At 68.4% G+C, this 57,251-nt stretch carries 46 protein-coding genes (1 of these 46 running past the window's edge); 32 read left to right on the top strand and 14 right to left on the bottom strand.

All coding sequences use genetic code 11. The features are described from left to right. From lapB to bla, 9 genes are all read left to right on the top strand, one after another. Positions 1-975, top strand: partial view of a lipopolysaccharide assembly protein LapB gene (gene lapB, locus FHW84_RS19635; protein WP_167257679.1) — the 3' portion only. Its footprint begins 198 nt before the window's first position; 975 of the gene's 1,173 nt are visible here — the last part of the coding sequence; its start codon lies beyond the left edge, outside the window; it ends in the stop codon at positions 973-975. Between the two features lie 7 nt (positions 976-982). Continuing rightward, complete coding sequence (locus FHW84_RS19630; RefSeq protein ID WP_343203629.1) at positions 983-2,032, top strand: glycosyltransferase family 4 protein; 1,050 nt, start codon at positions 983-985, stop codon at positions 2,030-2,032. Beyond that, a complete protein-coding gene (locus FHW84_RS19625) occupies positions 2,019-3,914 on the top strand; it encodes a nucleoside-diphosphate sugar epimerase/dehydratase (protein ID WP_167257678.1) in 1,896 nt (631 codons plus the stop codon). Before FHW84_RS19630 ends, FHW84_RS19625 begins: the two co-directional genes overlap by 14 nt. After that, complete coding sequence (gene galU / locus FHW84_RS19620; RefSeq protein ID WP_167257677.1) at positions 3,915-4,790, top strand: UTP--glucose-1-phosphate uridylyltransferase GalU; 876 nt, start codon at positions 3,915-3,917, stop codon at positions 4,788-4,790. 362 nt (positions 4,791-5,152) lie between these two features. After that, a complete protein-coding gene (locus FHW84_RS19615) occupies positions 5,153-11,176 on the top strand; it encodes an MG2 domain-containing protein (protein WP_167257676.1) in 6,024 nt (2,007 codons plus the stop codon). A gap of 120 nt (positions 11,177-11,296) precedes the next feature. Beyond that, the gene (gene pbpC / locus FHW84_RS19610) at positions 11,297-13,705 is read left to right on the top strand and encodes a penicillin-binding protein 1C (protein ID WP_167257675.1); all 2,409 of its coding nucleotides are present in this window, start codon (positions 11,297-11,299) and stop codon (positions 13,703-13,705) included. Between the two features lie 115 nt (positions 13,706-13,820). Continuing rightward, positions 13,821-15,110: an FAD-binding oxidoreductase gene (locus tag FHW84_RS19605; protein WP_167257674.1), complete on the top strand. Its 1,290-nt coding sequence runs from the start codon at positions 13,821-13,823 to the stop codon at positions 15,108-15,110. After that, positions 15,107-15,454: a tRNA-binding protein gene (locus FHW84_RS19600; protein WP_167257673.1), complete on the top strand. Its 348-nt coding sequence runs from the start codon at positions 15,107-15,109 to the stop codon at positions 15,452-15,454. The genes FHW84_RS19605 and FHW84_RS19600 overlap by 4 nt, the downstream gene beginning before the upstream one ends. 81 nt (positions 15,455-15,535) lie before the next feature. Further along, positions 15,536-16,420, top strand: coding sequence for a subclass B3 metallo-beta-lactamase (bla, locus tag FHW84_RS19595; RefSeq protein ID WP_167257672.1), 885 nt, complete (start codon positions 15,536-15,538; stop codon positions 16,418-16,420). 184 nt (positions 16,421-16,604) lie between these two features. Here the strand turns inward: bla and FHW84_RS19590 are convergent, their stop codons facing one another. Further along, the gene (locus FHW84_RS19590; RefSeq protein WP_167257671.1) at positions 16,605-17,540 is read right to left on the bottom strand and encodes an MBL fold metallo-hydrolase; all 936 of its coding nucleotides are present in this window, start codon (positions 17,538-17,540) and stop codon (positions 16,605-16,607) included. 122 nt (positions 17,541-17,662) lie between these two features. Between FHW84_RS19590 and FHW84_RS19585 the strand changes: the two genes are divergently transcribed. Continuing rightward, positions 17,663-18,310 carry a trimeric intracellular cation channel family protein gene (locus tag FHW84_RS19585; protein WP_167257670.1) on the top strand — a complete coding sequence of 216 codons (648 nt, stop codon included), beginning with the start codon at positions 17,663-17,665 and terminating at the stop codon, positions 18,308-18,310. Positions 18,311-18,313: 3 nt separating this feature from the next. Here the strand turns inward: FHW84_RS19585 and FHW84_RS19580 are convergent, their stop codons facing one another. From FHW84_RS19580 to FHW84_RS19560, 5 genes are all read right to left on the bottom strand, one after another. After that, entirely contained in the window at positions 18,314-19,051 is a 738-nt protein-coding gene (locus FHW84_RS19580) for a 2OG-Fe(II) oxygenase (protein WP_167257669.1), read from the bottom strand. After that, on the bottom strand, positions 19,048-19,800 hold the full coding sequence (locus tag FHW84_RS19575; RefSeq protein ID WP_343203628.1) for a methylated-DNA--[protein]-cysteine S-methyltransferase: 753 nt from the start codon (positions 19,798-19,800) through the stop codon (positions 19,048-19,050). Before FHW84_RS19575 ends, FHW84_RS19580 begins: the two co-directional genes overlap by 4 nt. A gap of 288 nt (positions 19,801-20,088) precedes the next feature. Next, positions 20,089-21,294: an acetyl-CoA C-acyltransferase gene (locus FHW84_RS19570; protein WP_167257668.1), complete on the bottom strand. Its 1,206-nt coding sequence runs from the start codon at positions 21,292-21,294 to the stop codon at positions 20,089-20,091. Between the two features lie 146 nt (positions 21,295-21,440). Next, positions 21,441-23,825 (bottom strand): 3-hydroxyacyl-CoA dehydrogenase/enoyl-CoA hydratase family protein, encoded by a 2,385-nt coding sequence (locus tag FHW84_RS19565; protein ID WP_167257667.1) that lies wholly within the window; start codon positions 23,823-23,825, stop codon positions 21,441-21,443. Between the two features lie 74 nt (positions 23,826-23,899). After that, positions 23,900-24,517, bottom strand: coding sequence for a TetR/AcrR family transcriptional regulator (locus FHW84_RS19560; RefSeq protein WP_167257666.1), 618 nt, complete (start codon positions 24,515-24,517; stop codon positions 23,900-23,902). Positions 24,518-24,755: 238 nt separating this feature from the next. Here FHW84_RS19560 and ndk point away from each other — a divergent pair, with 238 nt between their 5' ends. The 8 genes from ndk to moeB all read left to right on the top strand — a co-directional run bounded on the left by ndk (position 24,756) and on the right by moeB (position 33,084). Beyond that, positions 24,756-25,181 (top strand): nucleoside-diphosphate kinase, encoded by a 426-nt coding sequence (ndk, locus tag FHW84_RS19555; RefSeq protein WP_167257665.1) that lies wholly within the window; start codon positions 24,756-24,758, stop codon positions 25,179-25,181. Positions 25,182-25,250: 69 nt separating this feature from the next. After that, complete coding sequence (gene rlmN, locus FHW84_RS19550) at positions 25,251-26,387, top strand: 23S rRNA (adenine(2503)-C(2))-methyltransferase RlmN (protein WP_167257664.1); 1,137 nt, start codon at positions 25,251-25,253, stop codon at positions 26,385-26,387. Further along, entirely contained in the window at positions 26,377-27,156 is a 780-nt protein-coding gene (pilW, locus tag FHW84_RS19545; protein ID WP_167257663.1) for a type IV pilus biogenesis/stability protein PilW, read from the top strand. Before rlmN ends, pilW begins: the two co-directional genes overlap by 11 nt. Positions 27,157-27,161: 5 nt before the next feature. Then, entirely contained in the window at positions 27,162-28,160 is a 999-nt protein-coding gene (locus tag FHW84_RS19540) for a helix-turn-helix domain-containing protein (RefSeq protein ID WP_243868210.1), read from the top strand. A gap of 213 nt (positions 28,161-28,373) precedes the next feature. Next, positions 28,374-29,024, top strand: a complete 651-nt coding sequence (locus tag FHW84_RS19535; RefSeq protein WP_167257661.1) for a tetratricopeptide repeat protein — start codon at positions 28,374-28,376, stop codon at positions 29,022-29,024. An 11-nt stretch (positions 29,025-29,035) separates the two neighbouring features. After that, entirely contained in the window at positions 29,036-30,232 is a 1,197-nt protein-coding gene (bamB, locus tag FHW84_RS19530; protein WP_243868209.1) for an outer membrane protein assembly factor BamB, read from the top strand. Positions 30,233-30,254: 22 nt separating this feature from the next. Next, positions 30,255-31,655 (top strand): ribosome biogenesis GTPase Der, encoded by a 1,401-nt coding sequence (gene der, locus FHW84_RS19525; RefSeq protein ID WP_167257660.1) that lies wholly within the window; start codon positions 30,255-30,257, stop codon positions 31,653-31,655. A 262-nt stretch (positions 31,656-31,917) separates the two neighbouring features. Further along, positions 31,918-33,084 (top strand): molybdopterin-synthase adenylyltransferase MoeB, encoded by a 1,167-nt coding sequence (gene moeB, locus FHW84_RS19520; protein ID WP_167257659.1) that lies wholly within the window; start codon positions 31,918-31,920, stop codon positions 33,082-33,084. 3 nt (positions 33,085-33,087) lie between these two features. On the opposite strand, the gene FHW84_RS19515 is transcribed toward moeB, so the two are convergent. After that, positions 33,088-33,657 (bottom strand): GNAT family protein, encoded by a 570-nt coding sequence (locus FHW84_RS19515; protein ID WP_167257658.1) that lies wholly within the window; start codon positions 33,655-33,657, stop codon positions 33,088-33,090. A 63-nt stretch (positions 33,658-33,720) separates the two neighbouring features. On the opposite strand from FHW84_RS19515, the gene folD reads away from it, so the two are divergent. From folD to FHW84_RS19490, 5 genes are all read left to right on the top strand, one after another. Next, positions 33,721-34,590: a bifunctional methylenetetrahydrofolate dehydrogenase/methenyltetrahydrofolate cyclohydrolase FolD gene (gene folD, locus FHW84_RS19510; protein WP_167257657.1), complete on the top strand. Its 870-nt coding sequence runs from the start codon at positions 33,721-33,723 to the stop codon at positions 34,588-34,590. Between the two features lie 123 nt (positions 34,591-34,713). Beyond that, complete coding sequence (gene guaB / locus FHW84_RS19505) at positions 34,714-36,171, top strand: IMP dehydrogenase (RefSeq protein ID WP_167257656.1); 1,458 nt, start codon at positions 34,714-34,716, stop codon at positions 36,169-36,171. Between the two features lie 144 nt (positions 36,172-36,315). After that, a complete protein-coding gene (gene guaA, locus FHW84_RS19500; RefSeq protein ID WP_167257655.1) occupies positions 36,316-37,896 on the top strand; it encodes a glutamine-hydrolyzing GMP synthase in 1,581 nt (526 codons plus the stop codon). A 275-nt stretch (positions 37,897-38,171) separates the two neighbouring features. Further along, positions 38,172-38,414 (top strand): hypothetical protein, encoded by a 243-nt coding sequence (locus FHW84_RS19495; RefSeq protein WP_167257654.1) that lies wholly within the window; start codon positions 38,172-38,174, stop codon positions 38,412-38,414. A gap of 32 nt (positions 38,415-38,446) precedes the next feature. Then, the gene (locus tag FHW84_RS19490; RefSeq protein ID WP_167257653.1) at positions 38,447-38,971 is read left to right on the top strand and encodes a DNA-binding protein; all 525 of its coding nucleotides are present in this window, start codon (positions 38,447-38,449) and stop codon (positions 38,969-38,971) included. Here the strand turns inward: FHW84_RS19490 and FHW84_RS19485 are convergent. Next, on the bottom strand, positions 38,894-39,646 hold the full coding sequence (locus FHW84_RS19485) for a hypothetical protein (RefSeq protein ID WP_167257652.1): 753 nt from the start codon (positions 39,644-39,646) through the stop codon (positions 38,894-38,896). The genes FHW84_RS19490 and FHW84_RS19485 overlap by 78 nt on opposite strands. A gap of 78 nt (positions 39,647-39,724) precedes the next feature. Between FHW84_RS19485 and tadA the strand changes: the two genes are divergently transcribed. Continuing rightward, positions 39,725-40,216 (top strand): tRNA adenosine(34) deaminase TadA, encoded by a 492-nt coding sequence (gene tadA, locus FHW84_RS19480; RefSeq protein WP_167257651.1) that lies wholly within the window; start codon positions 39,725-39,727, stop codon positions 40,214-40,216. A gap of 105 nt (positions 40,217-40,321) precedes the next feature. Here tadA and FHW84_RS19475 read toward each other — a convergent pair whose 3' ends face one another. From FHW84_RS19475 to FHW84_RS19460, 4 genes are all read right to left on the bottom strand, one after another. Beyond that, complete coding sequence (locus FHW84_RS19475; protein WP_167257650.1) at positions 40,322-41,233, bottom strand: CHAD domain-containing protein; 912 nt, start codon at positions 41,231-41,233, stop codon at positions 40,322-40,324. A gap of 165 nt (positions 41,234-41,398) precedes the next feature. After that, a complete protein-coding gene (locus FHW84_RS19470; RefSeq protein ID WP_167257649.1) occupies positions 41,399-42,241 on the bottom strand; it encodes an NAD-dependent protein deacetylase in 843 nt (280 codons plus the stop codon). Beyond that, positions 42,238-42,954: an HAD family hydrolase gene (locus FHW84_RS19465; RefSeq protein ID WP_167257648.1), complete on the bottom strand. Its 717-nt coding sequence runs from the start codon at positions 42,952-42,954 to the stop codon at positions 42,238-42,240. The genes FHW84_RS19470 and FHW84_RS19465 overlap by 4 nt, the downstream gene beginning before the upstream one ends. 183 nt (positions 42,955-43,137) lie before the next feature. Next, positions 43,138-43,629, bottom strand: coding sequence for a hemerythrin domain-containing protein (locus FHW84_RS19460; protein WP_167257647.1), 492 nt, complete (start codon positions 43,627-43,629; stop codon positions 43,138-43,140). Between the two features lie 313 nt (positions 43,630-43,942). On the opposite strand from FHW84_RS19460, the gene FHW84_RS19455 reads away from it, so the two are divergent. Beyond that, positions 43,943-45,586, top strand: coding sequence for an AarF/UbiB family protein (locus FHW84_RS19455; protein WP_167257646.1), 1,644 nt, complete (start codon positions 43,943-43,945; stop codon positions 45,584-45,586). A 1-nt stretch (position 45,587) separates the two neighbouring features. Here FHW84_RS19455 and FHW84_RS19450 read toward each other — a convergent pair whose 3' ends face one another. Then, entirely contained in the window at positions 45,588-46,097 is a 510-nt protein-coding gene (locus FHW84_RS19450) for a ferritin-like domain-containing protein (RefSeq protein ID WP_167257645.1), read from the bottom strand. A gap of 459 nt (positions 46,098-46,556) precedes the next feature. Between FHW84_RS19450 and FHW84_RS19445 the strand changes: the two genes are divergently transcribed. After that, entirely contained in the window at positions 46,557-47,846 is a 1,290-nt protein-coding gene (locus tag FHW84_RS19445; RefSeq protein WP_343203627.1) for an alpha/beta family hydrolase, read from the top strand. Positions 47,847-47,917: 71 nt separating this feature from the next. On the opposite strand, the gene FHW84_RS19440 is transcribed toward FHW84_RS19445, so the two are convergent. Next, entirely contained in the window at positions 47,918-48,811 is an 894-nt protein-coding gene (locus FHW84_RS19440) for a class I SAM-dependent methyltransferase (RefSeq protein ID WP_167257643.1), read from the bottom strand. 235 nt (positions 48,812-49,046) lie between these two features. Between FHW84_RS19440 and FHW84_RS19435 the strand changes: the two genes are divergently transcribed. From FHW84_RS19435 to FHW84_RS19410, 6 genes are all read left to right on the top strand, one after another. After that, positions 49,047-50,096 carry a glucokinase gene (locus tag FHW84_RS19435; RefSeq protein ID WP_167257642.1) on the top strand — a complete coding sequence of 350 codons (1,050 nt, stop codon included), beginning with the start codon at positions 49,047-49,049 and terminating at the stop codon, positions 50,094-50,096. A gap of 98 nt (positions 50,097-50,194) precedes the next feature. Further along, a complete protein-coding gene (locus FHW84_RS19430) occupies positions 50,195-52,912 on the top strand; it encodes a TonB-dependent receptor (RefSeq protein ID WP_167257641.1) in 2,718 nt (905 codons plus the stop codon). 281 nt (positions 52,913-53,193) lie between these two features. Continuing rightward, a complete protein-coding gene (locus tag FHW84_RS19425) occupies positions 53,194-54,378 on the top strand; it encodes a hypothetical protein (RefSeq protein WP_167257640.1) in 1,185 nt (394 codons plus the stop codon). A gap of 66 nt (positions 54,379-54,444) precedes the next feature. Continuing rightward, entirely contained in the window at positions 54,445-55,275 is an 831-nt protein-coding gene (locus FHW84_RS19420) for a PhzF family phenazine biosynthesis protein (RefSeq protein ID WP_167257639.1), read from the top strand. 132 nt (positions 55,276-55,407) lie between these two features. After that, complete coding sequence (locus tag FHW84_RS19415) at positions 55,408-56,298, top strand: hypothetical protein (RefSeq protein WP_167257638.1); 891 nt, start codon at positions 55,408-55,410, stop codon at positions 56,296-56,298. Further along, positions 56,298-57,116: an alpha/beta fold hydrolase gene (locus FHW84_RS19410; RefSeq protein ID WP_167257637.1), complete on the top strand. Its 819-nt coding sequence runs from the start codon at positions 56,298-56,300 to the stop codon at positions 57,114-57,116. Before FHW84_RS19415 ends, FHW84_RS19410 begins: the two co-directional genes overlap by 1 nt. Positions 57,117-57,251 lie beyond the last annotated feature (135 nt).

Genomic DNA, 57,251 nt, shown 5'->3' with positions numbered 1-57,251 from the left:
AACCGCGACACGGTGGAAACGCATCTCGCCCTGGGCAACCTGTTCCGCCGCCGCGGCGAAGTGGATCGCGCGATCCGCCTGCACCAGCACCTGGTCTCGCGTCCGGGCCTGTCCGATGCGATGAAGACTGTCGCGCTGCTGGAACTGGGCGAGGACTACATGCGCGCCGGCCTGCTCGACCGCGCCGAAACGCTGTTCTCCGACCTGGTGGCGATGGATGCGCACGCGCCGTCCGCGCTGCGCCACCTCATCGCGATCTACCAGCACGAGCGCGACTGGCACAAGGCGATCGAACACGCGCGCCGCCTCGAAGCCATGACCGGCGAAGACGAGGCCGGCATGATCGCGCAGTTCTATTGCGAGCTGGCCGAGCAGGCCCGCCAGCACGGCGCGCGCCAGGACGCCCGCGAGTACCTGCGCCAGGCCTTCGCCTGCCAGCACGACAGCGTGCGCGCCTTCATGCTCACCGGCCGCCTGCATGCGGAAGAGGGCGAGCACGGCAAGGCCATCGAGGCCTACGAGGCGGCGGTGGAAGCGGATATCGCCTTCGTGCCGGAAATCCTGCCGCCGCTGCTCAACAGCTACGCGCGCTCGCAGCAGATGGAACGCGCCGAGCGTTTCCTGCGCGACATCCTGGAGCGCTACCACGGCATCTCGCCGGTGCTCGCGCTCACCCGCCTGTACCAGCAGCGCGACGGCGAGCGCACGGCGATCGACTTCCTCACCTCGCAGCTGCGCCAGCGCCCTTCGGTGCGCGGCCTGATGGCGCTGATCGACGCCACCATGGACAAGGTCGAAGGCGAGGCGCGCGAGAACTTCCTGATCCTGCGCGACCTCACCAAGAAGCTGCTGGAAGGCCAGGCCATGTACCGCTGCAGCCGCTGCGGCTTCGGCGCCAAGGCCCACCACTGGCAATGCCCCAGCTGCAAGAGCTGGAGCACGATCCGGCCGATCCACGGCGTCGCCAACGAGTGAGGCCGCGATGATGACGCCCCTCGTGCTGGCCTCAGGAATGGTGCTGGCCTCGCTCATCCTTGCCTTGCTGATCGTGCTCGCCGCGATCGCCTATGCGCGCTGGCGCGGCATGCTCGACCACCCCGGCCAGCGCCGCTCGCACTCCATTCCCACCCCGCGCGGCGGCGGCATCGGCATGGTCGCCGCCGTGCTGGCGACCTCGCCGTGGGCGCTGCTGCTGTTCGCGCCGGCGTGGCCGTGGCAGGTGGCGCTGGCCTTTGCGCTGGGCACCGTGCTGGTGGCCGCGATCGGCTGGTGGGACGACCATCATTCGCTGCCCGTGCTGCCGCGCCTGGGCGTGCAGCTGGGCGCCAGCCTGCTGTTCGGCGGCGCGCTGATCGCGGGGGCGCCGGCCCTGGGCGAGGTGTCCTGGCTGTGGCTGCCGCTGCTGGTGCTGGGCGGGGCCTGGAGCATCAACCTGCACAACTTCATGGACGGCATCGACGGCATCCTGGCCCAGCAATGCCTGTTCGTGGCGGTGGGACTGGCCCTGCTGGCCGGCGGGGCGGGGCAGCCGGCCCTGGCCGTGTCCGCCGCCTGCCTGGCCGCCGCCGCGCTGGGCTTCTGGTGCTACAACCGGCCGCGGGCGGCCATCTTCATGGGCGACGTGGGCAGCGGCACCCTGGGTTTCCTGCTGTTTGCCTTCACCGCGCTGCTATGGCGGGTAGACCATGCTCTGGTCTGGCCGGCCGTGATCCTGAGTTCATCCTTCGTAACGGACGCCAGCCTTACCCTGCTGAACCGTTTCCTGAAGGGACGGCGCTGGTACGCCCCGCATCGCGAGCACCTGTATCAATGGCTGGTTCGCAGCGGCTTTTCGCACGCCAGGGGGGATGCCTGTTATCTGGCCTGGAACGTACTGGTGGCGGCGCCGCTGGCGTGGCTGTCATGCTGCTGTCCGGGATGGGGATGGACCATAGGCGTCGTCACCTATTTGATCGCGGGCGCAGCTTGGGTGCTCGCCAAGCGCTACTGTCTGTGGCGTATCCAGCACAAGGCTAGTCATGTCGCTACGTAAATTCATCGCTGTCATCCATCCGCGTGCGGCCGTCGTGCTGCACGACCTGCTGATGGCGGCGCTGGCCTGGTGGATCGCCAAGTCGCTGCGCTACGCCCTGGTGGGCGGCGTGTCGGTGCACTTCCACCTGCTGGAATTCCCGCTGGTGCTGGCGGTGCAGGGCCTGGTACTGAACTGGACCGGCCTGTACCGCGGCCTGTGGCGCTTCGCCAGCCTGCCGGACCTGTGGAACATCCTGCGCGCCACGGTCATCGGCTCGCTCGCCATCGGCCTGATCCTGTTTCTCTACAACCGCCTGGAAGACGTGCCGCGTTCGGTGCTGCTGGTCTATCCGGTGGTGCTGTCCATGCTGCTCGGCGGGCCGCGCCTGGCCTACCGCTTCTGGAAGGACAGCCGCATCGACATGTTCCAGTCGCAGCCGGTGCAGCGCGTGCTGATCGTCGGCGCCGACCGCGCCGGCGAGGCGCTGGCGCGCGACCTGCACCGCGACAGCCGCTACGCCGTGGTCGGCTTCGTCGACGACCACGACAGCCTGCGCGGCGCCAGCATCAACGGCCGCCCGGTGCTGGGCCGGGTGGAGCTGCTGCCGGAGCTGGCGCGCGAAGTGGCCGCGCAGATGCTGCTGATCGCCATGCCCGGTGCCTCCACCGAGGAAATGCGCCGCGTGGTCGAGCTGTGCGACCAGACCGGCCTGCCGTACCGCACCGTGCCCAAGCTCGAGGACGTGGTCGCCGGCCGCGCCCAGTTCAACGAGATCAAGGAAGTCGCCATCGAGGACCTGCTCGGCCGCGACGCGGTGGAGCTGGACTGGACGGCCATCCGCGAAACCCTCACCGGCAAGCGCGTGCTGGTCACCGGCGGCGGCGGCTCGATCGGTTCGGAACTGTGCCGGCAGGTGGCGCGCCTGGGCGCGCAGTCGCTGTGCGTGGTGGACAACGGCGAGTTCAACCTCTACCAGATCGCGCAGGAACTGCGCCAGGAATTCCCCGAGCTGCTGTTCGATCCGATCCTGGCCGATTGCGGCGACCCCGCCGCCATGACGCGCCTGTTCGTCGAATACAAGCCGCAGGTGGTGTTCCACGCCGCCGCCTACAAGCACGTGCCGCTGCTGCAGGGCCAGTTGCGCTCGGCCTTCCGCAACAACGTGCTGGCCTCGCGCAACATGGCCGACCTGGCCGACCGCCACCACGTCGAATGCTTCGTGCTGATCTCCACCGACAAGGCGGTCAACCCCACCAGCGTGATGGGCGCCTGCAAGCGCATCGCCGAGATCTGGTGCCAGAACCTCGATGCCCGCTCCACCACGCGCTACATCACCGTGCGCTTCGGCAACGTGCTCGATTCGGCCGGCTCGGTGGTGCCGCTGTTCCGCAAGCAGATCCGCGCGGGCGGCCCGGTCACCATCACGCACCCGGAGATCTCGCGCTATTTCATGACCATCCCGGAGGCCTGCCAGCTGATCCTGCAGGCGGCCAGCCTGGGCAAGGGCGGCGAGATCTTCGCGCTGGACATGGGCGAGCCGGTGAAGATCCGCGACCTCGCCGAGCAGATGATCCGCCTGGCCGGCAAGAAGCCGGGCACCGAGATTCCCATCGTGTTCACCGGTTTGCGCTCCGGCGAGAAGCTGTTCGAGGAACTGTTCCATCCGCTGGAAAACTACACGGCGACCGCGCACGCCAAGATCTTCCTGGCGCAGTACCGCCAGGTCAGCTGGGACCTGCTGCAGGCCCAGCTGGTGAAGGCGTCCGAAGCCACGGTCGCCTACGATGAGGAAACCCTCAGGCGCTGCGTGTCCAGCCTGCTGCCCTCGTTCCGCTGGAGCGATGTGGCGCAGCCGGACAATGTGGTGTCGATCCGTCGCAACGAATCAGGAGAGAAGTGAGTGAGCAAGCCTTTGCGCAAGGTGGTGTTTCCCGTGGCGGGCCTGGGCACGCGTTTCCTGCCGGCCACCAAGGTGGTCGCCAAGGAAATGCTGCCGGTGCTGGACAGGCCGCTGATCCAGTACGCGGTGGATGAAGCCGTCGATGCCGGCGCCGACACCCTGGTGTTCGTCACCAACCGCTACAAGCACGCCATCGCCGACTACTTCGACAAGGCCTACGAGCTGGAAGCGAAGCTGCAGGAAAAGGGCAAGGACGAACTGCTGGCCCTGGTGCAGGGCACCCTGCCGCGCAACGTGCGCGCCATCTTCGTCACCCAGCCCGAGGCGCTGGGCCTGGGCCACGCCGTGCTGTGCGCCAAGCCCGTGGTCGGCGACGAGCCGTTCGGCGTGATCCTCCCGGACGACCTGATCTGGAACAAGGGCAAGGGCGCGCTGGGCCAGATGGCCGAGCTGGCGCAGAGCCAGGGCGCCGGCGGCGTGATCGCGGTGGAGGAAGTGCCGCAGAACGACACCGACAAGTACGGCATCGTCGACGCCACCCCGATCGATCCGCGCAGCGCGCAGATCCGCCACATGGTGGAAAAGCCCAAGCCGTCCGAGGCGCCGTCCAACCTCGCCGTGGTCGGCCGCTACGTGCTGCCGGGCCGCATCTTCGAGCTGCTGGAAAAGACCACGCCGGGCGCCGGCGGCGAGATCCAGCTGACCGACGCGATCGACGCCCTGCTCAAGGAACAGGGCAAGGTGCTGGCCTATCGCTTCGAAGGCACCCGCTTCGACTGCGGCAACAAGGCCGGCCTGGTGCGCGCGACCATGCACATGGCGCTGCAGGATCCGAAGCTGGCGCCGGTGGTGCGCGAGCTGCTCGCCGGCCTCTGACGCTTTAGCCCCTCTCCCGCCGGGAGAGGGGTTGGGGTGAGGGTGCGGTCGGAGCGCAAGAGTGATGCGCATCGCTTCGGCCGAACCCTCATCCGCCTGCCGGCACCTTCTCCCGATGGGAGAAGGATTCCAGGTCAGGGATTGAGGAAATAGCCGGACACTTGGCCGCCCAAATCCCTCCGCGCCCATGCCACAATCCCATCAGCATTCCGCCAGGAATCGCAGGCAGGATGCGTCAAGGGGAAAGACCTGATCACGACGCTGTTCCACTCGCTGGAGCGGCTTTGTCGCATGCGGGTTCCGGCCCAGGGTCGGCCTAGCGCCGTCTTGCGTCTTCATCGGATGAATTGCCAGGAAGCATTATGGATTTGCTGCGGTTTCTGCTCTCGTTGCCCCTGCGCCTGCTGCGCGGCCTGCTCTATGTGATCGCGCTGCTGCTGCGGCCGCTGATCGGCAACGTGTCCTGGTCCGCGCCGGGCTGGGTGCCCGCCACGGGCGCCTTCGTCAGGCGCAAGCCGCTGCAGTCGGCCGGGCTGCTGGTCGGCGTGGTGGCGCTGGCGGCGGGCGGCTGGTTCGGCTGGGAGTGGTACAAGAACCGCCCCAAGCCGGTCGAACCCACCCGCATCACCTTCGAGGTGAGCAAGCCGGGCATCACCAACTACACCGCGCAGACCATCAGCTACGACCCGCTCACCGTGCGCTTCTCGCGTTCGGCCGCGCCGCTGGAAGGCGTCGGCAAGCCGGTCACCGCCGGCGTGGTGATGGACCCGGTGATGAAGGGGCAATGGACCTGGGAGGACGACCGCACCCTGCGCTTCGCCCCCAGCGAGGACTGGCCGGTCAGCAAGCATTTCGAAGTGCGCTTCGACATCCCCCGGATGTTCGCGCCGCACGTGCTGATGGCCGAGGACCATTTCAGCTTCGACACCGAGCCCTTCGTGGTGAAGTTCGGCCGCGGCGAATTCTTCCAGGACCCGCAGGACGCCACCGCCAAGAAGACCATCCAGCCGGTGAGCTTCAACTATCCGGTGGACACCGCGCAGTTCGAGAAGCGCATCGCGCTCACGCTCAGCCAGAAGGGCAGCGCCGACAGCGATCTCAAGTTCACCGTCGTGTACGACCCCTACAAGCTGCAGGCCTGGATCCATTCCCAGCCGCTGGCCCTGCCGCGCGACGACGGCGCGGTGAAGTATGCGCTCGACAAGGGTGTGCGCAGCCTGCGCGGCGGCGACGCCTACAAGGAAAAACTCGATACCGCGGTGAAGGTGCCGGGCCTGTACAGCCTCACCATCGACGACATCTCGCCCACCCTGGTCGACAACGACAAGTACGAGCCCGAGCAGGTGCTGGTGATGGGCCTCGGCGGCACGGTGCGCGACAGCGAGCTGGCCGGCCTGACCAAGGCCTGGATCCTGCCGAACCGCAATCCGAAGGTGGACCAGTCCGACGACGACTCGCCGTACCCGTGGGACGTTTCCCAGGTCAGCGAAGACCTGCTGCGCAAGTCGCAGCCGCTCAAGCTGGAACTGGTGCCGACCGAGAACGAATACGAAGCCGGCCAGAGCTTCAAGTTCCATGCCGAACCCGGCCAGCGCATCTACGTACGCGTGGAAAAGGGCCTGAAGTCGTTCGGCGGCTACATCCTGGGCCAGCCCAGGGTGCAGGCGCTGACCGTGCCGGACTACCCCAAGCTGCTGCGCTTCATGGCCGACGGCTCGCTGCTGTCGCTCAGCGGCAGCAAGCGCATCTCGGTGGTGTCGCGCAATCTGCCCGGCATGCGGGTGGAAGTGGGCCGCGTGCTGCCGGACCAGCTGCAGCACCTGGTCAGCCTCAACGAAGGCAACTACGCGCATCCGTCGCTCAACTACGCGTTCAGCGAAGACCACATCGTCGACCGCTTCGAGCAGAAGCGCAGCTTCCCCAAGGGCGACCCGGGCAAGGCGCATTACGAGGGCGTGGATCTCGCGCAGTACCTGAAGGACGGCAAGCGCGGCGTGTTCCTGCTGCATCTGTCCGCCTACGACGCGGCCGCCGAGAAGAAGCGCGCCGATGCCGCCAAGGCGGCGGAGCAGGGGCCGGAAGCCGCGCCGCGCACTGCCGCGGATGAAGGCGCCGACGCGGAAGGCGAAGGTGAAGGCGAGGCCGAGGGCGATGCCGCCGAAGCCGACACCAGCACGCCCGACCCGGCCGACACCCGCCTGGTGGTGGTCACCGACCTGGGCATGCTGGTCAAGCGTGCCGTCGACGGCAGCCAGGACGTGTTCGTGCAGTCCATCCACGACGGCCAGCCGGTGGCCGGCGCCACCGTGTCGGTGCTGGCGGTGAACGGGCAGACCCTGTTCAGCGAAAGCACCGGCGCCGACGGCGTGGTGCATTTCCCCACGCTCAAGGGCCTGGAGCGCGAGAAGCGCCCGGTGCTGTACCTGGTGAAGAAGGGCGAGGACCTCTCCTTCCTGCCGATCGGCAGCTACGACCGCCAGCTCGACTATTCGCGCTTCGACATCGGCGGCGAGCGCAACGCCACCAACCAGGGCCAGCTGTCCAGCTACCTGTTCTCCGACCGCGGCATCTACCGCCCGGGCGACACCTTCCATATCGGCCTGATCGTGCGCGCCGCCAGCTGGACGCGCAGCGTGGCCGGCGTGCCGCTGCAGGCGGAGATCGTCGACCCGCGCGGCGTGACCGTGAAGCAGCTGCCGATGAGCATGGACGCCAGCGGCTTCGGCGAACTCTCCTACGCACCGGCGGAAACCGCGCCCACCGGCACCTGGACGGTGAACCTGTACATCGTCAAGGACGGCAAGGCCGGCGCGCAGATCGGCAGCACCACCGTGCAGGTGAAGGAATTCCTGCCCGACCGCATGAAGGTCGAGGCCAGGCTGTCGCAGCAGGTGCCGGAAGGCTGGGTCAAGCCGGACCAGCTCAAGGGCCTGGTCGACGTGCAGAACCTGTTCGGCACGCCGGCGGAAAACCGCCGCGTCGAGGCCTCGCTCACCCTGCGTCCGGCCTGGCCGGCTTTCCGCAGCTGGCAGGACTACCACTTCTACGACGTGCGCCGCGCCAAGGAGGGCTACGAAGAAGCCCTGCAGGACGGCACCACCGACGACAAGGGCCATGCCGAATTCGCGCTGGACCTGAAGAAGTACGCCGACGCCACCTACCAGCTGTACTTCCTGGCCAAGGCCTATGAAGCCGAGGGCGGCCGCAACGTCGCCGCCGCCGCGCAGACCCTGGTCTCCAGCAACGACTGGCTGGTCGGCTACCGCGCCGCGGACAGCCTGGACTACGTCGGCCGCGGCTCGCCGCGCAGCGTGCACCTGGTGGCGATCGACAGCCACGCTAAGGCCACCGAGGTGAAGGACCTGCGCGCCGAGCTGATCGAGCGCCGCTATATCTCGGTGCTGACCAAGCAGGATTCGGGCGTCTACAAGTACCAGTCCAAGCTCAAGGAAATCGCCGTCAGCGAAAAGCCGCTGACCCTGACGGCCGCCGGCATGGACTACGCGCTGCCCACCGACAAGCCGGGCAACTACGCCCTGGTGATCCTGCGCGGCAGCGACCGCGTCGAGGTCAACCGGGTGGACTTCTCGGTGGCCGGCGACGCCAACGTGTCGCGCTCGCTGGACCGCAACGCCGAACTGCAGCTCAGCCTGAGCAAGCCGGACTACGCGCCGGGCGAAGCCGTCGAGATCGCCGTGCGTGCGCCTTACGCGGGCAGCGGCCTGATCACCATCGAGCGCGACAAGGTCTACGCGCACGCGTGGTTCCATGCCGACACCACCAGCTCGGTGCAGCACATCACCGTGCCGGCGGACTTCGAAGGCAACGGCTACATCAACGTGCAGTACATCCGCGATCCGTCCTCGGACGAGATCTTCATGAGTCCGCTGAGCTATGGCGTGGTGCCGTTCTCGGTCAACCTCGATGCGCGCCGCAATGCCATCAAGGTGGACGCGCCCGCGCTGGTGAAGCCGGGCGAGACGGTGACCTTCAAGCTCAGCGCGCCGCAGCCGACCAGGGCGGTGGTGTTCGCGGTGGACGAAGGCATCCTGCAGGTGGCCCGCTACAAGCTGGGCGATCCGCTGAAGTTCTTCTTCCGCAAGCGCATGCTGGAAGTGGGCACCTCGCAGATCCTCGACCTGATCCTGCCGGACTTCGAGAAGCTGATGGCCATGGCCGCCCCCGGCGGCGATGCGGATGCGGCGATCGGCCGCCAGCTGAATCCCTTCAAGCGCAAGCGCGACAAGCCGGTGGCGTTCTGGTCCGGCATCGTCGACGTGGACGGCGAGAAGGAACTGACCTACCAGGTGCCGGACTACTTCAACGGCAAGCTGCGCGTGATGGCGGTCAGCGTGTCGCCGGATCGCGTCGGTACCTTCGAAGGCGCCACCACCGTGCGCGGCGATTTCGTGCTGTCGCCGAACGTGCCCACCACCCTGGCCCCGGGCGACGAGGCCGAAGTGAGCGTGGGCGTGGCCAACAACCTCACGGGTCTGGGCGGCAAGCCGGTGCCGGTGGCGGTGACGCTGAAGACCGGCCCGCAGCTGCAGGTGCTGGGCGAGGCCACGCAATCCTTGAGCCTGGGCGAGATGCGCGAAGGCGTGGCGCTGTTCCGCGTGAAGGCCACCGACAAGCTCGGCTCGGGCAATCTCAGCTTCAGCGCGGGCTATGGCGGCAAGTCGGCCAGGCAGAGCGTGGACCTTTCCGTGCGCCCGGCTTCGGCCTACCGCACCCAGGTCGACGTGGGCCGCGTCGATGCCGGCGCCAAGGCCGACCTGCCGGACCTGCGCAAGCTCTACGACGAATACGCCGCGCGCGATTCCGCCGTCTCGCCGCTGCCGGTGGTGCTGGCGCAGGGCCTCACCAGCTATCTGGTGAACTACCAGAACTACTGCAGCGAGCAGATCATCAGCTCGGCCATGCCGCGCCTGGTGCTGCCGAAGTGGCCGGTGGTGCCGGTGTTCGCGCATGCGCTGCAGCCGGCCTTCGAAGCCAAGAAGCTCAGCAACGAGGAAGCGCTGTCCAACTTCCTCGACGTGCTGCATTCGCGCCAGAACGGGCAGGGCGGCTTCGGCCTGTGGGCGGCCACGCCCGACGCCGAGCCGTTCGTGTCGGCCTATGCGATGAACTTCCTGATCGAAGCGCGCGACCGCGGCGTGAGCGTGCCGGCGGACATGTTCAATGCCGGCAACACCTACCTGCGCCAGCTCGCCGGCGACAACGGCATGGACTCGCTGGACAAGCTGCGCCAGCGCGCCTACGCCGTGTACCTGCTGACCCGCCAGGGCAATGTCACCACCAACGACCTGGCGGCCGTGCAGAAGCGCCTGCAGGATGCGTACCCGGACCAGTGGAAGAACGACCTGGCCGCGGCCTGGCTGGCCGCTTCGTACCAGCTGCTGAAGCAGGACAAGCAGGCCGCGCAGCTGATCGCCGGCCCGCAGAAGCTGCTGGAGCGCAGCGACCGCGACAAGCACTACGTCTACGGCTACTACTACGACGCGCTGATCCGCGATTCCAGCGTGCTCTACGTGCTGGGCAAGCACTTCCCCGAGCGGGCGAAGAACCTGTCGCCGCGCGTGTGGGAGAACATCGGCTACGCGCTGTCGCACCGCTGGTACAACACGCTGTCCTCGTCGATGACCATCCTGGCGCTGGACGCCTACGCCAACGACGCGGCCGCCGACGTGGCCAAGCTCGGCATCGACGAAGTGCACGCCGACGGCAGCGTCAAGGCCATCGCCACCTTGCAGGGCAACCTGGTGCAGGCCGGCAGCTGGAGCGCCGCGGCGGTCCGCCTGCGCTACGTCAACGGCGGCGCGCTGCCGGCCTGGTACGTGGCCAGCCAGGGCGGCTACGACCGCGACGCGCCGGCCAAGGCGGTGAAGGACGGCATCGAGATCATCCGCGAATACACCGACACCAGCGGCAAGGCGCTGAGCGAGGTGAAGGTGGGCGAGGAGATCGACGTGCACGTGAAAATCCGCGCCACCCGCGACGAGGGCGTCTCCAACGTGGCCATCGTCGACCTGCTGCCCGGCGGCTTCGAGCCGGTGATCCAGCCGCCGCCGGAAGTGACCGACCACCAGGAGGACGGCAGCGAGCAGAACGACGCCGGCGGCGACAGCAAGGTCGAGGCCAGCGCCTGGCGCTCGCCGATCGGCCTGTCCAGTTCCACCTGGATGCCGGAATACGCCGACATCCGCGAGGACCGCGTGGTGATCTACGGCACCGCCACCCCGGACGTGCGCCAGTTCGTGTACCGCATCAAGGCCACCAACGCCGGCAAGTTCATCGTGCCGCCGGCGTACGGCGAGTCGATGTACGACCGCACGATCCAGGCGCGCTCGCCGGGTGGTACGACGTTGACGGTGAGCAAGCCGTAAGACCTATCGACCGGCGTAGGTTGGGGTGAGCGCAGCGAACCCCAACGTGGCGGCCACGCGGCCAGTCCCGTTGGGGTTCGCCTCCGGCTCACCCCAACCTACGCCAGCGCTGCTGGAACGATGAAAGCCGTACTCGCCAACTCCGCCGTCAAAGCCCTCACCCGCTGGATCCTCCGCTGGCAGAACTGGCTCGTCGGCGCCGTGCTGATCGCCGCCGTGCTGGCGGGCCTGCGCCTGTGGCCGCACCAGCGCCTGCGCACATGGCTGCCTTCCTCCACCGCCGTCTACGACGCCAAGGGCCGCCTGCTGCGCCTCACCCTGGCCAGCGACGACCGCTACCGCCTGTGGGTGCCGCTGAAGGACATCTCGCCGCAGCTGGTGCAGGGCGTGCTGCTGCACGAGGACCGCTGGTACCGCTGGCATGCCGGCTTCAATCCCTATGGCCTGGCGCGCGGCGCCTGGGTCACCTATGTGCGCCACGGCAATCCGCAGGGCGGCTCCACCGTGACCATGCAGCTGGCGCGCCTGCTGTGGCGGCTCAATACGCGTTCGCCGCTGGGCAAGCTGCGCCAGCTCGGGCGCGCGGTGCAGCTGGAGCTGTTCTATTCGAAGGACGAGATCCTCGAGGCCTATCTCAACTACGCGCCGTACGGGCGCAACGTGGAAGGCGTGGGCGCCGCCAGCCTGGCCTATTTCGACCAGCCGCCCGCCGCGCTGACCTTGCCCGAAGCGCTGACCCTGGCGGTGGTGCCGCAGGATCCGACCCGCCGCCTGCGCGCCGGCGGCGAGGCAGCGGACGCCGCGCCGGACGTGATCAATCGCCACCTCGCCGACTCGCGCAACCGCCTCTACGCGCGCTGGCTGCAGCAGCACCCCGCCGACGCCGCGCTGAAGCCGCTGTTCGCGCTGCCGCTCAACCTGCGTTCGCTGTCGCGCCTGCCGTTCGAGGCGCCGCATGCGGTGGAGCAGCTGCTCAATGCGCGGCGGCTGGAGGCCGGCAGCACCGACAGCCGCGTCGCCTCCACGCTGGACCTGGACCTGCAGCACGACCTGGAGCGCCAGGTCGCGCGCTATATCGAACGCAACCAGTCGCGCGGCGTGCGCAATGCGGCGGCGATCCTGGTCGACACGCGCGACATGGCGATCAAGGCGATGATCGGCTCGGCCGGCTATGGCGACGCCGCCATCCACGGCCAGGTCAACGGCACCCAGGCCAAGCGCTCGCCGGGTTCGACGCTCAAGCCCTTCATCTATGCGCTGGGCTTCGACCAGGGCGTGCTGCATCCGCAGACCGTGCTGCGCGACGTGCCGACCTCTTTCGGCCCGTACACGCCGGAGAATTTCGACGGCCATTTTCTCGGGCCGGTCACCGCGACCGAAGCGCTGGTGCGCAGCCGCAATATCCCCGCGGTGTGGGTGGCCTCGCAGCTGCACGGGCCGAGCTTCTATCAGTTCCTGCGCGAGGCCGGCATCGGCCGCCTGGCCAGCGAGAAGCACTACGGCCTGGCCCTGGTGCTGGGCGGCGGCGAAGTGACCATGCAGGAGCTGGCCGGCCTGTACGCCATGCTGGCCAACCGCGGCGAACTGAAGCCGCTGCGCCTGGTCGCGAACGATCCGCTGCCGAAGCAGGGCACGCGCCTGCTCAGCGAAGAGGCCAGCTTCATGGTGATGGACATGCTGCGGCAGAACCCGCGCCCCGACGAAACCACCGGCGCGCAGCCCTACCGCCTGCCGGTGTACTGGAAGACCGGCACCTCGTGGGGCTTCCGCGACGCCTGGACCGCCGGCAGCTTCGGCCCCTACGTGCTGGTGGTGTGGGTGGGCAATTTCGACGGCAGCAGCAATCCGGCCTTCGTCGGCGTGGAAGCGGCGGCGCCGCTGTTCTTCCAGATCGTCGACGCGCTGCGTGCCGAACAGCCTGGCATGGCCGAGCCGATCCGCCGCATGCCGGCCAATCTCAAGCGCGTGTCGATCTGCCTGGCCAGCGGCGAGCTGCCTAATCAATGGTGCCCGCAGAAGGGCAGCACCTGGTTCATTCCGGGCAAGTCGCCGATCCGGGTCAGCCAGGTGCATCGCCCGGTGGTGATCGACGACGCCACCGGCAAGCCGGCCTGTCCACCTTACGACGGCAAGCGCACCCATCTGGAGGTGTACGAGTTCTGGCCGTCTGAACTGCAGCAGGTGTTTATCCAGGCCGGCATCCCGCGCCGCACGCCGCCGCGCAACGAGGCCTGCGTCAACGGCGGCGAGGCGGTGGGCGAGCCGCCGCGCATCACCTCGCCCCTGCGTGGCAGCATCTACGCGCTGCGGCTGAAGCGCAGCGACGAGGGCCGCATCGCCTTCAGCGCGAACGGTGACGCCGCCACGCGCACGCTGTACTGGTTCGTCAACGACGCCTATGTCGGCAGCAGCGCGCCGGGGCAGCCGCTGTTCTGGCAGCCGCCCGCTGCGGGCAACTACGACATGCGCGTGGTGGACGACCGCGGCATGAGCGATACCCGGCCGCTGGGTGTGAGCCTGGTCGAATAACGGGTACCCAGATGAAGCAGGATCGAACGACCCTGCCAACGGTCACGCCGGAGCCCGCGCGGCGCTGCGCTATGCTGCCAGGCCTGTCCCGCGCAGCCTGCCTCCGAGCGCCACGATGAAGCAGCCACCGGCCCCTTCCTATTACCGCGCCACGGCGAACGCCTACGAGCCGTACGCCGCGCTGCGCGGCCGCGCGGAAGCCAAGGTGGCCATTATCGGCGGCGGCTTCGCCGGCCTGCATACGGCGCTGGCGCTGGCCGAGCGCGGCGTGCGCGACGTGCTGCTGCTGGAGCGCGAGCAGGTCGGCTTCGGCGCCTCCGGCCGCAATGGCGGCTTCGTCTTCGCCGGCTATTCGCTGGGCGAGCAGAGCCTGCTGGACCAGCTCGGCGAGGAGCGCGCACGCGCGCTGTTCGGGCTGACCACCGCGGCGGTGGAACGCATCCGCGCGCAAGTGCTGCGCTATGGCATCGACTGCGGCCTGGTCGACGAAGGCGTGCTGTGGGCGAACTGGTTCCGCGACCCGGCCGTGCTGCGCGCGCGCCAGGCGCTGCTGGAAAAACACTACGGCGTGCAATGGGAATGGGTGCCGCAGCAGGCGCTGCGCGAACGCGTGCATACCGCGCGCTATTTCGACGGGCTGTACGAGCGCAACGCCTTCCATCTGCATCCGCTCAACTTCGCCATCGGCCTGGCCGCGGCCGCCGCGGGGCAGGGCGTGCGCATCCATGAAAACACCGACGCCTGGCAGCTGCGCCGCGACGGCCTGCGCTGGCGCGTGGAAACCGACCAGGGCACGGTGCTGGCCGAGCACGTGGTGCTGGCCTGCGGCGGCTATCTGGCCGGCCTGCAGAGGCGCATCGACCGCGCCATCCTGCCGATCGCCACCTATGTGATGGCCACCGAGCCGCTGAGCGAGCGCCTGCGCGACTGCCTGGACACGCGCGCGGCGATCTACGACACGCGCTTCGCCTTCGACTACTACCGCCCGCTGCCGGACACGCGCCTGCTGTGGGGCGGGCGCATCTCGATCCGCAACCGCTCGCCGCAGGCGGTGCGCCGCCTGCTGATGCGCGACCTGCTGCGCGTGTTCCCGTCGCTGAAGGACGTGCGCGTCGACTTCGCCTGGTCCGGCCTGATGAGCTACGCGCGCCACCAGATGCCGCAGATCGGCGGCGGCGAGGAAGGCCTGTGGTGGGCGCAGGCCTTCGGCGGCCATGGCCTGGCGCCGACCTGCGCGGCGGGCGGGCTGCTGGCCGCGGCCATTGCCGAGCGGGATGGCGGCTGGAAGCAGTTCGCCGATTACGGCCTGGCCAGCGCGCATCGTCCCGCCGGCTATCTGGCGGCACAGGCGAGCTACTGGTGGCACCAGGGCCGCGATTGGTTCAAGACGAGACTGGAAGCATGACGAGCGAACACAGCGCGGAAATCACCTGGGCCGACTTCGAGAAAGTGCTGCTGGTGGCCGGCACGGTCACGCGGGTGGAAGCGTTTCCCGAGGCGCGCAAGCCGGCCTGGAAAGTGTGGGTGGATTTCGGCCCCTACGGCGAGAAGAAGACCAGCGCGCAGATCGCCGCGCTGTACCGCGCGGAAGATCTGGTCGGCCGGCAGGTCGTCGGCGTGATCAATTTTCCGGAGAAGCAGATCGGGCCGTTCCGCTCGCAGTTCCTGCTGACCGGATTTCCCACCGACGAGGGCGTGGTGCTGACGGCGATCGAACGGCCGGTGCCGAACGGTACGCGCCTCGCTTAGACCACGGCTCGCCCGCGGCCGGCCATATCCGCTCCATACAGGGCCGGCATGCTGCGGCACCTCCCACGATCAGGACGAACGATGAACCAGCCGCTCCGCCTTCTTCTCGCCGGCGCCGTCGCGCTGGCCTGCGCCCAGCTCCACGCCAGCGATGCCGACGACCGCGGCTGGACCACGCCGGAAAAGCCGTTCCGCATCTACGGCGATACCTGGTACGTCGGCACGCACGGCCTCAGCGCCATCCTGATCACCTCGCCGCAAGGCCACGTGCTGATCGACGGCACCCTGCCGGAGAACGCCAAGCGGGTGGAGCAGAACATCCGCGCGCTCGGCTTCCGCCTCGGCGACATCAAGGCCATCCTCAACTCGCACGCGCATGCGGACCATGCCGGCGCGATCGCCGCGCTGGCCGCGGCCAGCGGTGCGCAGGTCTACGCCAGCCACTACGGTGCGGAAGAGCTGAAGGCCGGCGGCGACTACGCGGAAGATCCGCAGAACGGCGAGGCGCCGCATTTCCCCAAGGTGGCCAAGGTCAACGAAGTGCCCGACGGCGGCACGGTGAAGGTTGGCGACATCGTGGTGACCGCGCATTACACGCCGGGCCATACACCGGGCGCGACCACGTGGACCTGGCGCTCCTGCGACAAGCAGCGCTGCCTGGACGTGGTCTATGCCGACAGCATCACCGCCTTCACCAACGGCGTGTACCGCTACAGCGATCCGGCGCATCCAGAGCGCGTCACGGGTTTCCGCAAGACCTTCGACATCGTCGGCGCGCTGCCCTGCGACGTGCTGGTCACCACGCATCCGGACATGAGCGATTTCCTCGAACGCGCCGCCGCGCACCGCGCGGGCAAGCAGCCGGACCCGCTGTTCGACCGCAACGCATGCAAGGCGCTGGCGCAGTCGTCGGTGGTGAAGTTCGAGGAGAAGCTGAAGGAAGAGCGGGCTGCCAAGAAGCCCTGAGGGCGCCTACCTCGTCATTCCGGCGCAGGCCGGAATCCAGTAGCGAGGTGCTGCATTCAATGCGTGCAGCTCCAAGATGCAGCTCTTGAATGCCCCCGCGGCAATCGGACGTTACAGTCACTGGATTCCGGCCTGCGCCGGAATGACGAGCTTGGGAGGATGAGGCGCGTGGGGCAGTGATGCATCAACCCCCGCGATCCAGCCACACCTCCAGCCCCTGCGCATTGAGCTCGATATCCATGCCCAGGATCCGCAGCAGCTCGTCGCGCGTTCCCTTCCAGCCATGCGCGGCCAGGCGCCCGGCGTAGAGATCGGTCAGCGCCCACTTCAGCTCCTCGTGGCGCTTGTCCTTCGGCTCGCCGCGCACCGCATGGCCTAGGCTCACCATCGCGTCGATCTGCTGGTGCAGCCCCTTGGCGAGGCGCTCGATATCGCCGACGGGGCCGAAGTGGGTGACGTACATGGCGTCCGGTTTCAGCGCGACCAGGCGATCGATCGACTGGTGCAGCGCATCGGGTTCGAACTGCACCGGCGTGCTGGTGGGGATCGCGTAGGGGCCGCGTTCCGTGTCGAACTCGCGATAGGACAGGCCGAAGGTATCGCCGGTGAAACAGGCGCGGCCCCGCTCGTCGTACACGCACAGATGATGCTTCGCATGGCCGGGCGTATCCAGGCAGCGCAGCGGACGTCCCTGCAGTTCCACCACGTGGCCTTCCGGCGCTTCCACCACGCGTTCGGCGGGAATCGGCCGCAGCCGTCCGTAGGTTTTCTCCATCACCGCTTCGCCGTACACGGCGCTGGCGCCGGCCCACAACTGCGTGGGATCGATCAGGTGCCGCGCACCGCGCGGATGCACCACCGCTTTGGCGTTCGGCAGCCGGGCCATCAGTTCGCCGGCGCCGCCGGCGTGGTCCAGGTGCACGTGGGTGAGGATCAGCCAGTCCACCTGTTCCGGCGTCAGGCCGGCCTGGTCCAGCGCTTCGAGCATGCGCGGCACGGCATGGTTGGTGCCGCAGTCGATAAAGGCGCCATGGCCTTGCTCGGCCACCAGGTAGGCGGCATCGAAGCGTGGACGCACGAAGCCGGTGTCGATGACGTGGATGCCGTGTGAGGGAGCCATATCCGCCTTCGCCGTGGGACACGCGCCGCAGCGTAGCAAACTGGAGCGCGCCCGCGTGCCGGCTCTTGTGCCGCACCGCGGCAAAGGCTAGACATGCACGGACCGCCGCTGGATCCGACGCCATGACCCCCGCTCTCATGACGCATTACCTGCTCCTGGTGCTCGACCTGCTCGGCACCTTCGTATTCGCCCTCAGCGGCGCGCTGACCGGCGTGCGCCGGCAGCTGGACCTGTTCGGCGTGCTGGTGCTGTCCTTCGCCGCGGGCAACGCCGGCGGCATCACCCGCGACCTGCTGATCGGCGCCACGCCGCCGGCGGCGATCGCGGACTGGCGCTACCTGGCGGTGTCGGTGCTGGCCGGCATCATCACCTTCTACCGCTACGGGCTGATCGAACGGCTGAAGAATCCGGTGCAGATGTCCGACGCGGCGGGCCTGGCGCTGTTCGCCGTGGCCGGCGCGCAGAAGGCGCTGGCGCATGGCCTCAATCCCGCCATGGCCGCCTTGCTCGGCATGCTCACCGGCGTGGGCGGCGGCATCCTGCGCGACGTGCTGGTCACGCAGATTCCGACCGTGCTGCGCGCGGACCTGTACGCCGTGGCCGCGCTGGCCGGCGCCGCCATCGTGGTGGCCGGCGACCTGCTGCAGGTGCCGCCCACCGTGTCCACCCTGGCCGGTGCGGCGGTGTGCTTCGGCCTGCGCTTCATGGCGATCCGCCACGGCTGGCACCTGCCGCGCGCGGCGGGCGGGCAGGAGCCGCCCACCGGATAAGGCTCAGCTGGCGTCGTGGAAAATGATGCCCAGCGTATGGCGCCGCCCCGAGCGCAGCTCGCTCACGCCATGCCGCAGATTCACCCGGTAGCTGCCGCGGCTGCCGCGCACGGGGCGGTGATGCACGGCGAAGATCACCGCATCGCCCTCGCTCAGAGGCACCACGTGCGGACGCGACTGCATGCGCGGGCGCTGCTCGGTCAGCACGAACTCGCCGCCGGTGAAATCGCGCCACGGTTCCGACAGCAGCACCGCCACCTGCAGCGGAAACACGTGCTCGCCGTAGAGGTCCTGGTGCAGGCAGTTGTAGTCGCCGGTGCCGTAGCGCAGCAGCAGCGGCGTGGGTCGCTGCTGGCCGGCGTGGTGGCAGCGTTCGAGGAACTCGGCGTGCCGCTGCGGATAGCGCACGCCGATGCCCATGGTTTCGTTCCACTGGTTGGCCAGCGGCACCAGCCGCGGATACAGCGCCGCGCGCAGTTCGCCGACGGGCGAGGGCAGGGGATAGCCGAAGTACTGGTATTCGCCACGGCCGAAGCCGTGGCGGGCCATCACCACCTTGCTGCGGAACAGCGCGGGGCGGTCGTACAGCGAGGCGATGCGGTCGCAGGCTTCCGGCGCGAGCAGGCCCGGTAGCATGGCGTGGCCTTGCGCGTCGAGCTGCTGCAGCACACGCGGCCAGTCGAACGCGGCCAGGCGTGCCTCGACGTCATCGCCCAGCGCCGCTTCCAGCATCGCGCTCATGCCCGCGCCTCCCGCGCCAGCAGCGAGCGCTTGCGTTCCACGCCCCAGCGATAACCCGACAGCGCACCGTCGCCGCGGATCACCCGGTGGCAGGGCACTGCCATGGCCAGCGCATTGGCGCCGCAGGCCAGCGCCACGGCGCGCGAGGCGTCCGGCATGCCGATGCGCAGCGCGATTTCCTTGTAGCTGGCGGTGGCGCCGGCGGGGATCGCGCGCAGCGCTTCCCACACCTTGCGCTGGAACGGCGTGCCGCGCAGGTCGAGCGTGGCGTCGAAGGGCGCGTGCGGATGCTCGATCAAGGCAGCGGTTTGCACCAGCGTGCCGGCCAGCGCGCCGTCGTCGCGCGACAGATCGGCCTGCGGAAAGCGCTGGCGCAGATCCGCTTCCAGTGCCTTGGCGTGCTCGCCGAACAGGATCGCGCACACGCCGCGTTCGCTCGCCGCCACCAGCAGCAGGCCCAGTGGCGAACTGCCGATGCCGTAGCGCAGCGTTTCGCGCACGCGCTCCGGATGGCAGCGCGCGCAGGGACGGAAGCCGGCGCGCTCGGCCTCTTCGCGGCTGGCGTGGAAGGCGACGTTCTCGGGCCGCGCGGGGCGCGCCGCGCACGAAGGTTTGCAATACACGCCGGTGCTGCGCACCGAGTACCAGAACGAGCCGTCCGCGCTCCGGTCGCGGTTGCGCAGCTGGCTCCAGCGCGGATCGCGCAGGGTGGCGTCGATGTGGTCTTTCATGCGGGCGGCAGCGTTCATGGCGCGTCTCCTGGTTCGAGGGTGAAGCCAGCTTAGGTTTCGCGCGAGCTGCGGACACTCCGGTTCTTGCTGTGATCGTTGCCATGAAAAAGCGCCGCACTAGGCGGCGCTTCTTCTCTCTACTTCCCAGGGGCGAACCCTTCTCCCTCCGGCGACCCGAAGGTAGTCCCCGTGGGAGAGAAGGTGGCGGCAGCCGGATGAGGGTTCGGCCGGAGCGATACACATCACTCTTGCGCTTCGCCCGCACCCTCACCCCAGCCCCTCTCCCGACGGGAGAGGGGCTCAAGCTCACAGCGACTCGAAAATCCCCGCCGCGCCCATGCCGGTGCCGATGCACATCGTCACCATGCCGTACTTCTGCTTGCGCCGGCGCATGCCGTGCACCAGGGTGGCGGCGCGGATGGCGCCGGTGGCGCCGAGCGGGTGGCCGAGCGCGATGGCGCCGCCGAGCGGGTTGATCTTCGACGGATCCAGGCCCAGGTCCTTGATCACCGCCAGCGACTGCGCGGCGAAGGCTTCGTTGAGTTCGATCCAGTCCAGCTGGTCCTGGGTCAGGCCGGCCTGCTTGAGCGCCTTGGGAATCGCTTCCTTCGGGCCGATGCCCATGATCTCCGGACGCACGCCGGCCACCGAGTAGCTGACGAAGCGGGCGATCGGGGTGAGGCCGTATTCCTTGATGGCCGCTTCGCTGGCCAGCAGCACCGCGCCGGCGCCGTCGGAGGTCTGCGAGGAATTGCCGGCGGTGACCGAGCCGCCGAACTGGCCGTTGCGGAACACCGGCTTGAGCTTGCCCAGCACCTCGACCGTGCTGCCCGGGCGCGGGCCTTCGTCGGTGTCGATCAGACGGCTGTCCGTCTTGATCGAACGCGTGGCGAGATCCGGGTAATGGTCGTCGAGCTTGAACGGGGTGATCTCGTCCTTGAACTCGCCGGCCTTGATCGCGGCCAGCGCGCGCTCGTGGCTGGCGGCGGCGAAGCTGTCCTGTTCCTCGCGGCTGATCTTCCACTGCTTGGCCACGTTCTCGGCGGTGATGCCCATGCCGTAGGCGATGCCGATGTGCTCGTTATCGAAGATGCCGGGATTCATCGCCACCTTGTGGCCCATCATCGGCACCATGCTCATGCTCTCGGTGCCGGCGGCAATCATCAGGTCCGCCTCGCCCAGGCGGATGCGGTCGGCGGCCTGCGCGATGGCCTGCACGCCGGACGAGCAGAAACGGTTGACGGTGACGCCCGGCACGGTGTCCGGCAGGCCGGCCAGCAGCAGGCCGATGCGGGCCACGTTCATGCCTTGCTCGGCTTCAGGCATGGCGCAGCCGACGATCACGTCGCCGATGCGGTGCGCGTCGATGCCCGGCGCCTGCGCCATCACGGCGCGGATCACGTGGGCCAGCATGTCGTCGGGACGGGTGTTGCGGAATACGCCGCGCGGCGCCTTGCCGACCGGGGTGCGGGTGGCGGCGACGATGTAGGCGTCTTGCACTTGCTTGCTCATTGGCTTTCTCCGAAAGCCGGGAATCGGGAATAGGGAATAGGGAATCGAGTCCCAGCCCGTCGCGAATCCGGCCTAACTGACTATTGATAGATAGCGAGGTTCGGGGAACGGCGCTTTACCTATTCCCCATTCTCTATTCCCGATTCTCAATTACGCAGCGGCTTGCCGGTGCTCATCGTGTGAGCGATGCGCGCCTGGGTCTTTTCCGTCTGCGCCAGTTCCACGAAGTGCTTGCGCTCCAGCGCCAGCAGCCATTCCTCGTCCACCAGCGAACCGCGCTCGATGACGCCGCCGCACAAGGTGTCGGCGATGCGCGTGGCGATCTCGACGTCGTGCTCGGAGGCGAAATAGCCGGCCAGCATGTTGGCCAGCGAGGCGCGGAAAGTGGCCGTGCCGACGTCGCCGGCGACCGGGATGCTGCGCGCCGGCAGCGGCGGGCGGTAGCCGCTCTCGGCCAGCGCGCGCGCCACCTGCTTGGCAACGTAGAGCAGCTCGTAGGCGTTGAACACCACCACGTCGCTGTCGCGCAGCAGGCCCAGCTGCTTGGCCTCCAGCGCGCTGCCGGAGACCTTGGCCATGGCCACCGTCTCGAACACCTTCTTCAGCGCCTCGAACGGATCGGCCGGATTGGCCTGCGCCGCGCGGATCGCCAGCTCGTGCAGGCCGCCGCCGGCCGGCAGCAGGCCCACGCCCGCCTCGACCAGGCCGATATAGCTTTCCAGCGCCGCCACGGTGCGCGCCGAATGCATCTGGAATTCGCAGCCGCCGCCCAGGGCCAGGCCGCGCACGGCCGACACCACCGGCACCAGCGAGTGCTTGATGCGCATGCTGGTGCGCTGGAAGTTGGCCACCATCGCCTCGAAGTCGCCCAGCTTGCCGGCCTGTAGCAGGCCCAGCGCGCCCTTCAGGTCCGCGCCGGCGGAGAACGGTTCGCCGGTCTGCCAGATCACCACGGCCTTCAGCTGCTGCTCGGCGACGTCGATCGCCTGCTGGATGCCGTCGAGCACCTGGTCGTTGACCGTGTTCATCTTGGTCTTGAACGAGATGATGCCCACGCCGTCGTCGCCCAGCGTCCACAGGCGCACGCCGTCGTTCTCCCACACTGTGCTGCCCTGGTCGAACTTCTCGCCCAGGATCGGATCCGGGAACAGCTGGCGCCGGTACACCGGATGCTGCGAGCGCGGCTTGTCGGCGTTGGCGCCGGCCGAGTACGAACCGCTCTTGCCGTGCACGCCGCTGCGGCCGTCGGTCACCCACTTCGGCAGCGGGGCCTTGCTCATGGCCTTGCCGGCGGCGATGTCTTCCTCGATCCACTGGGCCACCTGCTGCCAGCCGGCGGCCTGCCAGGTCTCGAACGGGCCGAGCTTCCAGCCGTAGCCCCAGCGGATGGCGAAGTCGACGTCGCGCGCGGTGTCGGCGATGTCGGCCAGGTGATAGGCGGTGTAGTGGAACAGGTCGCGGAAGGTGGCCCACAGGAACTGCGCCTGCGGGTCGGCGCTGGCGCGCAGCTTGGCGAACTTCTCCGCCGGGTCCTTGATGGCGAGGATGGCGGCCACTTCGTCGGAAGCCTTCTGCTCCGAGGCGCGGTAGTCGCGCTTGGCCACGTCCAGCACCACGATGTCCTTGCCGGCCTTGCGGTAGAAGCCGGCGCCGGTCTTCTGGCCCAGCGCGCCCTGGTCGATCAGGCCCTGCAGCCAGGCGGGCGCCTTGAAGTACTCGTGCCACGGGTCGTCGGCCAGCGTGTCGGCCATGGTCTTGATCACGTGCGCCATGGTGTCCAGGCCCACCACGTCGGCGGTGCGGTAGGTGGCGCTCTTGGGACGGCCCACGGCCGGGCCGGTGAGCGCGTCGACCACGTCGAAGCCGAGCTTGAACTGCTCGGTGTGGTGCATGGTGGCCAGCATGGAGAACACGCCGATGCGGTTGCCGATGAAGTTCGGCGTGTCCTTGGCGTAGACCACGCCCTTGCCGACCACGGTGGTGAGGAAGGCTTCCAGGCCCTGCAGCACGTTGGCGTCGGTGAGGCGGGTCGGGATCAGCTCGACCAGGTGCATGTAGCGCGGCGGGTTGAAGAAATGCACGCCGGTGAAGCGGTGGCGCATGTCTTCCGGCAGCGCTTCGGCCAGGCCGTTGATCGACAGGCCCGAGGTGTTGCTGGCCAGCACGGCGTGCGGCGCGACGTAGGGCGCGATCTTCTTGTAGAGATCCAGCTTCCAGTCCATCCGTTCGGCGATCGCCTCGATCACCAGGTCGACGTCCTTGAGGTGTTCGAGGTCGTCGTCGTAGTTGGCGGGGATGATCGCGGCGGCGCGGCTGCCGTCGGCCAGCGGAGCGGGGGAGAGCTTCTTCAGGTTCTCGATCGCCTTGAGGGCGATGCCGCTCTTGGGACCTTCCTTGGCGGGCAGGTCGAACAGCACGGTCTCGACATTGGCGTTGGTCAGGTGCGCGGCGATCTGCGCGCCCATGACGCCGGCGCCGAGCACCGCGGCCTTGCGGATGCGCAGCGGATGGGATGCGACTGGAGCGGTCATTGGCTTCTCCGTGGGACGGACACTTGAGGGGTGTTGAAACGCGAAGGAGACCGTTGCCGGCCTCCGTAAGGAAATCAGGGGGCGTTGAGGCCGGCGGCGGCGAAGCGGATCAGGTGCTCCGCCGTCTGTTCACGATGCACCCGCTCGGTGACATCGCTTTTGCGCTGGATCATGCCGAAGCCGGACATGGCATGGGTCAGCGCGCCGGTGACCAGGTCGACCCGCCAGTACAGTTCTTCCCGGCTCAGCTGGGGCAGCAGGCGGCCGAACTCGGCGGTGAACTGGCGCATGACGTGGCCGTAGTTCTCCGACAGGAACTTGCGCAGGGTGTCGTCGTGCTCGGCGAAGGCGCGCGCCAGCACGCGCATGAACAGCGAGCCGCTGCCTTCGTGGGACAGCTCCAGCGCCGGCTTGATGAAGGCGGCCAGCACGTCCTCGAGGCTGGTTTCCGGCAGGCCGGCGATGCGCGACAGGGCGGTCATGCGGTGGCCGTTGAGCTGGTCCAGGCGGCGGCGGAAGACCTCTTCGATCAGGCGGTCCTTGCTGCCGAAGTGGTAGTTCACGGCGGCCAGGTTGACGCCCGCGGCGGCGGTGAGCTGGCGCAGCGAGGCGCCGTCGAAACCGTGCCGGGCGAACAGCTCCTCGGCGGCGGTCAGGATGCGTTCCTTGGTCGAATGCGGCACGGCTTGCAAGCGGGCGGTCCCCCGGGTGGCTACGGCAGGAATCAAACGATCGTTTGAGCATACGGGGGAGGAATCCCCGCCGTCAAACGATCGTTTACAACGCCCGGCGCCCGGCTTGCGAATCAGTTAGAATCTGTCAGACTTTCGTGAGCTAAATCCTCTAAACGTCATCGGATTTGGCCTACTTTGCTGGCTAGCCTGGCCAGACCGCCCACTCAGATACCAGTTTTTCCGGAGCAGACTACTCATGGCGCTGGAGCGCACCCTTTCCATCATCAAGCCCGACGCCGTCGCCAAGAACGTCATCGGCGAAATCTACGCCCGTTTCGAGAAGGCTGGCCTCAAGGTCGTCGCCGCCAAGCAGAAGCAGCTGTCGCGCCAGGAAGCCGAAGGCTTCTACGCCGTGCACAAGGAGCGCCCGTTCTTCAAGGCGCTGGTCGAATTCATGATCTCCGGCCCGGTGATGATCCAGGTGCTGGAAGGCGACAACGCCGTGCTCAAGCACCGCGAGCTGATGGGCGCCACCAATCCGAAGGAAGCCGCGCCGGGCACCATCCGCGCCGATTTCGCCGATTCGATCGACGCGAATGCGGTGCATGGTTCGGATGCGTCTGAAACCGCACAGGTCGAGATTGCGTATTTCTTCGCCGCGACCGAAGTGCATTCCAGGTAATTCACCGCGGCGCCCGTGCAACGGGCGCCGTCCGCCATGCGGCCAACGCGGCCGCGCTTTTTGAAGACGATGAACCAGGCCGTTTCCACTCCATCCACCGACAAGGTCAACCTGCTCGATTTCGATCGCCAGGGGCTGCGCGATTTCTTCGCCCAGCTCGGCGAGAAGCCGTATCGCGCCGAGCAGGTGATGAAGTGGATCTACCACCGCCTGGAAGACAACTTCGAAAACATGACGGACGTCGGCAAGGCGCTGCGCACCAAGCTCGAGGCGGCCTGCTACATCGGCCCGCCCAAGACCATGTTCGACAAGGGCGCCGCCGACGGCACGCACAAGTGGCTGCTGGGCATGGACGGCGGCAACGCGGTGGAGGCGGTGTACATCCCCGAGCCCACCCGCGGCACGCTGTGCGTGTCCTCGCAGGTCGGCTGCGGCCTGAACTGCCAGTTCTGCTCCACCGCCACGCAGGGCTTCAACCGCAACCTGGCCACGTCCGAGATCATCGGGCAGATGTGGGTCGCCGCTAAGTACCTGGGCAACGTCACGCACCAGAACCGCCGCATCACCAACGTGGTGATGATGGGCATGGGCGAGCCGCTGCTGAACTTCGACAACGTGGTCAAGGCGATGAGCCTGATGCGCGACGACCTGGGCTTCGGCCTGGCCTCCAAGCGCGTCACGCTGTCGACCGCCGGCCTGGTGCCGATGATCGACAAGCTGTCCGAGGCCATCGACGTGTCGCTCGCGGTGTCGCTGCACGCCGCCAACGACGAGCTGCGCACCGAGCTGGTGCCGCTCAACAAGCGCTATCCGATCGAGGAGCTGATGGGCGCCTGCCGCCGTTGGCTGGAGCGCCGGGCGCGCACCTCGATCACTTTCGAATACACGCTGATGAAGGGCGTCAACGACCAGCCCGAGCACGCGCGCCAGCTGATCAAGCTGATGCGCAAGATGCCCAACTGCAAGGTCAACCTGATTCCCTTCAATCCTTTCCCCGGCACGCGCTTCGAGCGCTCCGACGCCGACACGATCCGCGCCTTCCAGACCCAACTGCTCAACGCCAACATCCTCACCATGCTGCGCCGCACCCGCGGCGACGACATCGATGCGGCATGCGGCCAGCTGAAGGGACAGGTGCTGGACCGCACGCGCCGCCAGGCCGAATTCCGTAAACGACTCGACGAGGGCGCCAGCCATGCGGCTTGACCGGATCCTGCTGGCCGCCTGCCTGGCTGCATCGCTCACCGCTTGCCAGACCACCGGCGTGGATCCGGGCCCGAACCCGCGCGTCGCCAAGAGCGACAACGCGCTGGAAGGCGCCCGCGTGCATACCGAGCTGGCCCAGTCGTACATGCAGAACGGCGACCTGCAGGGCGCGCTGACCAAGCTCAACAAGGCGCTGACCTTCGATCCGAACTACGTGCCGGCGCACACCGTGATGGCGGTGCTGTACGAGCGCATCGGCAACCAGGCCGAGGCGGAAAAGCACTACCGCCGCGCCGCCGCGCTGGCGCCCGACAAGGGCGATCCCAACAACAATCTCGGCGCCTTCCTGTGCAAGACCGGCCGCGGCGCGGAGGCGGCGCAGTATTTCCAGAAGGCGGTTGCCGATCCGTTCTACCAGACGCCGGCCACGGCCTGGACCAATGCCGGCCGCTGCCTGGAAAGCACCGGCGACGTCGCCGGCGCCGAAGACGACTACCGCAAGGCGATCGCGCTCGATCCGCAGAACGCGGACGCGCTGCTGCAGGTTGCCTCGCTGCTGTTCCAGCGCAACGATGCTTTCCGCGCGCGGGCCTTCCTGCAGCGCTACGACAGCCTGGGCCAGGTCTCGCCGACCGGACTCAAGCTGGGCCACGACATCGAACTCCGACTGGGCAACAAGGACGCTGCCCGCAATTACAGCAGGCGATTGCAGAGCCAGTTCCCGGATTCGGAGCAGGCCCGCGCCATCGACTCGACCGCAAGCCAATGACATCCATGCAGTCACAGCCAACCGGTCCGGAGGCCGGTGAAAAAGGTCTGTTCGACGCGAGCGCGCAGGGGGCGACCGCCATGATGGACAACGCCGTAACGGATAATTTCGGCGCGCGACTGCGCGCCGCACGCGAGGCCCGCGGCCTGGACGTGGAAAGCTGCGGCCAGGTCTTGCGCCTGCCGGTGCGCGTCCTGCGCCAGCTCGAGAGCGGCGATTACGCCGGCATCGACTACCAGGTCTATCTCGCCGGCTATCTCACCAAGTACGGCCGCCACGTCGGCGTGGAAGAGTCGGCGCTGCAAGCCGAACTCACCCGCCTGACCCCGGTGCAGCCGACCCTGGTGGCCACCGGCGGCATCTCGCATTCGCGCTATCTGCTCGAACGCTATGCACGCGCGGCCACCTACGTGGTGCTGACCGCGGCGATCGTGGTGCCGACCATCTGGCTGGGCGTGCGCGGCACGCTCGACCGCGACGTCAGCCACCTGGCGCCGCTGGATTCGAAGCCGGTCGCCCAGGCGGACCTGCCCGCGGTAGCCACCAGCGCGGCGAATGCCGGCACGCTGGCGGCCCGTGCGCCGGCCGCCGCGCCCAAGCCCGCCGAGCAGCCGCCGGTCGACGCGCAGCAGGAACAGCCGCTGCTCGCCTCGATGGCGCCGTTCCCGAACCTGGGCAGCGCCGACACCGCGCAGCCCAAGCCGGCGGCCCAGGCCGAACCGGTGGGCGACGGCGCGCACAGCTTGTCGCTGCAGCTGCCCAACGCCAGCTGGGTGGAAGTGGTCGCGCAGGACGGTTCCCGCCTGGAATACGGCCTGCTGCCGGCCGGCAGCAGCAAGACCTACCACAGCGACAAGCCGCTGACGGTGCGCATCGGCAATGCCACCGGCGCCCAGGTCTCGATCGACGGCCAGCCGGTCGCGCTCGACAGCTACCGCCGCGCCAACGTGGCGCATTTCAAGGTGGACGTGCGCGACGGCAAGGCCACTCCGGCCGGCGTCTGAGCGTGCTTGCGCGGGTCGCGCCGGCTGGCGCGACACCGCCTGCGGGCTGACTTGCGATGCGTGCCGCGGGCCACGCTCAGTAGCGCGATCGGTTATGCTTGCCCTTTGCCCGCTCGACGGCAGCGTCGGGCCGGGTCCGTTCCAGTTTTTCTTATCGCGCCAGGAAGGTCGCCGCGCCCTCCGGCGGCATCCGTTCCCTTCAAGGGTGATTGCATGGCATTTGAAGTCTACGACGACTACGAGCAGGGCGAACGCGTACAGAAGTGGTTGCGCCAGAACGGTCTTTCGATCGTGGTCGGCGTCGCGATCGGCCTGGTCGGCATCTTCGGCTGGCAGCAGTGGAGCAACCACAAGGCCGGCCGCGAGAGCGAGGCGTCGCAGCTCTACCAGCAGGTGCAGAGCGCCATCGCCGGCGGCAAGAACGACCAGGCCGAGACGCTCACCGAACAGCTCTTCAAGGATTACGCCGATTCGCCGTACGCGGTGTTCGCCGCCGGCGACCGCGCGGTGCGCCAGGCCAATGCCAAGCAGCTGGACAAGGCGCTGGTCTCGCTCAACTGGGCCGAGAGCCATGCCGCCGATCCGAATCTGAAGGCCCTGATGCAGCTGCGCATCGCGCAGCTGCAGCTGGCGCAGGACAAGGCCGCCGACGCGGTGGCCACGCTCGACCGCATGGGCGCGAAAAACTACGAAGGCCTGAGCCAGGAACTACGCGGCGACGCCCTGGTCAAGCTTGGTCGCCCGGATGACGCGCGCAAGGCCTACGAGGCCGCCAAGGCCGTGCTGGGCGTGGGTGCGCCGCAGAGCGGCGCCTTGCAGTTGAAACTCGACAATCTGGCCGTGGCCGGGAAGCAGGGTGCATGAAAGCTGGTGTGATGAAACGAGCTTTGCTGGTCGGTCTGGTGTCGATGGCGACCCTGGCCGGCTGCCATTCCTTCAAGAAGGAAAACGTCCAGCCGCCCACGCCGCTCGACAAGGACTTCAAGCCGACCGCGCAGGTCACCCGCCTGTGGACCAGCAGCGTCGGCAAGGGCGCCGGTGAATCCGGCCTGCGCCTGCGCCCGGCCTTCGCCGACGGCGTGCTCTACGTGGCCAGCACCGACGGCAAGATCGAGGCGCTGGACGCCACCAGCGGCAAGACGCTGTGGTCCAAGAGCTCCAGCACCAAGGGCTGGTTCGGCTGGGGCGACAAGAAGCGCAAGGATGCGTTCTATGCCGGCGGCCCGGCCGTGTCCGGCGACCTGCTGGCGATCGGCACGCTGGACGGCCACGTCTACGGCATCAATGCCAAGGACGGTTCGCCGCGCTGGGAAGCCAGCGTCAGCTCCGAAGTGCTGGCCGCGCCGGCCGTGGTCGGCAACCTGGTGGTGGTGCGTGCCGGCGACGGCCGCCTGTACGGCCTGGACAGCGGCACCGGCGAGCGCCGCTGGGCCTACGACCAGGGCAACGTCCCGCTGCTCAGCCTGCGCGGCAACGGCCCGCTGCTGGCGGCCAACGGCGTGATCTTCTTCGGTAGCGACAACGGCAAGCTGGTCGCCCTGCGCCTGGACAACGGCGAGAAGCTGTGGGAGCAGAACATGGCCAGCGGCGAAGGCCGCACCGAGATCGACCGCCTGAACGACGCCGACGGCGCCATCGTGCTCGACGGCAGCACCCTGTACGGCGCCGCCTATCACGGCAACCTCGTGGCGGTGGACGGCCCCAGCGGCCGCCCGCTGTGGGCGCGCCCGTTCTCCACCTTCACCTCGGTCGACATCGGCGGCAACGCGCTGTTCGGCGTGAACGAGGATTCCCAGGTGTGGTCGTTCGACAAGAGCGGCGGCGCCGACATGTGGAAGAACGAGAAGCTCAAGTACCGCTGGCTCACCGCGCCGAGCGTGCAGAACAACTACGTGGTGGTCGCCGACAGCGAAGGCTACGTGCACTGGCTGCAGACCAGCGATGGCGCCCTGGCCGCGCGCGAGCGCCTGTCCAAGAAGCCGATCCGCGCCCAGCCGCTGGTGGTGGGCGATACCGTGTACGTCGAGGACGTGAAGGGCCATATCGGCGCCTACCGCCTCGGCGGGCACTGAGCCGGCGAGGTTGTACCCGTAAATGCTGCCCGTCGTCGCCCTGGTCGGCCGCCCCAACGTCGGTAAGTCGACCCTCTTCAATGCCATGACGCGCAGCCGCGACGCCCTGGTGGCCGATATGCCGGGCGTCACCCGCGATCGCCACTACGGCGTCTGCCGCATCGGCGACCGCCCCTTCGTGGTGGTGGACACCGGCGGCCTTTCCGGCGTCGAGGAAGGCCTGGATGCGCTCACCGCGCAGCAGGTCCGCCTCGCCGTCGAGGAAGCGCAGGTGCTGGTGTTCGTGCTCGACGCGCGCGACGGCCTGCTGCCGCAGGACCGCGCGATCCTCGACGACCTGCGCCGCAGCGGCAAGCCGATCATCGCCGCGGTCAACAAGACCGATGGCCTGGACCTGCAGAACGCGCTGGCCGAGTTCGCCGTGTTCGGCCTGGGGTCCACGCTGCCGCTGTCGGCCGCGCACAACCGCGGCACCGACGAGCTGGTGCGCCACGTACTGCCGCTGCTGCCGGAAGACGCGCACGAGGAACTCGCGCCGGAAGACGAAGGCGCCATCCGCGTGGCCATCGTCGGCCGCCCGAACGCCGGCAAGTCCACCCTGATCAACCGCCTGCTCGGCGAAGAGCGCCTGATCGTCTCCAGCGTCGCCGGCACCACGCGCGACCCGATCCGCGTGCCGCTGGAACGCGACGGCCGCCGCTACGTGCTGATCGACACCGCCGGCGTGCGCCGCAAGGCGCGCGTGGAAGAAGCGGTGGAGAAGTTCAGCGTCATCAAGACGCTGCAGTCCATGGCCGCCGCCCAGGTGGTGGTGGTGATGGTCGACGCGCGCGAGAACCTGGCCGACCAGGATCTCACCCTGATCGGCCACGCCGTGGACGAGGGCAGGGCGCTGGTCATCGCCGTCAACAAGTGGGACGGCATGGACCAGTACCAGCGCGAGCAGTGCGAACGCGCGCTGGAGCGCCGCCTGCAGTTCGTGGACTGGGCCAAGAACGTGTTCATCTCCGCGCTGCACGGCTCCGGCCTGCGCGAGCTGATGCGCGCGATCGTGCGCGCGCACGACGCGGCCAACCGCGAGCTCGGCTCGTCGGAACTGACCCGTACGCTGGAGCGCGCCTACGAGGGCTACCAGCCGCCGCTGGTGCGCGGCCACGCGCCGAAGCTGCGCTTCGCCCATCCCGGCGGCAGCAACCCGCCGACCATCGTGATCCACGGCAGCCGCACCAAGCACATCGCGCCGGCCTACCGCCGCTATCTCGAGAACTTCTTCCGCAAGCGCTTCCGCCTGGAAGGCACGCCGGTGCGCATCGAGTTCCGCGACGGCGAGAATCCCTACGCCGGCAAGAAGAACGTGCTCACCGAAGGCCAGATGCGCAAGCGCCAGCGCATGATCCGCGAGATGAAGAAGCGCAAGCGCTGATTCGATCCTGGCGTCACCCCGCATCCTGGTCCCTGGCGTCACCCCACACCCTCGTCATTCCGGCGCAGGCCGGAATCCAGTAACGAAAGAGCCAGGTCTGGCGACGATGCTTAAGAATTAATGCATTAAGAGCATTCAGACGGTAAGGCTCGTATCAGACGCCGTCGCCACTGGATTCCGGCCTGCGCCGGAATGACAAGCTGGCGGGGCATCGCTGCCCAATCACACGCGCCCCTCCCCGGATCGTCCTAAACTCCCCGGCATGACCGAGTCATTCAATCGCGAGAGCTGGCTCGCGCAGCTGCGCCAGCAGGTGCCGGAGATCTCCCCGGCGGAAGCGCTAACCCGGCAGGCCGGCGGCGCCCTCCTGATCGACGTCCGCGAAGACCACGAACGCGCCGACGGCACGCCGGCCGGCGCGCTGGGCCTGTCGCGCGGTTTTCTGGAGCTGCGCATCGAGCAGGCCGAAGCGAACCGCGAACGTCCCATTCTCGCGCTGTGCGGCAGCGGCCAGCGTTCGCTGCTGGCGGCCGAGGCGCTGCAGCGCATGGGTTATCGGCAGGTGTCGTCGGTGGCCGGCGGCTTCAACCGCTGGAAGGCCGAAGGCCTGCCCATCGTCACCGGCGCGCTCGACGCCGACGCGGCCGAACGCTATTCGCGCCAGCTGCGCCTGCCGCAGGTAGGCGAAGCGGGGCAGGCGAAGCTGGGCGCGGCAAGAATCGCGCTGCTCGGCGCCGGCGGCCTTGGCGCGCCGGCGGCGCTTTATCTCGCCGCGGCGGGCGTAGGGCAGCTCACCTTGATCGACGACGATCGGGTGGAGCGTTCCAACCTGCATCGCCAGGTGATCCACGCCGATGCGCGCGTGGGCATGGCCAAGACCGAATCGGCGCGGCTGGCCTTGAACGCGCTCAATCCGCGCGTGCGCATCGAGACCCGCGAGGAGCGCCTGCGCGCCGACAACGTCGAGCGCCTGCTGGCCGGCCACGATCTGGTGATCGACGGCGCCGACAATTTTCCCGCGCGCTATTTGATCGCCGCCGCGACGCGGCGCCTGGGCCTGCCGATGGTCTACGGCGCGGTGGAGCGCTTCACCGGCCAGGTCAGCGTGTTCGATCCGCGCCGCGACGACGCGCCGTGCTACCGCTGCCTGTTCCCGGAACCGCCCTCGGCGGCGGAAGCGCCGAACTGCAGCGAAGCCGGCGTGCTCGGCGTGCTGCCCGGCCTGATCGGCCTGCTGCAGGCGACCGAGGCGCTGAAGCTGATCCTGGATTTGGGCGAGACCTTGTCCGGCCGCCTGCTCCACGTCGATGCGCTGGCCATGCGTTTCCGCGAGACGCGGCTGCGGCGCGACCCGGCATGCCCCGGCTGTGGGCATGAGGCGATCTTCCACGGCTACGAAGACATCGCCGAACTCTGCGCCTCGGCCTGAGCGCTAGGCCAGGTCGGACGGAATCAAGGCATACACCGCCGCATCCACGGCAGTGTCGTCGATGACCAGCCGCTGCCGTCCGATGCCTTCGAACCGCGCGCCGGCTTTTTCCGCGCAACGGCGGCTGGGCACGTTGTCCACCGCGGCGACGATCTCCACCCGCACCAGGCCCAGCGTCCCGAAACCGAAACGCGCCACCGCCGGCACCGCGCGCGGCGCGATGCCTTGGCCCTGGCGCGACTGCCGCACCCAGTAGCCCAGGTTCGCGCTGCGGTGCTGCCGGTTGAACTGGTTCAGCCCCACGCCGCCGGCCACGCTGCCGTCGGCTTCGTCGACGATGGCGAAGGCGAACAGTTCCTCCAGCTGCCAGCAGCCCTGGGCGTGCGCGATCCACGCCACGCTGTCCTCGCGCGCATAGCCCGCGCGGCACCACGGCAGCCAGCGTCCCACGCTCTGGATCGACTCGCTGGCCGCGGCGAACAGCGCGTCGGCGTCTTCCGGCTGCCACGGGCGCACCCGCAGCGTGCCGGGCGGCAGCGGAAAGGAAGGCCAGGGAGCTTGGTCCTGAGACATGGGCGGTTTGTGCGGGTCGGAGCGAGTCCGGATAATAGGCATCTTTGCAGGCGGGCAGACACCATGAGCGCACGGATCATCGACGGCAAACGCATCGCCAAGGAGCTGCTCGACCGCATCGGCCGCCGCGTGGCCGAACGCAAGGCGCAGGGCCTGGCCGAGCCGGGCCTGGCGGTGGTGCTGGTCGGCGACGATGCGGCGTCCGCCGTCTACGTGCGCAACAAGCGCGCCGCCTGCAAGCAGGTCGGCTTCAACTCCTTCGGCTACGACCTGCCTTCCAGCACCACGCAGGAAGAACTGTTCGCGCTGATCGACCAGCTCAACGCCGACCCTGCCGTGCACGGCATCCTGGTGCAGTCGCCGCTGCCGGAACATATCGACGAGGACGCCCTGGTCGACCGCATCGACCCGGCCAAGGACGTCGACGGCTTCCAGGCCATCAATATCGGCCGCCTCGCGCTGCGCCGCTTCGGCCTGCGCCCGTGCACGCCGCGCGGCGTGCTGACCCTGCTGGGCCATACCGACCGGCCGGTGCGCGGCCAGCATGCGGTGGTGGTGGGCGTGTCCAACCATGTCGGCCGTCCGCTGCTGCTGGAACTGCTCATCGCCGGCTGCACCACCACCGCCTGCCACAAGTTCACCCGCGACCTGGAAAGCCATATCCGCCAGGCCGACATCGTGATCGTCGCGGTGGGCCGCCCGGGCCTGATCAAGGGCGAATGGATCAAGCCGGGCGCGGTGGTGATCGACGTCGGCATCAACCGCCTGGACGACGGCCGCCTGGTCGGCGACGTGGAATTCGAACCGGCCGCCGAGCGCGCCAGCTGGATCACGCCGGTGCCCGGCGGCGTCGGCCCGATGACGGTCGCCACGCTGCTGGAGAACACGCTGGAAGCAGCCGAAACCCGCGGTGCCACGCACAAGGTGCATTGAGGAAACGCCCGCTTCCGGGAGGCCACGAACGGCGGCGGCTGCGACGTTCCGTACAGCCGTGGCGCTCTGGCGGCGCCACGGGCGGGAGCGTATAATTCCATCTTTGCAGCGGGACAAAATCGCATGCGCATCCTCGCCGAGGCCCTCACCTACGACGACGTGTACCTCGTTCCGGCCCACTCGGCCGTCCTCCCACGCGACGTCGACACCTCCACGCGGCTCACCCGCAACCTCCGGCTGAATATCCCGATCGTGTCCGCCGCCATGGACACCGTCACCGAAGCCCGCCTCGCCATCACCATGGCCCAGCAGGGCGGCATCGGCATCATCCACAAGAACATGACCGCCGAGCAGCAGGCCGCCGAAGTGCGCCTGGTGAAGAAGTTCGAAGCCGGCGTCATCCGCAGCCCGATTACCGTCGCCCCGCACACCTCCATCCGCGAAGTGCTGCAGCTCACCCGCGCGCACAACATCTCCGGCGTGCCGGTGGTGGAAGGCGAGAAGCTGGTCGGCATCGTCACCAGCCGCGACCTGCGCTTCGAGCGCAAGCACGACGACCCGGTGCGCAACATCATGACGCGCCAGGAGAAGCTGGTCACGGTGCGCGAGGGCGCCAGCCACGACGACGTGCTGCAGCTGCTGCACCAGAACCGCATCGAGAAGGTGCTGGTGGTCAACGACGACTTCCAGCTGCGCGGCCTGATCACCGTCAAGGACATCCAGAAAGCCCGCGACAACCCGCACGCCGCCAAGGACCGCCACGAGCGCCTGCTGGTCGGCGCGGCGGTGGGCGTGGGCGGCGACACCGAGCAGCGCGTGGCCGCGCTGGTGGACGCCGGCGTGGACGTGCTGGTGGTCGACACCGCGCACGGCCATTCGCAGGGCGTGATCGAGCGCGCCGCGTGGGTCAAGAAGCACTACCCGCAGGTGCAGGTGATCGCCGGCAACATCGTCACCGGCGAAGCGGCGCGCGCGCTGCTGGACGCCGGTGTCGATGCGGTGAAGGTCGGCGTGGGCCCGGGTTCCATCTGCACCACCCGCGTGGTGGCCGGCGTGGGCGTGCCGCAGATCACCGCGATCGACATGGTCGCCACCGCGCTGAAGGACGAGATCCCGCTGATCGCCGACGGCGGCATCCGCTACTCCGGCGACATCCCCAAGGCGCTGGCCGCCGGCGCGTCCAGCGTGATGCTCGGTTCGATGTTCGCCGGTACCGAGGAATCCCCCGGCGAGGTGGAGCTGTTCCAGGGCCGCTCGTACAAGAGCTACCGCGGCATGGGTTCGCTCGGCGCGATGGCGCTCGGTTCCAAGGACCGCTACTTCCAGGACGAAGCCGACGCCGACAAGCTGGTGCCCGAAGGCATCGAAGGCCGCGTGCCTTACCGCGGCCCGCTGCGCAACATCATCCACCAGCTGATCGGCGGCCTGCGCGCCTCCATGGGCTACCTGGGCGCGGCCACCATCGAGGACGTGCGCCACCAGGCGCAGTTCGTGAAGGTGACCTCGGCCGGCGTCACCGAAGCGCACCCGCACGACATCCAGATCACCAAGGAAGCGCCGAACTACCGGCTGAATTCTTGAGGGAATAGGGAATCGGGAGAAGGGAATAGTGAAAGCATCTCCTGCATTCCCCGTGCCCCCTCGCCAAAGCCAATCGGGGCAGGGCGCGCCACGGCGCCTTGCCCTTTTCTATTGCCGATTCTCCATTCCCGATTCCCGGCCCTCATGACCGACATCCACAGCGACAAAATCCTCATCCTCGATTTCGGCGCGCAGTACACCCAGCTGATCGCCCGCCGCGTGCGCGAGATCGGCGTGTACTGCGAGATCTGGGCCTGGGACCACGATCCGGCCGAGATCGCCGCGTTCGGCGCCAAGGGCATCATCCTGTCCGGCGGCCCCGAGTCCACCACGCTGGAAGGCGCGCCCGCCGCGCCGCAGGAAGTGTTCGAGGCGGGCCTGCCCATCCTGGGCATCTGCTACGGCATGCAGACCCTGGCCGCCCAGCTCGGCGGCGCCACCGAAGCAGCGGATGCGCGCGAGTTCGGCCATGCCGAAGTCGACATCAACGCATCGAGCCGGTTGTTCGCCGGACTCAGCGACCACGCCGACGCGCACCGCCTGGACGTATGGATGAGCCACGGCGACCACGTCGCCAAGGCGCCGCCGGGCTTCGTCGTCACCGGCACCACCGACCGCATCCCGGTCGCGGTGATGGAGAACGAAGCCAGGCGCTGGTACGGCGTGCAGTTCCATCCGGAAGTGACGCATACCAAGCAGGGCACCGCGCTGCTCAAGCGCTTCGTCACCGAGATCTGCGGCTGCCGCACCCTGTGGACGGCCGCCCACATCATCGAAGACCAGATCGAGCGCGTGCGCGCCCAGGTCGGCGACGACCACGTGCTGCTGGGGCTGTCCGGCGGCGTGGATTCCTCCGTGGTCGCCGCGCTGCTGCACCGTGCGATCGGAGACCGCCTCACCTGCGTGTTCGTCGATACCGGCCTGCTGCGCTGGCAGGAAGGCGACCAGGTGATGGCCACCATGGCCCAGCACATGGGCGTGAAGGTGATCCGCGTGGACGCCGCCGGGCGCTACTTCAAGGCGCTGGAAGGCGTGGCGGATCCGGAGGCCAAGCGCAAGATCATCGGCCGCCTGTTCGTGGAGATCTTCGACGAGGAATCGGCCAAGGTCACCGCCGCGGGCAGCGGCCAGGTGAAGTGGCTGGCCCAGGGCACCATCTATCCGGACGTGATCGAGTCGGCCGGCAGCAAGACCGGCAAGGCCCACGTCATCAAGAGCCACCACAACGTCGGCGGCCTGCCGGAGCATATGAAGCTCAAGCTGGTCGAGCCGCTGCGCGAGCTGTTCAAGGACGAGGTGCGCCGCATCGGCATCGAACTCGGCCTGCCGCGCGAGATGGTCTACCGCCATCCGTTCCCGGGCCCCGGGCTGGGCGTGCGCATCCTGGGCGAGGTGAAGCCGGAGTACGCCGAGCTGCTGGCGCGTGCCGACGCCATCTTCATCGAGGAGCTGCGCCGCTGGGACCTGTACGACAGGACCAGCCAGGCCTTCGCCGTGTTCCTGCCGGTGAAATCCGTCGGCGTAGTAGGGGATGCACGGGCCTACGAATGGGTAATCGCCCTGCGCGCGGTGGAGACCATCGACTTCATGACGGCGCATTGGGCGCATTTGCCGTATGAGTTCCTCGGTAAGGTTTCCAATCGTATTATCAATGAGTTGCGCGGTGTTTCTCGCGTTGTCTATGACATCAGTGGCAAGCCGCCGGCGACCATTGAGTGGGAGTGAGTTCCCCTGACCCGCGCCGCTTCATCGGCCCATAGGAAATTGTCGTAAATCTTTGATTTTTCGAACTGGCGCACGAGCACGGATGCTCCTCGCCAGGAAATCTAGAACTAGGCCTAATTTGGCCGGTTCGATGCGCCATGCGCCGCGAGGGTGAGCCACCATGCAGGTGGCCGGGCCGCTTGCCCGATATCGATGCCGCTCGGTGTCGATGTCCAAGATTCGGATAAGTTGTCAATTGACAACCCGGCCAGTCCCCCTCAGACTGGAGACCATGGATGGCCCGTCCCTCTCATCCCAAGAAAAACGTCGAGCTCGCCCTGCGGCACGCCGAAGAGCGGGGCTGGCGCGTCGAGGCCGGCGGCAGCCATGCCTGGGGCCGGATGTATTGCCCGCGCAACAGCCAGGACTGCCGTTGCGGCGAGTTCTGCATCAGCAGCATCTGGAGCACGCCGAAGAACCCGCACAACCATGCGCGCGCCTTGCGGCGCGTGGTGGACAACTGCACGGCGTATCACTAGCGACACCGACGGCGATGCCGGGGAGCAGCACGATGGAATACATCTTCACCCTCAAATACCAGTTGGCCGACGACGACCGCGACCCGGATGCCCTGGTCGGCCGCCTGGGCGAAGCCGGCTGCGATGACGCGCTGATCGGCACCGGCCTGCCGGGCCGCCTGGCGCTGGAGTTCACCCGCGAAGCCGCCGACGCGGAATCCGCCGTGCGCAGCGCACTGGCCGACGTGCGCCGCGCGGTGCCCGGCGCGCGGCTGATCGAGGTGGCGCCCGACCTGGTGGGGCTCACCGACGTGGCCGAGATCGTGGGCGTGTCGCGACAGAACATGCGCAAACTGATGCTGGTCAATGCGGGCAGCTTCCCGGCGCCGGTGCACGAGGGCAGCGCGTCGATCTGGCATCTGGCCGACGTGCTGGCCTGGCTGAAGGCCAGGGGCGGCTATGCGATCGCGCCGGCCATGTTCGAGGTGGCGCAGGTGGCGCTACAGGTCAATGCGGCCAAGGAGGGGCGGCGCCTGCCACGGTCCGCCTTCGAGGAACTGGAAGCGCTGGTCCGCTAACGGCACGTCCTCCAGCGCCAGCACCGGATCGAAGTCGAAACTGAACTGGTGCGGCGTACGCATCGCCCGGTAGCGCCGCCATGGCTGCGGTTGCTCGCCGGGCGGGACGGGAAGCCCGTCCGGCAGGGGCCACTGCGTTTCCGCCAGCCGCAAGGCGCGGGTGTAGCGGCGATAGCACCAGGACAGGGAAATCATCAGATGGCGCGCGACCGTCGGCATATGGCCGCCGCGCACCGATATGAAACTGGCCCAGGCGGCTGCCTGCGAATGGCGATAGGACGGCAGCGGCATATCGACGTGTTCTTCGGTCGCCAAGGCCACGGACAGCGGGTCGGGCGTCGGCGCCGCAAGCCTCTCCAGCAGCGGCAGTGCCTCGTCCTCGACTTCGAAGCGCAGCGCAGCCGCAATCCTGCGGTCGTTGTAGCGGACGAAATGCTGAAAGAGGTGCGCCAGCAGGCGTTGCCGGAAATCGGCGTCCGCGAAATCCACGCCGGCCCCGCCGGCCTCGAACGCCGCCGCCATCAGCCAGGCTTCGCAGGCGACATCGTCCGCATCGCAGTCGCCTGCCTTGCGCGCGATGCGCCGGAAGTCGCCGCGGCAGTCGCGGCAGAATGCCTGGTACGCGGCAAGCCGGTTTTGGGTCATCGCCATGGCCTTGTGCGAAAGGACAGGCATGCCAAGTAGCAGCTGTTCGTATCTAAACAGTCAGCAGGACCCTACAATTCAGACTATTTGCTGATCTTTGTCCTCCCGATGAGTAGCGATCTCCCAGATTCGTCCACGCCCACTTTCAGCGACGAAGACGAGCGCTTCATGCGCCGCGCGCTGCAGCTGGCGGGGCATGCCCGCGATGCGGAGAACGAAGTACCGGTCGGCGCCCTGGTCGTGCTCGACGGCGAGATCATCGGCCTGGGCTGGAACCGCAACATCACCCTCAACGACCCCACCGCGCACGCCGAGATCCAGGCCATCCGCGCGGCTGGCGAAAAGATCGGCAACTACCGCCTGGTCGGCGCCACGCTGTACGTGACGCTGGAACCCTGCGCGATGTGCTCGATGGCCCTGGTGCATGCCCGCGTGGGGCGGGTGGTCTATGGCGCGACCGATCCGAAGACCGGCGCCGCCGGCAGCGTGTTCGACACGCTGATCTCGGAGCGGCACAACCACCGTATCCAGGTCGATGGTGGGCTGCTGGCCGAGGAGTCGTCGGCCATGTTGAGGGATTTCTTTCGATCCAGGCGCTGACCGTCGTAGGTTGGGGTGAGCCACAGGCGAACCCCAACGCAGTGTCTAGGATTTAGCGCATTGTTGGGGTTCGCCTGCGGCTCACCCCTAACCTGCATGGCAGCTTCAGTGCCGCCAGTAGTGACCTAGCTTGTCCAGCCGCTCCAGCGAATGCTCCGCCTTGGCCGCCGCTTCCCCCGCGGTGTGCTTGGCCCACTTGCGCAGGGCTCTCAGCTGGGCGTGCTCGCTCGACGCCGGCAGCAGCTCCTTGCACAAGGCTCGTGCGGTCAGCCGGTCATGCGCCTCGCCGAGATGGCTCTGCACCTCGGCCAGTTTTTCCAGCCAGGCCTGGCTGGCTTCGCGCGGAAACAGCGGCTGGAACAGCTCGATGGTGTAGCGCAGCTTCTTGGTGGCGGTGCGCGCGCGATGGAGACGGATCCGCCCCTCGTGCATCCGCGCCGCCCGTTTGCGCAGCTGGCGGAAGCGGGTGTCGATCACGCCCGCAGCCGCCGCACGCAGTTCGTCTTCGGTGACGTTGCGATGGGTCTCGGCCCAGGCGTGGAAATGATGGACCGCCGTGGTCAGCCGGGCCTTCTTCAGTCCCTCGACGGCTTCCTGATGCCCATGCACGCGCTGGGCATTCAAGGCATGCAGCAGTTCGCCATCCAGCCGGTCGCCATGCCCGCCGTGCGCAAGAAAGGCCGGCAGGGTCTCGTCCAACAGAATGTCCAGGTCGCGCGCCCCGCCGGTGGCATTGCGGAACTCCTTGAGCTGCGCCAGTACGCCATCCGGCTGCTCGCCGGGCAGGGCCGCGGCCACGCGGTCGAGGGTGGCGGTGATGCGCCGCAGGCTCACCCGCCAGGCGTGCAGCGACTTCGATTCGTACTTGCGCAGCAGGGCCGCGCGGGCCTTGGTCGCCTTGGCCAGGTAGCCGTCGTAGGTCGCGCACAGGTCGGCGATGGCGGAAGGCGGCTTGGCGGCCTTCGGCGGACGAGGGCGGGGAATGGACTGGCTGGGCTGGTGAGGTATCGCACTCATGGCTCGACTCGACCGCTGCGGAGAGGGACGGATTCCACCCGTCATTTCTAGCCGAGGCGCCGACCGCGCCTCCTGATGCAGGTCAACATGAACGAGCCGGACGCGACCGAAGGCCGTGCCGGGCTCTTTACTCTGCTACAAAATCCGCCAGCTGGCGAGACAGCCTCAAGCGATAGCCGCCAGGGTCTGGGCCACGGGCCGCTCGATCTTCAGGCTGAACAGATCGTCGGCCCGGGTCCGGCCCATGTTCACCGCCGCGATCGGCTTGCCGGCCTTGGCCGCCGCGTTCACGAAGCGGAAGCCGGAGAACACCATCAGCGAGGAACCGGCCACCAGCACCGCATCCGCCTGTTCCAGGCCATGCGTGGCGGCCAGCACCCGTTCGCGCGGCACGCCTTCGCCGAAGAACACCACGTCCGGCTTCATCAGCCCGCCGCAGAGCGGGCAGGCGGGTACGTCGAAGCGGGAGAAATCCTGGCCTTCCAGATCGGCATCGCCGTCCGGGGCGTCCCCGGCATCGAGCAGCGCCCACTCGGGATTGCGTTCTTCCAATACCGCCTGGAACGCCGAGCGCTGCACCAGGTGCCCGTGCGCCATGCAGCGCACCCGGTCCAGCCGTCCGTGCAGGTCGATCACGTGGTGGCTGCCCGCCGCCTGGTGCAGGCCATCGACGTTCTGGGTCAGCAGCACTTCCACTTGTCCGGCGGCCTCCATGCGCGACAGCGCCAGGTGCGCCGCATTCGGATGCGCCCGCGAGAAGCGCCGCCAGCCCACCAGGCTGCGCGCCCAGTAGCGCCGGCGCGTGGCTTCGTCGCCCATGAAGGCCTGGTAGGTCACCGGCTGCGGGCGCTTCCAGCCGCCCTGGTTGTCGCGATAGTCCGGAATGCCCGAATCGGTGCTGACACCGGCGCCGGTCAGTACGAACAGGCGCGGATGCGCCGCGATGAAGTCGCGCAGGCGCGCCAGGTCGTCTTCCAGCGAACCATCCGGCAGCGCGTCCGCGTTCATGCCGCGGCCCGCAGTCCCAGTTCGGCCAGCGCGGCCGCAATGCCGCCGGCATCGCTCACCTGCGCCACGCGCGGCGAGGCGGCGGCGAAATCGGTGTCGGCCTCGTGTGCCCAGGTCACGTGGTAGGGCATGTAGATGCCCCAGCCGCCGAGTTCCACCACCGGTGCGATATCCGAGCGCAACGAATTGCCGACCATGGCGAAGCGCTCGGCGCCCACGCCGAATTCGTCGAGCACGCGGCGGTACGAGCGCTCGTCCTTCTCCGACACGATCTCGATGCGATGGAACAGGTCGGCCAGCCCGCAGGCGGCCACTTTCTGCTCCTGGTGGAACAGGTCGCCCTTGGTGATCAGCACCACGCGATGCGTCGCCGCCACCGCTTTCACCGCTTCGCGGATGCCCGGCAGCAGTTTCACCGGATGCGCGAGCACCTGCTTGCCGATGCCGATGATCCGGTGCAGATCGGCCGCGCTGATGCGCGAGCCGGTGACTTCGATCGCCGCTTCCAGCAGCGACAGCGTCATGCCCTTGGCGCCGTAGCCGAACAGCTTGATATTGCGCCGTTCCACTGCCAGCAGGCGGTCGTGCAGGCGTAGGTTGGCCAGGTCGACATAGCGGCCGACGATCTCCTCGAACTGCGCGTGCGCGTCCTGGTAATAGCCCTCGCTATGCCAGAGGGTATCGTCGCCGTCGAAACCGACCCATTCGATCACGGTGTACTGCCCGCGCTGCCAGGAAAGCGCTCAACGATAGCGCGTCGCCGCAGGCGTAGCGAGTGCGCGCGGCAGGCCAGGTGGGTTGGGGCGAGCACCGGCAAGCCGGTGCGGACGCTCCACGGTGCGCCCGGCCGGACCCGCGGCCGGCTCGCCCCAACCCGCCTGGCCCGCCGGCGTGCTTCAGGCGCGCTCGCGCAGCGTCTCCTGCAGCAATTCCTCCTTGTCCTTCAGCAGTTCCTGCTTGCGTTGGGACATCTGCTCGCCCAGCTCCTTGAGCTTCGCCGCGTCCAGCAGCTTCTTCGCGGCCGGGAACATCTCCTTCTCCTCTTCCGTGGCGTGATGCAGGATCAGTTCCTTCAGCACCTTGGCGCGGCCGGAAAACTGCTCGCCCGACGGATCGGTTTCCAGCAGGTCGGGCAGAACCAGCTCGCCCGCGGCGCGGTGTTCCTCGACCGCCTCGAAATACATTTTCGCTTCTTCCTTGTCGCCGGCCTGCTTGAACGCCGGATAGAAGATCTCTTCCTCGATCATGGTGTGCGCCTTCAGCAGCGCGCCGATTTTCTGCACCAGCATCTCGCGTGTCTTCACCGCGCGCGGCGTGGTTTCCGTCAGCTCTTCCAGCAGTTTTTCGACAGTGCGGTGGTCGCTGACGAGCAGATCGATGGCATTCATGGGCCTGGCTCCGTGCTGGGTGAGGTTAGGGAAGGGACGCCATTGATCGCGCTTCGGCGATGAATGCCGCGTCGGGCGGCGGTGAACGCGGCGGCTGCGCGCCAGCTGCGATTCATCGACGTCGACGCGTCGTGCCCCGACTCATCCACGCGCCGGTCATCCACGCGCCGGCCATCCACGCGCGCAAAGCGCTCATCGCGGCCTTGTGGACGAGCCTGTTGATCCGCCGCAGCCACCGCTTTCAACCGCGCGCGCCGACCATGAGACCGCAACGCCCCGGACGCCCGTTCGCCATCGACGACCGCCACCGCGGATGACCTATCTCTCGCGCTATTCGCGCATCGCCCTGTTCGTGCTGCGCTACCGCCGCGCCGGCGTGCTGCGCGGCTTGCCGGGCCATCGCCGCGGCGCGGAGCTGGCCGACGAGCGCCTGCCGCAGCGCCTGGTGGAAGACCTCGAACGCCTCGGCCCCGCCTTCATCAAGCTGGGCCAGGCGCTGTCGTGCCGGCCGGACCTGGTGCGCGCGCCGTTCCTGGCGGCGCTGACGCGCATCCAGGACCGCGTCGAACCGATCGACGTCGCCGACGTGCGCGGCGTGATCGCCCGCGAACTCGGCGCGCCGCCGGAACAACTGTTCCGCTTTTTCGACCCAGTGCCGCTCGCCGCAGGTTCGCTCGCGCAGGTGCACGCGGTGGTGCTGCCCGACGGCATGGACGCGGTGGTCAAAGTGCAGCGCCCCGGCATCGCCCAGCGCATCCGCTCCGATCTGGACGCCCTCGAACGCCTCGCGCTCACCGCGCAACGCCATACCGAAGTCGGCCGCCGCTACGGCTTCGTGCCGTGGATCGCCGAGCTGCGCCGCAGCCTGCTCAACGAACTGGATTTCATGGCCGAGGCCAGCCACCTCGATACCTTCCGCCGCCAGCTGGAGGGCTATCGCAGGCTGTACATCCCCGCGCCGTTCTTCGACTTCACCAGCTCGCGCGTGCTGGCCATGGCGCGCGTGCACGGCCACAAGCTTGGCGCGCCGCCGGGCGGCGCGCCGCAGTCGCCGCGCGCCGAACTGGCCGGCGAGCTGCTGTCGGCCTATGTCGACCAGGTGTTCGTGCATGGCCTGATCCATGCCGATCCGCATCCGGGCAACCTGGTGCTGACCGACGATGGCCGGCTGGGCCTGCTGGATTTCGGCATGGTCACCAGCCTGTCGCCGGCCATGCGCAACGACCTGCTGCGGCTGATGCTCGCCGCCGCGGATGGCGACGGCGACGGCGTGGCCGATATCGGCGAACGCCTGTGCGTGGTACTGCCGGAAATGGACCGCGCCGCGTATCGCCGCGCGGTGTGCAACGCGGTGCTGCGCTATGCCGGCGCCAGCGACCAGAGCCGCCTGGAAGAAGGGCGCCTGCTGCTTTCGCTCACCCGCATCGGCGCCGACAACGGCCTGCGCCCGCCGGCCGAACTGAGCCTGCTCGGCCGCGCGCTGCTCAACCTGGAACCGGCGCTGGCGCGCCTGGCCGACGGCCTGCCGACGCGCGAGATGATGCGCGCCCGCCTGCTCGAAGTCGTCGCCGCGCAACTGCTGCGTCCGGTGTCGCAGGCGCGCGGCGGCGCGCTGCTGCTGGAAGCGCAGCGCTATTCGATCAATGCGCCGGGCCAGCTCGGCCGCTTCGTGGAGATCCTGGCGGACAACCGCCTGCGCGTGCGCCTGGACGGGCTGGAGGAATCGCACCTGATCGAGAACCTGCAGAAGATCGCCAACCGCATCGCCGCCGGCCTGATCACCGCGGCGCTGCTGATCGCCGGCGCGCTGATCGCGCGGCTGGCGCCGGCCGGTTCCGGCTATGGCTATCTGGCGGGTGCGATGTTCGCGCTGGCCGGCATCATCGGCTTCGGCCTGGTGGTGAATGCGCTGCGCCGCGACCGCGCGCCGCCGGACGACGGCGACGCGGGGCGCTAGCTCAGCGCTTGGCCTGGATGCCCGGCAGCTCCAGCCGCACCAGGTATTGCCGCACGATATCCGGCAGATGCTCGCGCAGCCATTCGGCCATCGCTTCCTCCTGCCGCAGGATCTCCTCGCACATGCCGGCCACTTCCGGTTGCGCGGCGACTTCCGCCGCAGTGGCCAGGGTGCGGTAGACCACCACTTCCATCGACTCGAAGGAGTAGGTGAGCACCAGGCTCTTCACCACCTCGTCGGAGGAGGCCACCTGCAGCAGCCCATGGCCCAGCGACAGAAAGCGCGCACTGAACTCGCGCAGCCCCGAAGGCTCGCTGCCCAGTTCGCGCAGGCAGCTTTCCAGCCGCGCCTGCTGCTCGCAGGTCTCGGCCAGATGGCCGACGATGCGGTCGCGCAAGCGCGGATAGTGGCGCAGGCGGCGGATATGCGTCTTCAGCATTTCCTCGGACTGCACTTCCATCGCGTGCGCATTGCGCAGCCAGTCCAGCAGTTGGGCATGGGCGGTGTTCATCGGCGGCCTCAAGGCTTGGGAGGTTGGTATCGACGGCGCCGTCGCGGCTGGGGCATCAACCGTCCGACTGTTCCTCGGGGCGCGCTTGCGGGCTGGTGCCGCAGGCCGGATGGCCGCAGCCGCACAAGGTCTCCGGCGCCTGGCTGCCTGCCGCCTTGCTGCAATGATCCCCGCAGAACTCTCCCTCGGACGGCACCGTGCATTTGCACGGCCGGTGTGCGCATTTGAAGCCGTTCTCTGCCATGGCGCTTGCTCCTCGAACTGCAATGAGAGGTCCGCACTCTGGCGCCGCTGCCGTCCAGCGGCCGTGACCCGCGCGTGAGCGGCCCGGCAAAGCGGTAGCCCCGTATTCACGCGCCATCGCGCGGCATTAACGCCAGCGGACCCACCATTTATGCTTGAGCCTCGCCGCCTGGCGCGCGGCGCCGGGCGGCGATTTCGATGCGGAGGGCGGTACGGGTGACGCTTCCTCGCCAGGGTTATTTCGACGATCGCGAGCATGCCGCCGAGCAGCTCGCCGAAGCGCTGCTGGCCTATCGCGGCAGGCATCCGCTGGTGCTGGCGATTCCGCGCGGCGGCGTGCCGATCGGCCGCGTGCTGGCCGACCGGCTCGACGGCGATCTCGACGTGGTGCTGGTGCATAAGCTCGGCGCGCCGGGCCAGGAGGAATTCGCGGTCGGCGCGATCGGCGAGGACGGCCAGGTGCTGGTGGCCGCACATGCCGCGCGTGCCGGCGCCGACGCGGCGTATCTGCGCGGCGAGGCCGCGCATCAGCTCGACGCGATCGCCCGCCGCCGCCAGCTGTACGACCCCCATCGCGAAGCTTTCGAGGTGGCCGGACGCATCGCCATCGTGGTGGACGACGGCCTCGCCACCGGCGCCACCATGCGCGCGGCGCTCACCGCGGTGCGCGCGCTGGGGCCGCAGTCGCTGGTCTGCGCCGTGCCCGTCGCCTCGTCGCGCAGCCTGGCGGAGCTGCGGCCGCTGTGCGACGACGTGGTCTGCCCGGCGTCGCCGCGCGACTTCGGCGCGGTGAGCCAGTACTACCGCGACTTTCCCGCGGTGACGGACGACGAGGTGGTGCGCCTGCTGATCCGGCTGCAGGCGCCGGCCGGCGGCATGCAGACGGTGCGCATCCCGGCCGACGGCGTGCGCCTGGAAGGCGACCTGCACGTGCCCGAACAGGCCAGGGGCCTGGTGGTGTTCGCGCATGGCAGCGGCAGCAGCCGTTTCAGTCCGCGCAACCGGCAGGTGGCGGAGGAACTCGGCAAGCACGGCATGGCCACGCTGCTGTTCGATCTGCTCGGTGCGGAAGAAGACATCGCGCTGGCATCGCGCTTCGATATCGAGCGCCTGGCCGGACGCCTGGAAGCCGCGGTGACCTGGGCGATGCGCCTGCCGTCGCTGGCGCGCTTGCCGCTGGGGCTGTTCGGCGCGAGCACCGGCGCGGCGGCCGCACTGGCGGTGGCGGCACGCCTGCCGCGCGCGGTGCAGGCGGTGGTGTCGCGCGGCGGGCGGCCGGACCTGGCCGGCCATGGCGCGCTCGGCGAGGTGCAGGCACCGACCTTGCTGATCGTCGGCGCGGCGGATACCGACGTGGTCGCACTCAACAAATCCGCGCTGGCCTCGATGACGCATACGGTCGAACTGGTGCTGGTGCCCGGCGCCACGCATCTGTTCGACGAACCCGGCGCGCTGGAACATGTCGCTGCGCTGGCGGGTGCGTGGTTCCGCCAGTGGCTGCGGTAGGTTGGGGTGAGCCGCAAGGCGAACCCCAACGGCGCGGCAACGTTGGGGTTCGCCTTGCGGCTCACCCCAACCTACTCGAACAGCATCAGCACGGCGGGCGACCAGCTGTAGTCGTACAGCGCCTCGGTGCGCACGGTGGCATAGCCGGCCTCGCGCAATTCCTCCAGCCAGGCCTGGATCGGCTGCTCCCAGTTGGACGGACGCGAGGCCTGCCGCAGCTGGCCCAGCAGCATCGGCGCGAGAAAGCCGCCGGCCACCAGCGGCGCATCTTCGCCATAGCCGGCGAGCGCGCGCTCGTAGCGCTGCGCGAGCGAATCGAAATACTCCGCGCTGCGCGCTTCCAGCACCGGCACGTCGAATTCCACCACGGCCAGCTGCCGCACATGCGGACGCAGGCGGCGCAAGGTGTCCTTGCGTTCGGCCGGCGGCAGCGATTGCAGGGCGAAGGTGGATTGCGCCAGGTCCCATTGCTGTTCCGGCCGCAGCGACGCGGCGAAATCCTGCGCGCCGATCGGCCAGGCGAGCAGATGATCGAGTGCGAGCGGGATCGTGCGCAGCGCTTCGCTGGCATGGCCGAGCAGGGCCGGCGACGGTTCCACCAGATCCAGCTGCGTCGGCGCGTGCCGCGCGCGCTGCAGGGCGGGGATCAGCGCCATGCCGTCGCCGCAGCCGATATCCAGCAATGAAGTCACCGGCAGCGTGTCGTAGAGGCGCGCCAGCGCCGTGCTGGTCGCTTCGTACAGCGGCACGTTGTCGCCGCCGCGGATAAACGCCTCGAACGCCGCCGGCTGATCGTAGGCCGCGCGCGCCTCGCCTTCGTCGAGCAGATCGAGCAGCGCCTGCGCCAGCAGCGCGCCATCGGCCACGGCTGCCTGCAGCGCGTCGCGCGCCTGCGCGGCGGCTTCGTGATGGGCGATCGCGGCCAGCGCATCGGCGAGGCGGCGGGTGGAAACGCTGTTCTGCATGGGCGCGTCCTTTGGGGACAGGAGTGCCGGGATGATGGCACGGCCCCGCCAGACCCTCCTTTTTCTTTCAATTTCTTCCTTTTTTTTACGAAGCGGGCCTCGCGTAAGTCGTTGTTGCAGCGCGGCTTGCCACGATCTAAATTAAATATGAAATTCTGTTTCGCCAGTGAACATGGGTCGCCGGGGAGGCGGCCGGGAGGGCTGGGCGGCTATGACACATCCAGTGGTTGCGAGCGTGCGAAACATCGAATCCGGCGAAGACCTCGCGTACTTCTCCGCGCCCACGGTGCGCGACGCCGATGCGCAGCGTCCGTTCCTGGCCGCCGATATCGGCGGCACCCATGCGCGCCTCGGCCTGGTGGCGCCGCAGCTGGAAGGCGCGCCGCGCGTGCTGAGCTACCGCAGCTACCGCTGCGCGGACCATCCGCATCTCGACGGCATCGTGCGGCAGTTCTGCGCGGAGCTGGACGCGCGTCCGCGCGAACTGGTGCTGGCCAGCGCGGGCTATCTGCATGCCGGCGTGGTGGTGAACCGCAATCTCGCCTGGCCGCTGGTGCCGGCCACGCTCGCGCAGGAACTGCGCCTGGAGCGCGTGCGTTTCCTCAACGATTTCGAAGCGCTGGCCCACGCCATCGCCTACGTCGACGAGCACAGCTCGGTGGCGCTGAAGACCGCGTTCGCGCCCGATGCGCAGCAAGGCCCCATCGCAGTGATCGGCCCGGGCACCGGCCTGGGCGCCGCGGTGTGGTTCCCTGGCGAGCCGCCGCGCGTGATCGCCACCGAAGCGGGGCAGATCCAGCTGGCCGCGCGCGGTGGCCTGGAGCGCGAAGTGCTGGACCGCATCGCCGCGCCCGATTGCCACACGCCCTACGAAGCGGTGCTGTCCGGCCCCGGCCTGCATCGCCTGTATGCCGCGCTGTGCGCGGTGTACGACCGCTATCCCTCGTACGCCGAGCCGGCCGACGTGGTCGCCGCCGCGGAGGCGGGCGACGAAGTGGCCTACGAGACGCTGCAGATGTTCGGCGGCTGGATGGGTTCCTTCGCGGGCGACCTGGCCATGCTCTACGGCACCACCGGCGGCGTGTACCTGGCCGGCGGTTTTCTCTCGCGCATCGTCGACCTGCTGCGCTGCGGCCCGCTGGTCGAACGCTTCCTCGACAAGGGCGTGATGCGCCCGTTCCTGCACAAGGTCCCCATTCGCGTGGTGGACCACGGACAGCTCGGCGTCGTCGGTGCCGCCAGCTGGCATCTGCATACACGCACCGCGAAACAGGCGCCGGGATAAGGGCCGAACCGTCCGAGCGGGCGGAATCCACAGCACAGCGTCGCCGGCGCGCCTCCTGGGAGGGGGGCCGCGGCAATCAACGAAAGGGGTGGGACCTGATGATCAAGAACGGCAAGAAACTCCTGTGCGTCAGCATCCTGTGCGGCCTTGGCCTCGCCGGCGCCGCGCATGCGCAGAACGACACCGCCGCGGCGGCGCAGAACGGCAGCACCGCCGCCGGCAGCGGCGACAAGAGCAAGACCCCGCAGCAGCGCGCGCAGGAAAAGCAGGCGCAGAACCTCCAGCAGGTGACGGTGACCGGCTACCGCGAGAGCCTGGCCAAGGCGATCGAGATCAAGCGCAACGCCAATGCCATCGTCGATGCGATCAACGCCGAGGACATCGGCAAGTTCCCCGACACCAACGCCGCCGAATCGCTGTCGCACCTGCCGGGCATCTCGGTGGACCGCCAGTTCGGCGAGGGCGAGAAGGTCAGCATCAACGGCACCGATCCGGCGCTCAACCGCGTGCTGATCAACGGTCAGACCATCGCTTCCGGCGACTGGGGCGGCAACCCCACCGACACCAGCGGACGCACCTTCAACTACACCCTGCTGTCGCCGGAAATCATCGGCAACATGCAGGTGTACAAGTCGCCCGAGGCGCATATCGACGAAGGCAGCATCGGCGGCACCGTCATCGTCAACACGCGCAAGCCGCTGGACCTGCCGGCCAACACCCTGCGCGGCTCGCTCGGCTACAGCTACAACGACCGCTCGCAGGAAGGCAATCCGCGCGGCTCCGTGCTGTGGAGCTGGAAGAACAGCGACAGCACCTTCGGCTTCCTCACCGCGGTCACGCACGACAAGGAAAACCTGTCGCGCGCCGGTATCGAGTTCTTCGGCTATTCCACCCCCGGCACCAGCATTCCGTCCACCGCCACCGTGCACGGCAGCGGCGACGTGGCCACCGCCAAGTACCCGGTGGGCATCAACAGCTCCTACTTCCAGCAGGTGCGCAAGCGCGACGGCATCCAGTCCGCGCTGCAGTGGCGGCCGGACGAAAAGAACGAGTTCAACCTCACCGGCATCTACGTGCGCGGCTCGTACAACAACTTCAGCGAATCGCGCTACGTCTGCCCGGGCTGCGGCGACACCAACAAGATCACCGACCTCACCGTCAACAACGGCTACATCACCAACGCGACGGTGTCCGGCAATACCGCCAACGGCCAGCCGTATGCGGAACTCGACGCCAACTACCGCATGTCGAAGGTGACCACCAAGAGCCTCAACCTGCGCCACGACTACAACGGCGACAAGTGGATCTTCACCAGCCAGGTCGGCTACACCGCCGCGCGCGGCGGCAAGGACCCCGAATACCTGATGAAGTACCTGCTGAATTCCGGCGGCTACAACTTCAGCTACGACGGCCGCAACACCGCGGTGAACTACGACAACGGCTCGGCCGCCAACTGGGGCCTGCCCGCCTCGCCGGCCGGTTCGCCGCCGGGCGATTCCACGCTCAACGGCAAGTACCAGGCCGGCGGCATCTACTACGAGACCACCAAGGACCGCGAGCGCTACGCCCAGTTCGACGCCAGCCGCGACCTGGAATGGGGCCCGATCTACCAGGTGCAGATGGGCTTCAAGTACATCAACCACGTGAACTCGCAGTTCTCGCAGGGCAACCGCATCAACACCACCGATGCGATCTCGCTGACCGATTTCGATCCGGGCACCACGCCGGGCAACCTGTACGACGGCCTGCACGCCGGCGGCGACCTGACCGACTGGCCGACCGCGAACCTGGGCACGGTGAAGTCCTACCTCAACGGCCAGCCGCAGGGTCCGTACAACATCAACTATCCGTCGATCTACAACGTGCGCGAAATGACGCGCGACCTGTACGCGCAGTTCAACTACAACGCCGGCGGTTTCCGCGGCAACTTCGGCGTGCGCTACGTGGACACCACCGACAAGTCCACCTACTACCAGTCGACCAGCGGCAGCGCGTATTACCTGACGCAGGGCAAGACGCACTATTACAAGCCGCTGCCCAGCTTCAACATCGCCTACGACATCGACGACAGCAAGGTGGCGCGCTTCGGCGTGTCCAAGGTGATCGCGCGTCCGCGCTATGCGGACCTGGCCGGCTCGGTCTCGCTGAGCTGCACCGGCGGCAACTGCACCGGCAGCGCGGGCAACCCGAACCTCAAGCCGTATTCGTCCACCAACTACGACCTGGCCGGCGAGTGGTACTTCGCGCCGTCCAGCATGCTCGGCGCCGAGGTGTTCTACCGCAAGATCGGCAACTACATCGTCAGCACCACCGACGAGCGCACGTTCTTCGACCCGACCAACGGCCAGACCAACGTCTACACCATCACCTCGCCGGTGAACGTCTCCAACGCCAAGGTGCGCGGCATCTCCCTGCTGTACCAGCAGGACCTGGGCCACGGCTTCGGCGTGCAGACCAACTACACCTATGCGCATGCCGACACCAGCACGGGCCTGAACCTGCCGTACCTGTCGAAGAACACCTTCAACATCATTCCGTACTTCGAGAAGGGGCCGTGGTCGGCGCGCGTCAACTACAGCTGGCGTTCGCCGTACTTCACCCAGATCGGCCGCCTCGATTCGCACGTGTTCGCCGACCAGTACAAGGAGCTGGACGTCAGCGCCTCGTACCAGGTGAACCAGTGGATGGCGGTGACCCTGAGCGCGACCAACCTGCTCGATTCCACCTACTACTGGTACAACGACGTGAAGTACGCGCCGATCGGCATGTACAAAAACGGCCGCACCTTCGCCGTCGGCGTCAACTTCAAGCTGTAACGCCAAACTTTTAGGCGCCGGGCCGGTCACGGCGGGATATCTCCCCTCCGCCGCGGCCGGCCCCTTTTTTATCCCGCCGGTTCATGCCACCGGAACGTTCCGGAAATGTGCGCGCAACGACATTTCCAGCCAGAGGCCCGGGTAAAAGCCGTGCCCGCGTGGTCGATTCGCCGGCCAGCCGCTATGATCTTGCGCTTCGCCTCGGCCCAGGGTGGGCTGCGAGGTGTGTTCGCGTTGCCGTCGGCACGGCGCGCGTCATCGGCATGCAGGGAGACGCAGCGATGGAAGGCCTTACCCCCAGGGACATGGACGTGCTCGGCCACTATGCCCGCCAGGGCAACCGCGAGCGCTACTGGAACTACCTGGCAAGGCACGAAGGCGCCGACGGCTACGGCCTGCTCGCGCTGGGCGCGGTGCGCAACGACAGCACGCCGGGCGCCGTCGCCAATCTCTATGCACAGAACTACGCCTACAGCCGCAACCACACCATCCTGAGCGAACGCGGCTGGGAGGAATTCGGCCAGGACCTGGTGCGCGTGGACTACGCGCGCCGCGCCGCGCATTTCAACGGCGGCGCGCCGGAGCTGGCGCTCAACCTGCCGGTGAAGGACGTGCAGGAGACCTACACCGAAGCCTTCGCGCGCAAGCGCATCGACGCGGACGCCTGGACGCCCAACCGCCTGCTCGACGCCGCGCGCCGCCACGGCGGCGAGACCGCGACCGAAGGCGCCTGGCGCAGCATGCTCGACGGCGGCCGCCTCGGCGCCTGGCGCGGCTACGACACGCTCACCGCGGTGGTCGCCGCCTATGGCGACGACGAGATGCGCCGTGCCGAATACGTCAAGGACATGGGCGTGGCCTACGCCGGTGCCATGGCCGCCACGCCGCAGGTCGACCCGGACCGCATCCAGCGCGGCGACGACCGCTACGCCTTCGATCCGCACAGCCGGCAGTGGCAGCACGACGTGGCGGGGCCGGTGACCGATCCCAAGGAACGCGCGGAACTGGACGATGCGCGCCAGGTGCGCCTGGAGCGCGCGCAGAAGCTGCGCGAGATCCACCCGGCGGACCGCTTCCACGAACTTGCCGCCAGCCCGTTCGCACTGTCCGAACGCACGCCGTCCTCACCGCCGGTTGCCGAGCCCGCCGCCGCAACGCTCGCCGCGCGCGACATCGCACCGGCGCTCTACGACGAGTTGAAGCCGCAGCTGCCCCCCGGCTTGCCGGAAGACCGCCTTGCCCAGGTCACGCTCGCCGCGAAGGAAGGCGGTATCAAGGCCGGCCACGTGCGCGCCGTGCTGGTGGAGAACGACACCGTCTATATCGCCGGCCGCATTCCCGGCATGCTCGGCCAGGTCGATCTGGCCAGGCCCGCGCCGCCGCTGCAGGAAAGCCTGCAGCGCTCGGCCGCGCTGGATCAGCGGCAGGAAGCACAGGCCGCGCCGCAGGGGCCCAAGCTGGGATAAGCGCGCTGCGCTAAAGTCGCGCCTTTCCGGCGCCGCGCGGTGCGCGCCGGCCATGGCGGGACACCGATGCGCGCGAAGCGATTCACCCTGGTCGACGTCTTTTCCACCGAAGCGTTTCGCGGCAATCCCGTCGCCGTGGTGCACGACGCCGGCGGCATGTCGGAGCAGGACATGCAGGCGCTCGCGCGCTGGACGAACCTCAGCGAGACCTGCTTCCTGCTGCCGTCCGACGATCCGCGCGCCGACTATCGGTTGCGCATCTTCTCGACCCTGCGCGAAATGCCGTTCGCCGGGCATCCCACGCTCGGCGCCGCGCATGCCTGGCTGGCGGCCGGTGGTGTGCCCAAGGGCCAGCAGCTGGTGCAGTCCTGCGCCGTGGGCCTCGTCGATGTCCGCGCAGAGCACGCGCAGCTGGCCTTCCGCGCGCCGCCTCTGCTGCGTGCCGGCCCGGTGGAAGAAGCGCTGCTGGCAGGCATCCTCGGCGCGTTCGGGCTGCAGCGCCATGAAGTGCAGCGGGCACAGTGGGTCGACAACGGCGCCGGCTGGCTGGCCCTGATGCTGGACGATCGCCATCGCCTGCTCGGCCTGGCGCCGGACCTGTCCACATTGCACGGCGTGCCCATCGGTCTGTTCGCACCGTGGCCCGGCGGCGATGCCGCGTTCGAAGTGCGCGCGTTTATCGGCGGCGATGCGGTGCCCGAAGACCCGGCCACCGGCAGCCTCAACGCCGGCCTCGCGCGCTGGCTGCTGGAGGAGGGCATGGCGGCGGCGCCCTTCGCGATGGCGCAAGGCACCGCGATCGGGCGCGCGGGCCGCATCCATGTGCGCGGCGGCGGTGCGGACCTGTGGATCGGCGGCGCCTGCGTCACGCGCGTCGACGGACAGCTCGCGCTCTAGGCCGTTGCCCCGGTGGCGGCTGTTGCAGCCGGCGCAACACGGTGATGCGCGCCGCGCTTCCTTCCCAGGCGCCGGTCTTCGGTTCATGCTGTCAGCTTGGCCTTCCGTGCCGCACCACATGAGGACGCTTTCATGAGCCAGCCGATCCGGGTGCTCCTGCAGACCACCATCCCGACTGCCGCCGACGACTGGCATATCGGGCGCTTTTCGCAGCTGGCGCAGACGCTGGCCGCGGCACGCGGCACGGATGGCGCGCCGCTGTTCGAGGTAAGCGCACGCGACCGCGGCCCGGTAGGCCAGCCCGATCCGGTGCTGTCCACGCTGGACCGTTCCGGCTTCGACCAGCTCTGGCTGTTCGCCGTCGACGTCGGCGACGGCCTGCACGATGCGGACTGCGAAGCCATCGGGCGCTTCCGCGGACGCGGCGGCGGCGTGCTGGTGGCGCGCGACCATATGGATCTGGGCTGCTCGATCTGCTCGCTGGCCGGCATCGGTGCGGCGAATTATTTCCATACGCACAATCTCGATCCGGATCCCGCGCGCCGGCAGATCGACGATCGCGACACCGCCTACATCCTGTGGCCGAACTTCCACTCCGGTGCCAATGGCGATTGGCAGCACGTCGTCGCCGTGGGCGAGCCGCATCCCGTGCTGCACGATCCCGACGAAGCGAACGGTGTGCTGGCTTACCTGCCGTCGCATCCGCATGAGGGTGCGGTCGACGCGCCCGCCGGCGATGCGAGCGCCCGCGTGATTGCGCAGGGGCGCAGCAAGGCGACGGGGCAGGCCTTCAATCTGGCGGTGGCGTTCGAATCGAAGGACGGAGGCGGCAGGGCGATCGCGCAATCCACCTTCCATCATTTCGCCGATTACAACTGGGACCCGCGCCTGGGCTGTCCCAGCTTCGTCAGCGAAGCGCCGGGCGATGCGATCCGGCAGCATCCGCATGCGCTCGACGCCACGCGCCGCTACGTGCGCAACGTGGCGCTGTGGCTGGCCGGCCGCGACGTGGCGGTGGCCTGATGGACTTCCGCGACGACGATCTGAGCCACTACGCCGCCCACGGCACGCCGCCGTTGCCGGCGCCTGCGCGGGAGCTGCACGTGGACCATGCCGGCGCCTCGATCTGGTGCGGTGTCTACGGCGAAGGCGCGCCGGTGCTGCTGCTGCACGGCGCGTTCAACCAGTCCGCCGACTGGAGCCGCCAGATCGCCGCGCTGACCGAGGCCGGCTACCGCGCCATCGCCATCGACAACCGCGGCCGCGGACGCAGCACGTTGGGTACAGAGCCGCTGAGCTATGCGCTGGAAGCGGAAGAGGTGTTTGCGGTGATGGATGCGCTGGACTTGCCGGCAGCTTCCATCGTGGGCTGGAGCGACGGTTCCATCATCGGCCTGACCATGGCGATGCAGCAGCCGCAACGGGTGTCGAGGGTGTTTGCATTCGGCACGGTGATGCATCTGGACGGCCTGACGCCGCTGGATATGGACGACCCGGTGCTGGGGCGGATGTTCAACCGCGTGAAGCACGACCATGCGCGGTTTTCGCCGGAGGCGGAACGGTTCGAGGAGATTGCCCAGGCGGTCGGCCGGATGACGGATACGCAGCCTACGTATGGCGATGCGGAGCTGGCGGCGATACGCGTGCCGGTGGCCATCGTGGTGGGGGTGCGTGATGAGTTTGTTGCGCGGGGGCATACGGAGCACCTGGCGGAGGTTATTCCTGGCGCGAAGTTGATTGCGTTGCCGGGGGGGACTCATTTTGCGTTGCTGCAGCGGCCGGGGGAATTCAATCGGGCGATGCTCGATTATCTCGGGGACTCCGTGATTATGTCGGCTTAGGCCGGGATCTTTTTTGCGGTGTCGCCTGGTTTTGCGTGGCCGCGACTTGGCCGCTTATGCAGCGGGCATTTCGGACGCCTGCCGGCGCCCGAGTTACTTTCTCTTTGCTGGCCCAAAGAGAAAGTAACCAAAGAG

Source organism: Dyella sp. SG562 (assembly GCF_011759495.1).
Lineage (GTDB): Bacteria > Pseudomonadota > Gammaproteobacteria > Xanthomonadales > Rhodanobacteraceae > Dyella_D > Dyella_D marensis.
This window is presented reverse-complemented; position numbering and strand designations above follow the sequence as displayed.

What these genes read in the sequence shown, in the direction of transcription:
- moeB (WP_167257659.1), top strand. Translation starts at nt 31,918, where the DNA reads ATGACCGAGTCATTCAATCGCGAGAGCTGGCTCGCGCAGCTGCGCCAG.
- FHW84_RS19485 (WP_167257652.1), bottom strand. Translation starts at nt 39,646, where the DNA reads ATGCCTGTCCTTTCGCACAAGGCCATGGCGATGACCCAAAACCGGCTT.
- ndk (WP_167257665.1), top strand. Translation starts at nt 24,756, where the DNA reads ATGGCGCTGGAGCGCACCCTTTCCATCATCAAGCCCGACGCCGTCGCC.
- pbpC (WP_167257675.1), top strand. Translation starts at nt 11,297, where the DNA reads ATGAAAGCCGTACTCGCCAACTCCGCCGTCAAAGCCCTCACCCGCTGG.
- bamB (WP_243868209.1), top strand. Translation starts at nt 29,036, where the DNA reads ATGAAACGAGCTTTGCTGGTCGGTCTGGTGTCGATGGCGACCCTGGCC.
- bla (WP_167257672.1), top strand. Translation starts at nt 15,536, where the DNA reads ATGAACCAGCCGCTCCGCCTTCTTCTCGCCGGCGCCGTCGCGCTGGCC.
- FHW84_RS19615 (WP_167257676.1), top strand. Translation starts at nt 5,153, where the DNA reads ATGGATTTGCTGCGGTTTCTGCTCTCGTTGCCCCTGCGCCTGCTGCGC.
- der (WP_167257660.1), top strand. Translation starts at nt 30,255, where the DNA reads ATGCTGCCCGTCGTCGCCCTGGTCGGCCGCCCCAACGTCGGTAAGTCG.
- FHW84_RS19580 (WP_167257669.1), bottom strand. Translation starts at nt 19,051, where the DNA reads ATGAGCGCGATGCTGGAAGCGGCGCTGGGCGATGACGTCGAGGCACGC.
- FHW84_RS19440 (WP_167257643.1), bottom strand. Translation starts at nt 48,811, where the DNA reads ATGCAGAACAGCGTTTCCACCCGCCGCCTCGCCGATGCGCTGGCCGCG.
- FHW84_RS19460 (WP_167257647.1), bottom strand. Translation starts at nt 43,629, where the DNA reads ATGAATGCCATCGATCTGCTCGTCAGCGACCACCGCACTGTCGAAAAA.
- FHW84_RS19585 (WP_167257670.1), top strand. Translation starts at nt 17,663, where the DNA reads ATGACCCCCGCTCTCATGACGCATTACCTGCTCCTGGTGCTCGACCTG.
- FHW84_RS19600 (WP_167257673.1), top strand. Translation starts at nt 15,107, where the DNA reads ATGACGAGCGAACACAGCGCGGAAATCACCTGGGCCGACTTCGAGAAA.
- tadA (WP_167257651.1), top strand. Translation starts at nt 39,725, where the DNA reads ATGAGTAGCGATCTCCCAGATTCGTCCACGCCCACTTTCAGCGACGAA.
- pilW (WP_167257663.1), top strand. Translation starts at nt 26,377, where the DNA reads ATGCGGCTTGACCGGATCCTGCTGGCCGCCTGCCTGGCTGCATCGCTC.
- FHW84_RS19420 (WP_167257639.1), top strand. Translation starts at nt 54,445, where the DNA reads ATGCGCGCGAAGCGATTCACCCTGGTCGACGTCTTTTCCACCGAAGCG.
- folD (WP_167257657.1), top strand. Translation starts at nt 33,721, where the DNA reads ATGAGCGCACGGATCATCGACGGCAAACGCATCGCCAAGGAGCTGCTC.
- FHW84_RS19415 (WP_167257638.1), top strand. Translation starts at nt 55,408, where the DNA reads ATGAGCCAGCCGATCCGGGTGCTCCTGCAGACCACCATCCCGACTGCC.
- FHW84_RS19490 (WP_167257653.1), top strand. Translation starts at nt 38,447, where the DNA reads ATGGAATACATCTTCACCCTCAAATACCAGTTGGCCGACGACGACCGC.
- FHW84_RS19625 (WP_167257678.1), top strand. Translation starts at nt 2,019, where the DNA reads ATGTCGCTACGTAAATTCATCGCTGTCATCCATCCGCGTGCGGCCGTC.
- FHW84_RS19410 (WP_167257637.1), top strand. Translation starts at nt 56,298, where the DNA reads ATGGACTTCCGCGACGACGATCTGAGCCACTACGCCGCCCACGGCACG.
- FHW84_RS19540 (WP_243868210.1), top strand. Translation starts at nt 27,162, where the DNA reads ATGCAGTCACAGCCAACCGGTCCGGAGGCCGGTGAAAAAGGTCTGTTC.
- rlmN (WP_167257664.1), top strand. Translation starts at nt 25,251, where the DNA reads ATGAACCAGGCCGTTTCCACTCCATCCACCGACAAGGTCAACCTGCTC.
- FHW84_RS19535 (WP_167257661.1), top strand. Translation starts at nt 28,374, where the DNA reads ATGGCATTTGAAGTCTACGACGACTACGAGCAGGGCGAACGCGTACAG.
- FHW84_RS19630 (WP_343203629.1), top strand. Translation starts at nt 983, where the DNA reads ATGATGACGCCCCTCGTGCTGGCCTCAGGAATGGTGCTGGCCTCGCTC.
- FHW84_RS19425 (WP_167257640.1), top strand. Translation starts at nt 53,194, where the DNA reads ATGGAAGGCCTTACCCCCAGGGACATGGACGTGCTCGGCCACTATGCC.
- FHW84_RS19430 (WP_167257641.1), top strand. Translation starts at nt 50,195, where the DNA reads ATGATCAAGAACGGCAAGAAACTCCTGTGCGTCAGCATCCTGTGCGGC.
- FHW84_RS19470 (WP_167257649.1), bottom strand. Translation starts at nt 42,241, where the DNA reads ATGAACGCGGACGCGCTGCCGGATGGTTCGCTGGAAGACGACCTGGCG.
- FHW84_RS19565 (WP_167257667.1), bottom strand. Translation starts at nt 23,825, where the DNA reads ATGACCGCTCCAGTCGCATCCCATCCGCTGCGCATCCGCAAGGCCGCG.
- guaA (WP_167257655.1), top strand. Translation starts at nt 36,316, where the DNA reads ATGACCGACATCCACAGCGACAAAATCCTCATCCTCGATTTCGGCGCG.
- FHW84_RS19450 (WP_167257645.1), bottom strand. Translation starts at nt 46,097, where the DNA reads ATGAACACCGCCCATGCCCAACTGCTGGACTGGCTGCGCAATGCGCAC.
- FHW84_RS19495 (WP_167257654.1), top strand. Translation starts at nt 38,172, where the DNA reads ATGGCCCGTCCCTCTCATCCCAAGAAAAACGTCGAGCTCGCCCTGCGG.
- FHW84_RS19605 (WP_167257674.1), top strand. Translation starts at nt 13,821, where the DNA reads ATGAAGCAGCCACCGGCCCCTTCCTATTACCGCGCCACGGCGAACGCC.
- FHW84_RS19570 (WP_167257668.1), bottom strand. Translation starts at nt 21,294, where the DNA reads ATGAGCAAGCAAGTGCAAGACGCCTACATCGTCGCCGCCACCCGCACC.
- FHW84_RS19590 (WP_167257671.1), bottom strand. Translation starts at nt 17,540, where the DNA reads ATGGCTCCCTCACACGGCATCCACGTCATCGACACCGGCTTCGTGCGT.
- FHW84_RS19575 (WP_343203628.1), bottom strand. Translation starts at nt 19,800, where the DNA reads ATGAACGCTGCCGCCCGCATGAAAGACCACATCGACGCCACCCTGCGC.
- FHW84_RS19475 (WP_167257650.1), bottom strand. Translation starts at nt 41,233, where the DNA reads ATGAGTGCGATACCTCACCAGCCCAGCCAGTCCATTCCCCGCCCTCGT.
- guaB (WP_167257656.1), top strand. Translation starts at nt 34,714, where the DNA reads ATGCGCATCCTCGCCGAGGCCCTCACCTACGACGACGTGTACCTCGTT.
- FHW84_RS19455 (WP_167257646.1), top strand. Translation starts at nt 43,943, where the DNA reads ATGACCTATCTCTCGCGCTATTCGCGCATCGCCCTGTTCGTGCTGCGC.
- FHW84_RS19515 (WP_167257658.1), bottom strand. Translation starts at nt 33,657, where the DNA reads ATGTCTCAGGACCAAGCTCCCTGGCCTTCCTTTCCGCTGCCGCCCGGC.